Annotated in this window: 56 protein-coding genes, 2 tRNA genes and 4 riboswitches (1 of these 62 running past the window's edge); of the genes, 55 read left to right on the top strand and 3 right to left on the bottom strand. The window is 38.5% G+C overall.

What is annotated here, in order from left to right; all coding sequences use genetic code 11:
- The 41 genes from map to BMY14_RS16695 all read left to right on the top strand — a co-directional run.
- Positions 1 to 503 carry the 3' portion of a type I methionyl aminopeptidase gene (gene map / locus BMY14_RS16890; protein WP_091834413.1) on the top strand. The gene continues 370 nt to the left of window position 1, outside the view, so only the last 503 of its 873 coding nucleotides appear in the window; the start codon falls outside the window, past its left edge; it ends in the stop codon at positions 501 to 503.
- A 176-nt stretch (positions 504 to 679) separates the two neighbouring features.
- A complete protein-coding gene (locus BMY14_RS16885) occupies positions 680 to 1,249 on the top strand; it encodes a DUF3793 family protein (RefSeq protein WP_019554064.1) in 570 nt (189 codons plus the stop codon).
- A 49-nt stretch (positions 1,250 to 1,298) separates the two neighbouring features.
- A complete protein-coding gene (locus tag BMY14_RS16880; RefSeq protein ID WP_019554065.1) occupies positions 1,299 to 1,733 on the top strand; it encodes a flavodoxin in 435 nt (144 codons plus the stop codon).
- Positions 1,734 to 1,800: 67 nt separating this feature from the next.
- Positions 1,801 to 1,877, top strand: a tRNA-Arg gene (locus BMY14_RS16875).
- A gap of 28 nt (positions 1,878 to 1,905) precedes the next feature.
- A tRNA-His gene (locus tag BMY14_RS16870) sits at positions 1,906 to 1,981 on the top strand.
- 113 nt (positions 1,982 to 2,094) lie between these two features.
- Positions 2,095 to 2,901: a sirohydrochlorin cobaltochelatase gene (locus BMY14_RS16865; RefSeq protein WP_091834410.1), complete on the top strand. Its 807-nt coding sequence runs from the start codon at positions 2,095 to 2,097 to the stop codon at positions 2,899 to 2,901.
- A 361-nt stretch (positions 2,902 to 3,262) separates the two neighbouring features.
- Entirely contained in the window at positions 3,263 to 5,227 is a 1,965-nt protein-coding gene (locus BMY14_RS16860) for a methyl-accepting chemotaxis protein (RefSeq protein ID WP_091834407.1), read from the top strand.
- Positions 5,228 to 5,342: 115 nt separating this feature from the next.
- A riboswitch (cobalamin riboswitch) is annotated at positions 5,343 to 5,525 on the top strand.
- Between the two features lie 168 nt (positions 5,526 to 5,693).
- On the top strand, positions 5,694 to 6,392 hold the full coding sequence (gene cobI / locus BMY14_RS16855; protein ID WP_091834404.1) for a precorrin-2 C(20)-methyltransferase: 699 nt from the start codon (positions 5,694 to 5,696) through the stop codon (positions 6,390 to 6,392).
- Between the two features lie 24 nt (positions 6,393 to 6,416).
- On the top strand, positions 6,417 to 7,373 hold the full coding sequence (locus tag BMY14_RS16850; RefSeq protein ID WP_091834401.1) for an ABC transporter substrate-binding protein: 957 nt from the start codon (positions 6,417 to 6,419) through the stop codon (positions 7,371 to 7,373).
- A gap of 46 nt (positions 7,374 to 7,419) precedes the next feature.
- Entirely contained in the window at positions 7,420 to 8,388 is a 969-nt protein-coding gene (locus BMY14_RS16845) for a FecCD family ABC transporter permease (RefSeq protein ID WP_245741464.1), read from the top strand.
- Complete coding sequence (locus BMY14_RS16840; RefSeq protein WP_091834398.1) at positions 8,388 to 9,170, top strand: ABC transporter ATP-binding protein; 783 nt, start codon at positions 8,388 to 8,390, stop codon at positions 9,168 to 9,170. Before BMY14_RS16845 ends, BMY14_RS16840 begins: the two co-directional genes overlap by 1 nt.
- A gap of 211 nt (positions 9,171 to 9,381) precedes the next feature.
- Positions 9,382 to 9,603, top strand: coding sequence for a FeoA family protein (locus BMY14_RS16835; RefSeq protein ID WP_091834395.1), 222 nt, complete (start codon positions 9,382 to 9,384; stop codon positions 9,601 to 9,603).
- A gap of 31 nt (positions 9,604 to 9,634) precedes the next feature.
- Entirely contained in the window at positions 9,635 to 11,533 is a 1,899-nt protein-coding gene (feoB, locus tag BMY14_RS16830; RefSeq protein ID WP_091834392.1) for a ferrous iron transport protein B, read from the top strand.
- Positions 11,534 to 11,580: 47 nt separating this feature from the next.
- Entirely contained in the window at positions 11,581 to 11,778 is a 198-nt protein-coding gene (locus BMY14_RS16825) for a hypothetical protein (RefSeq protein ID WP_019554074.1), read from the top strand.
- 147 nt (positions 11,779 to 11,925) lie between these two features.
- A complete protein-coding gene (locus BMY14_RS16820; protein ID WP_091834389.1) occupies positions 11,926 to 12,444 on the top strand; it encodes a flavodoxin family protein in 519 nt (172 codons plus the stop codon).
- A 228-nt stretch (positions 12,445 to 12,672) separates the two neighbouring features.
- Positions 12,673 to 13,431, top strand: a complete 759-nt coding sequence (locus tag BMY14_RS16815; protein ID WP_091834386.1) for a class I SAM-dependent methyltransferase — start codon at positions 12,673 to 12,675, stop codon at positions 13,429 to 13,431.
- A 49-nt stretch (positions 13,432 to 13,480) separates the two neighbouring features.
- Positions 13,481 to 15,064 carry a nickel ABC transporter substrate-binding protein gene (gene nikA, locus BMY14_RS16810; protein ID WP_091834383.1) on the top strand — a complete coding sequence of 528 codons (1,584 nt, stop codon included), beginning with the start codon at positions 13,481 to 13,483 and terminating at the stop codon, positions 15,062 to 15,064.
- A 48-nt stretch (positions 15,065 to 15,112) separates the two neighbouring features.
- Positions 15,113 to 16,042 carry a nickel/cobalt ABC transporter permease gene (opp1B, locus tag BMY14_RS16805; RefSeq protein WP_091834469.1) on the top strand — a complete coding sequence of 310 codons (930 nt, stop codon included), beginning with the start codon at positions 15,113 to 15,115 and terminating at the stop codon, positions 16,040 to 16,042.
- A 1-nt stretch (position 16,043) separates the two neighbouring features.
- The gene (opp1C, locus tag BMY14_RS16800) at positions 16,044 to 16,889 is read left to right on the top strand and encodes a nickel/cobalt ABC transporter permease (RefSeq protein WP_019554079.1); all 846 of its coding nucleotides are present in this window, start codon (positions 16,044 to 16,046) and stop codon (positions 16,887 to 16,889) included.
- Positions 16,886 to 17,704, top strand: a complete 819-nt coding sequence (locus BMY14_RS16795) for an ABC transporter ATP-binding protein (protein ID WP_091834381.1) — start codon at positions 16,886 to 16,888, stop codon at positions 17,702 to 17,704. The genes opp1C and BMY14_RS16795 overlap by 4 nt, the downstream gene beginning before the upstream one ends.
- On the top strand, positions 17,698 to 18,462 hold the full coding sequence (locus tag BMY14_RS16790) for an ABC transporter ATP-binding protein (protein ID WP_091834378.1): 765 nt from the start codon (positions 17,698 to 17,700) through the stop codon (positions 18,460 to 18,462). The genes BMY14_RS16795 and BMY14_RS16790 overlap by 7 nt, the downstream gene beginning before the upstream one ends.
- Before the next feature lie 100 nt (positions 18,463 to 18,562).
- Positions 18,563 to 18,736: a metal-sensitive transcriptional regulator gene (locus tag BMY14_RS20930; protein ID WP_245741462.1), complete on the top strand. Its 174-nt coding sequence runs from the start codon at positions 18,563 to 18,565 to the stop codon at positions 18,734 to 18,736.
- Positions 18,700 to 18,888 (top strand): metal-sensing transcriptional repressor, encoded by a 189-nt coding sequence (locus BMY14_RS20925; RefSeq protein WP_245741461.1) that lies wholly within the window; start codon positions 18,700 to 18,702, stop codon positions 18,886 to 18,888. The genes BMY14_RS20930 and BMY14_RS20925 overlap by 37 nt, the downstream gene beginning before the upstream one ends.
- A gap of 233 nt (positions 18,889 to 19,121) precedes the next feature.
- Positions 19,122 to 19,302: riboswitch (cobalamin riboswitch) on the top strand.
- 422 nt (positions 19,303 to 19,724) lie between these two features.
- On the top strand, positions 19,725 to 20,759 hold the full coding sequence (locus BMY14_RS16780) for a sirohydrochlorin cobaltochelatase (protein ID WP_091834376.1): 1,035 nt from the start codon (positions 19,725 to 19,727) through the stop codon (positions 20,757 to 20,759).
- Positions 20,760 to 20,774: 15 nt separating this feature from the next.
- A riboswitch (cobalamin riboswitch) is annotated at positions 20,775 to 20,956 on the top strand.
- A 180-nt stretch (positions 20,957 to 21,136) separates the two neighbouring features.
- Positions 21,137 to 22,162 carry an ABC transporter substrate-binding protein gene (locus BMY14_RS16775; protein WP_091834373.1) on the top strand — a complete coding sequence of 342 codons (1,026 nt, stop codon included), beginning with the start codon at positions 21,137 to 21,139 and terminating at the stop codon, positions 22,160 to 22,162.
- Between the two features lie 73 nt (positions 22,163 to 22,235).
- Positions 22,236 to 23,111 (top strand): ABC transporter ATP-binding protein, encoded by an 876-nt coding sequence (locus BMY14_RS16770; RefSeq protein WP_091834370.1) that lies wholly within the window; start codon positions 22,236 to 22,238, stop codon positions 23,109 to 23,111.
- Positions 23,108 to 24,133, top strand: coding sequence for a FecCD family ABC transporter permease (locus BMY14_RS16765; protein WP_091834367.1), 1,026 nt, complete (start codon positions 23,108 to 23,110; stop codon positions 24,131 to 24,133). Before BMY14_RS16770 ends, BMY14_RS16765 begins: the two co-directional genes overlap by 4 nt.
- 90 nt (positions 24,134 to 24,223) lie before the next feature.
- Entirely contained in the window at positions 24,224 to 24,856 is a 633-nt protein-coding gene (locus BMY14_RS16760; protein ID WP_091834364.1) for a MotA/TolQ/ExbB proton channel family protein, read from the top strand.
- Complete coding sequence (locus tag BMY14_RS16755) at positions 24,843 to 25,250, top strand: ExbD/TolR family protein (protein WP_091834361.1); 408 nt, start codon at positions 24,843 to 24,845, stop codon at positions 25,248 to 25,250. Before BMY14_RS16760 ends, BMY14_RS16755 begins: the two co-directional genes overlap by 14 nt.
- A gap of 5 nt (positions 25,251 to 25,255) precedes the next feature.
- Positions 25,256 to 26,029, top strand: a complete 774-nt coding sequence (locus tag BMY14_RS16750; protein ID WP_091834358.1) for an energy transducer TonB — start codon at positions 25,256 to 25,258, stop codon at positions 26,027 to 26,029.
- Between the two features lie 107 nt (positions 26,030 to 26,136).
- The gene (locus BMY14_RS16745; RefSeq protein ID WP_091834354.1) at positions 26,137 to 28,137 is read left to right on the top strand and encodes a TonB-dependent receptor plug domain-containing protein; all 2,001 of its coding nucleotides are present in this window, start codon (positions 26,137 to 26,139) and stop codon (positions 28,135 to 28,137) included.
- Between the two features lie 158 nt (positions 28,138 to 28,295).
- A riboswitch (cobalamin riboswitch) is annotated at positions 28,296 to 28,477 on the top strand.
- 197 nt (positions 28,478 to 28,674) lie between these two features.
- The gene (locus BMY14_RS16740) at positions 28,675 to 29,637 is read left to right on the top strand and encodes an L-lactate dehydrogenase (protein ID WP_091834351.1); all 963 of its coding nucleotides are present in this window, start codon (positions 28,675 to 28,677) and stop codon (positions 29,635 to 29,637) included.
- A gap of 35 nt (positions 29,638 to 29,672) precedes the next feature.
- Positions 29,673 to 31,826: a methylmalonyl-CoA mutase family protein gene (locus BMY14_RS16735; RefSeq protein ID WP_091834349.1), complete on the top strand. Its 2,154-nt coding sequence runs from the start codon at positions 29,673 to 29,675 to the stop codon at positions 31,824 to 31,826.
- Entirely contained in the window at positions 31,826 to 34,012 is a 2,187-nt protein-coding gene (gene scpA / locus BMY14_RS16730; protein ID WP_091834347.1) for a methylmalonyl-CoA mutase, read from the top strand. Before BMY14_RS16735 ends, scpA begins: the two co-directional genes overlap by 1 nt.
- Positions 34,005 to 35,135, top strand: coding sequence for a methylmalonyl Co-A mutase-associated GTPase MeaB (gene meaB, locus BMY14_RS16725; RefSeq protein ID WP_091834344.1), 1,131 nt, complete (start codon positions 34,005 to 34,007; stop codon positions 35,133 to 35,135). Before scpA ends, meaB begins: the two co-directional genes overlap by 8 nt.
- 101 nt (positions 35,136 to 35,236) lie before the next feature.
- Positions 35,237 to 37,210 (top strand): TonB-dependent receptor plug domain-containing protein, encoded by a 1,974-nt coding sequence (locus BMY14_RS16720; protein WP_091834342.1) that lies wholly within the window; start codon positions 35,237 to 35,239, stop codon positions 37,208 to 37,210.
- Positions 37,211 to 37,258: 48 nt separating this feature from the next.
- The gene (locus BMY14_RS16715; protein WP_091834340.1) at positions 37,259 to 38,254 is read left to right on the top strand and encodes an apurinic/apyrimidinic endonuclease family protein; all 996 of its coding nucleotides are present in this window, start codon (positions 37,259 to 37,261) and stop codon (positions 38,252 to 38,254) included.
- A gap of 2 nt (positions 38,255 to 38,256) precedes the next feature.
- A complete protein-coding gene (locus BMY14_RS16710) occupies positions 38,257 to 39,192 on the top strand; it encodes an ABC transporter substrate-binding protein (RefSeq protein ID WP_091834337.1) in 936 nt (311 codons plus the stop codon).
- A gap of 50 nt (positions 39,193 to 39,242) precedes the next feature.
- On the top strand, positions 39,243 to 39,521 hold the full coding sequence (locus BMY14_RS16705; RefSeq protein ID WP_091834334.1) for a hypothetical protein: 279 nt from the start codon (positions 39,243 to 39,245) through the stop codon (positions 39,519 to 39,521).
- Between the two features lie 31 nt (positions 39,522 to 39,552).
- Positions 39,553 to 40,419: an ABC transporter ATP-binding protein gene (locus BMY14_RS16700; protein ID WP_091834332.1), complete on the top strand. Its 867-nt coding sequence runs from the start codon at positions 39,553 to 39,555 to the stop codon at positions 40,417 to 40,419.
- The gene (locus BMY14_RS16695; RefSeq protein ID WP_019554100.1) at positions 40,419 to 41,159 is read left to right on the top strand and encodes an ABC transporter permease; all 741 of its coding nucleotides are present in this window, start codon (positions 40,419 to 40,421) and stop codon (positions 41,157 to 41,159) included. Before BMY14_RS16700 ends, BMY14_RS16695 begins: the two co-directional genes overlap by 1 nt.
- 43 nt (positions 41,160 to 41,202) lie before the next feature.
- Here the strand turns inward: BMY14_RS16695 and BMY14_RS16690 are convergent, their stop codons facing one another.
- Positions 41,203 to 41,622: a DUF805 domain-containing protein gene (locus BMY14_RS16690; protein WP_091834329.1), complete on the bottom strand. Its 420-nt coding sequence runs from the start codon at positions 41,620 to 41,622 to the stop codon at positions 41,203 to 41,205.
- Positions 41,623 to 41,833: 211 nt separating this feature from the next.
- On the opposite strand from BMY14_RS16690, the gene BMY14_RS16685 reads away from it, so the two are divergent.
- The 4 genes from BMY14_RS16685 (at position 41,834) to BMY14_RS16670 (ending at position 44,337) form a co-directional block, all read left to right on the top strand.
- The gene (locus tag BMY14_RS16685; protein WP_091834326.1) at positions 41,834 to 42,259 is read left to right on the top strand and encodes a Fur family transcriptional regulator; all 426 of its coding nucleotides are present in this window, start codon (positions 41,834 to 41,836) and stop codon (positions 42,257 to 42,259) included.
- A gap of 36 nt (positions 42,260 to 42,295) precedes the next feature.
- Complete coding sequence (locus BMY14_RS16680; RefSeq protein WP_407635978.1) at positions 42,296 to 43,078, top strand: metal ABC transporter ATP-binding protein; 783 nt, start codon at positions 42,296 to 42,298, stop codon at positions 43,076 to 43,078.
- A complete protein-coding gene (locus BMY14_RS16675) occupies positions 43,078 to 43,923 on the top strand; it encodes a metal ABC transporter permease (protein ID WP_091834324.1) in 846 nt (281 codons plus the stop codon). Before BMY14_RS16680 ends, BMY14_RS16675 begins: the two co-directional genes overlap by 1 nt.
- A 147-nt stretch (positions 43,924 to 44,070) precedes the next feature.
- Positions 44,071 to 44,337, top strand: coding sequence for a late competence development ComFB family protein (locus BMY14_RS16670; RefSeq protein WP_019554105.1), 267 nt, complete (start codon positions 44,071 to 44,073; stop codon positions 44,335 to 44,337).
- A gap of 44 nt (positions 44,338 to 44,381) precedes the next feature.
- Here the strand turns inward: BMY14_RS16670 and BMY14_RS16665 are convergent, their stop codons facing one another.
- Positions 44,382 to 45,734 (bottom strand): hemolysin family protein, encoded by a 1,353-nt coding sequence (locus tag BMY14_RS16665; RefSeq protein ID WP_091834321.1) that lies wholly within the window; start codon positions 45,732 to 45,734, stop codon positions 44,382 to 44,384.
- Positions 45,735 to 46,099: 365 nt separating this feature from the next.
- Between BMY14_RS16665 and tig the strand changes: the two genes are divergently transcribed.
- The 10 genes from tig to BMY14_RS16615 all read left to right on the top strand — a co-directional run bounded on the left by tig (position 46,100) and on the right by BMY14_RS16615 (position 57,344).
- On the top strand, positions 46,100 to 47,386 hold the full coding sequence (gene tig, locus BMY14_RS16660) for a trigger factor (RefSeq protein WP_019554107.1): 1,287 nt from the start codon (positions 46,100 to 46,102) through the stop codon (positions 47,384 to 47,386).
- 33 nt (positions 47,387 to 47,419) lie between these two features.
- A complete protein-coding gene (gene clpP / locus BMY14_RS16655; protein ID WP_019554108.1) occupies positions 47,420 to 48,025 on the top strand; it encodes an ATP-dependent Clp endopeptidase proteolytic subunit ClpP in 606 nt (201 codons plus the stop codon).
- Between the two features lie 12 nt (positions 48,026 to 48,037).
- Complete coding sequence (clpX, locus tag BMY14_RS16650) at positions 48,038 to 49,309, top strand: ATP-dependent Clp protease ATP-binding subunit ClpX (RefSeq protein ID WP_019554109.1); 1,272 nt, start codon at positions 48,038 to 48,040, stop codon at positions 49,307 to 49,309.
- Positions 49,310 to 49,517: 208 nt separating this feature from the next.
- Positions 49,518 to 51,836 carry an endopeptidase La gene (lon, locus tag BMY14_RS16645; protein ID WP_091834318.1) on the top strand — a complete coding sequence of 773 codons (2,319 nt, stop codon included), beginning with the start codon at positions 49,518 to 49,520 and terminating at the stop codon, positions 51,834 to 51,836.
- The gene (yihA, locus tag BMY14_RS16640; protein ID WP_019554111.1) at positions 51,829 to 52,458 is read left to right on the top strand and encodes a ribosome biogenesis GTP-binding protein YihA/YsxC; all 630 of its coding nucleotides are present in this window, start codon (positions 51,829 to 51,831) and stop codon (positions 52,456 to 52,458) included. The genes lon and yihA overlap by 8 nt, the downstream gene beginning before the upstream one ends.
- A gap of 73 nt (positions 52,459 to 52,531) precedes the next feature.
- Complete coding sequence (ahbA, locus tag BMY14_RS16635) at positions 52,532 to 53,005, top strand: siroheme decarboxylase subunit alpha (RefSeq protein ID WP_019554112.1); 474 nt, start codon at positions 52,532 to 52,534, stop codon at positions 53,003 to 53,005.
- 8 nt (positions 53,006 to 53,013) lie between these two features.
- Positions 53,014 to 53,490 (top strand): siroheme decarboxylase subunit beta, encoded by a 477-nt coding sequence (gene ahbB, locus BMY14_RS16630; RefSeq protein ID WP_019554113.1) that lies wholly within the window; start codon positions 53,014 to 53,016, stop codon positions 53,488 to 53,490.
- A 163-nt stretch (positions 53,491 to 53,653) separates the two neighbouring features.
- Positions 53,654 to 54,841, top strand: coding sequence for a pyridoxal phosphate-dependent aminotransferase (locus BMY14_RS16625; protein WP_026329367.1), 1,188 nt, complete (start codon positions 53,654 to 53,656; stop codon positions 54,839 to 54,841).
- 218 nt (positions 54,842 to 55,059) lie between these two features.
- The gene (gene yjeH / locus BMY14_RS16620; RefSeq protein ID WP_177177639.1) at positions 55,060 to 56,325 is read left to right on the top strand and encodes an L-methionine/branched-chain amino acid transporter; all 1,266 of its coding nucleotides are present in this window, start codon (positions 55,060 to 55,062) and stop codon (positions 56,323 to 56,325) included.
- A gap of 104 nt (positions 56,326 to 56,429) precedes the next feature.
- A complete protein-coding gene (locus BMY14_RS16615) occupies positions 56,430 to 57,344 on the top strand; it encodes a LysR family transcriptional regulator (RefSeq protein ID WP_091834312.1) in 915 nt (304 codons plus the stop codon).
- Positions 57,345 to 57,480: 136 nt separating this feature from the next.
- Here the strand turns inward: BMY14_RS16615 and BMY14_RS16610 are convergent.
- Positions 57,481 to 57,671: transposase (locus tag BMY14_RS16610; protein ID WP_177177638.1), on the bottom strand; the 191-nt coding region annotated here is incomplete at its 5' end.

Raw genomic sequence — 57,671 nt, 5'->3', positions numbered from 1 at the left:
AAACCATTCTCAAAGATGGTGATATTGTTAATGTTGATATCACAACGATACTAGATGGTTATTATGCCGATGCATCAAGGATGTTTATTGTTGGAAAGGCTTCTGTAGAGGCCGAAACCTTAGTGCGAGTAGCCAAAGAATGTATGGAACTTGGTATTGCAGCGATTAAACCTTGGGGATTTTTAGGCGATATTGGTGCAGCCGTTGAAGCGCATGCGCATGCGCATGGCTACTCTGTTGTAACGGAACTGGGCGGACACGGTGTTGGAAAACAATTCCATGAAGAACCGTTTGTTCCCCATACTGGTGAAAAAAACACAGGTATGTTGTTAGTACCTGGGATGGTATTAACGGTTGAACCGATGATTAATATTGGTAAATACAAAGTGATTGTTGATAGAAAAGACAATTGGACGGTTTATACAAAAGACCATTCCTTGTCAGCACAATGGGAAAAAACACTTTTGATTACCGAAGACGGCGTCGAAGCTTTATCAGAATAAGAATTTTTTCTTTAGCGGAAAACTGTTCATCATAATGATGAACAGTTTTTTTTTCGCTAAAATATAAATAATTCAAATTTGATATTGAAAATCATTATCAAATAAACTATAATAGAAAAAGACAAATCAATAAATAGACGAGTTATTGATAAATTTTATTATATGAGGAGCAACTTATGGTTGAAAACAGGAAATTTGAACAATTACTGGCCCTGCATTGTGCACCAACTCTTGCTGGCATTAAAGTTGGCAATTTGATTACCGTACAAAAACGAAAAATGAATGATTTTTTCAGTTTATTACAGGAATATGAAAAATGTTTAAACTGCAAAGGCATTTTTTTTGAGGTTCTTTCAGAAAGTCCACATTATTTTCTTGTTCTTGTTTATCGTAAAACTGCTTTAGCGCAAATTTTAACACAGCCCCCAAATAGAGATTTGCTTTTATCTTTAGGTTATCGACAATCCGATGGTGTCGAAGAATGTCTTATATATCTTAAAATTAGGATGCAGCTGAAAAAAACATTTCCCCATGAAATTGGTTTGTTTTTGGGCTATCCATATGCAGATGTTATTGGGTTTATTGAAAATAAAGGGCAAAAATTTAAACTTTGTGGCTACTGGAAAGTTTATTCGGATATCCATGCAGCTGAAAAACTTTTTGAACGTTATACAAAATGTAGTGATGTTTTTTGCCGACGGTTGAATAATGGAACATCCATTATCGAGTTAGCAAGAGCCGTGTAAAGCAAGTCATTACATAATATTAGAAAAATAAAAATGAGGAGCGATAACAATGAAAAAAATTGTATTGGTTTATTGGAGTGGATCAGGAAATACGGAAATTATGGCGCAGGCGATTCAACGTGGTATAGAAAGTGCGGGTCAATCCGTTGATGTATTTCGTGTGGATTCAGTCGATGCGGGGCAAATCAAAAAATATGATGCTATTTTGTTTGGTTGTCCAGCAATGGGAGCGGAAGTACTCGAGGAATCTGAATTTGAACCTTTTTTTACAGGCATTGAAGGCGATCTTAAAGAAAAACAGATCGGATTGTTTGGTTCTTATGGCTGGGGTGACGGTGAATGGATGCGCGATTGGGAAAAGCGGGTTGTCATGGCGGGAGCACATTTATTTGAAGAAGGTTTGATGGTTAATGAAAAACCAGAGGCGGCACAGGAGCAAATTTGCGAAACGTACGGGGGGCGTTTTGCTAAATCCAATCAATAAAAAACAAAAACAGCTTGACAAGTAAGGGATAAATCAATATAATATTAAAAGTAACGCGAGACAAAGTGACTCTGTAGCTCAGCTGGATAGAGTATTTGACTACGAATCAAAGGGTCGCAGGTTCGACTCCTGCCAGGGTCACCAATTTTCTTCGTTATGGATTTTAAATATGGTGGTTGTGGTGAAGTGGTTAACACGCCGGATTGTGGCTCCGGTATTCGAGGGTTCGATTCCCTCCAGTCACCCCATTTATTCTTGTATTTTGTCCGAAATTTTTTTTTAGCAAATAAAATGAAATTGTAGTAGAATTAGAGACGATTCGTTTCTAATTCTTTTTTTTATATAAGAAAGGTGGTCACAAATGAAAAAAGCAATTATACTGGTAAGCTTTGGCGTCGTGGATGAGCACATTCGCCTAAAATGCCTTGACTCTATTGTTTTAAAAATAAAACAGTTTTTTCCCGATTACACAGTTTGCACAGCATTTACATCCATGTTTATTTTAAAGAAACTTAGAAAGCAAAATATACACATTGATTCCCTGCCGGAAGTTTTAACTAAATTGCAGCAGGAACAATATGAGGAAGTCGTGATACAGCCAACTCATTTGACGCCTGGTGAGGAATATGAAAATAAAATAATCGCCGTGAGTGAAGTCTATAAAACAGTCTTTCCAAAGCTCAAGGTAGGCAGTCCCGTGTTTTCGGTTGAAGATGAAATACCTGACAAAGATGATTACAGGATCGGGCTAAAATGTATTTTACAGCAAATCGTATCGTTGGCGAAAACAGAAGAAGTTGTACTTATGGGACATGGTTCACCGCACCAGCATAATCCTATTTATGAAATTTTGCAGCGAAAAGCAGATGAACTGAACCTTCCGATTACGATTGGAGTTCTTGAACCTACTGATTATCCTGGACTTGAGGATGTAATTGCCAGGTTAAAAAATAAAAATAAAAAAAATATATATTTAATGCCACTGCTTTTAGCTGGAGGCATGCATATTATGCAGGATATGGCAGGTGAATCGCCGGATTCATGGCTGAATAAATTAAAACATGCTGGTTTTAGCGTTCGTATTTATACAAAAGGTTTGGGTGAAAATGAGGCATTTCAAGACATTTACATACAACATATTCAGGCTGCTTTAGAATTGAAGAATTAGTGGAATACCAGTCGATTCTTTCGATGCATAACGAAACAACTTGAAATGTGAAATTTTTTTGAATTAGTGGTATACTTATTAGGGTGTATTGATGAATTTATTGTCCTTGAAAATTCATTATTCCAGCAAAATAGAAATACATCTATATGTACGAAAGCCAAGAAACAAGCGGCTGATTTTTGTGACCTATACTATATTTATTACATGTATTAATCATATTTTGTATTAATGATAAGATATTATATTAAAATAGTCAGAAAACTTTTACTTAGTTTCTTGTCGGATTCTATAGACCTATTAGTATATTGAGCTTGTACATCATAGTATTATATTCTTAAGATTCAACTAGGAGGAGAAAACTTTGCAAGGTAGTTTAAAAACAAGATTGATTGTACTTTTAGCCTTATTTGCTTGTATTCCTGTATTGGCTGGAACGATTATCAACGGGTATGTGAGTATGACAAATTTGCGTGAAAGCACACTGACAGCAAATTTAAATTTAAACCGAGAAATTGCTGCGGGCATTAAGCGTTCAATGGATAATGCAGAAGGCGTAAACGCCGCGGTGGCAGCGATGCCAATGGCACAGAGTATGGATTCTGCGACATTAAAACAGGCATTGGTGGATATTCAAAAGAAAAATTCTCAGTTTGAATTGATTGCCGTTTTGGATGCATCTGGGCAGCAAATTGCCAGAACAAGCGGCAGCAATAGCAATCGTGCGGATCGTGATTATTTTCAGGCAGCGATGCAAGGCAAGTCTTTTGCGACACCTGCATACATCTCAGCTAGTACAAAAGGCCTTTGCGTAACGATGGCGGCGCCAATCCTTAATAATACGGGCAACGTTATTGGTGTTGTGGCATCGGACGTATCGCTTAAATCTTTATGGGATATTACGGATAATACCAAAATAGGTGCGGCTGGCTATATGGATATCGTTGATGATAAAGGTACAGTTATGGCACATCCGGATAAAGATAAAATAGAAAATAAAGAAAATTTTTCTAAATATGATTATGTCAGCAAAGTTATTGCCGGAACAGCGGGATCGGCTGAAGGACAGTCTACGACTGGGATCGACAGTTTGATTACATATGCACCAGTTGAATCCTATCATTGGGGTGTTATTACCTATGAACCAACGCGTGAAGTATACGAAGCAGCATTAAAAAATGCTTTAGTGATGTTGGTGATTTTAATTTTAGCTGTACTGATTAGTATATTTGTTGCTTTTCGGGTGGCGAAAGGAATTGTTGATCCGATTCATTCTTTAATGGAAGCGGCAAAACGAATTTCACAGGGCGATTTATCGCATGCCATCGAAATACAGGGTGCAACTGAAATCAATGAACTTACAGCGCAGTTTAATTTAATGGTTAAGCATCTTAAGACACTGATTCTAAAAACATCGGAAGCTTCTGAAACGGTATCCGCCTCATCAGAAGAATTGTCGGCCTCCATTGATTCGGTGGGACATCTGAGTGATGATGTATTAACGACTGTAAACCGTGTTGTGACAGACACAAAAGAAAAAGTGCTGATATCTGAACAATCGGTTGCTGTCATTCAAGAAATTGTCGGGCACATTGAAGCGTCAGTGCTTTCAGCTGAAGAAGTAGTAAGATCAGCGACCAGCAGCAAAGAGACCGCGAGCCATGGTGCCCGCCAGTCGGAAGATGCGATTGATAAGATTACTCATATTCAAACCGACGTGAATGCAACGGCACAAGTTATTGATTCACTTGGAGAAAAATCAAAAAAAATTGGACAGATTGTCGATACGATTGCCGGTATTGCCGGGCAGACTAATTTGTTGGCACTCAATGCGGCTATTGAAGCAGCCAGAGCTGGTGAACACGGTAGAGGGTTCTCAGTCGTTGCGGAAGAAGTAAGTAAGCTGGCGGCGCAATCAGAACTTGCTGCCAATGAAATTGCGACCATTATTAACGAAGTGAAACAGGAAACATTAACAGCGGTAGTTACCATGGAAAAAAGTCGCTCAGAAGTTGATAAAGGAGTTTTGTCGGTTCGTCAAGCTGGTGATGCATTTAAAGAAATTTATGCATCGGTGGAAAGCTTGAATGAACAAGTTAACCATATTTTACAACTGGCAATAAAACAAAAAACAGGCAGTGTGAAAATGGAAAAAGCTGTACAGGATATATCGACCTTCCTTCATACAAATGTTGATGGGATTGAACAAATTGCTTCAAAGAATGAATCCCAAGGAGCATCCGTACAGGAAATTAAAACGGCAGCTGGAGCATTAGCACAAATGGCTGTAGAACTTAGAGAAGAAATCAATAAATTTTCGATTCATTAATGCTTATGCATAAAATTTGATTATTCCTATATAACATACAAATCTCTTTTTTTATTGACACATTTCTCAAATCGGTGTACTATAAACGAGTAAATGATTCAATGTTTACAGACAATTATATTGTATTGGAACAGGTGCCCGTGAGGGCTTAATAGGGAAGTTTGGTTTAATGCCAACGCGGTCCCGCCACTGTAATGGGGAATAGCTTCATAAAATGTCACTGAAACAAATTGTTTTGGGAAGGCTTGAAGTCGTGATGATCCAAAGTCAGGAGAACTGCCTGTTTAGCGATCACCGTTGTACCCGCGAGAGATGGGGAGGGGATTTTGTTCATTGATTATATTAGGTGAGCCTTTTTCTTCGCGAAAAAGGCTCGTTTTTTTGCATGAATTTATAAATCATGCAGTTGATTTTGTATAATAAAACGAAGTATATTTACATATGCTTTATATTTTAGGAGGACGTTATGTCGGGCATTTTTTATGGTATAGGTGTTGGTCCGGGAGATCCGGAACTATTAACAGTCAAGGCAATCAATATTATGAAGGAAGTCGATATTATTATTGCCCCGAAAACGGAGAAGAAAGATGGCAGCGTTGCTTTATCGATTGCGCGTCCTTATCTAAAAAAAGATATTGAAATCGTTTATCAGGTTTTTCCGATGGTAGTGAAGTTTGAAGAGTCAACAGCAGCTTGGGAGACCAATAAAAACGAAATTCTCGCGCTTTTAAAAGCTGGCAAAAAAATTGCATTTTTAACATTGGGTGATCCGATGTTTTATAGTACGTATATTTATGTATATCGTTTGCTTGAACATGAAGGATTCCCTATTGAGACGATACCGGGTATTCCAGCTTTTTGTGCAATCGGCAGTAAACTTGGGTATCCATTAGTTGAGGGAAATGATATATTAAGTGTAATTCCCGCTACAGCTGATCCAGAAAAAATTAAACAAGTTATGGCTGTAACCGATAATGTAGTTTTGATGAAAGTATATAAGAATTTTTCTTCGATTGTCGACACTTTAGTTGAAAATGAAATGATTGATAATGCTGTTATGCTTAGTCGCTGCGGTTTGCCGGATGAAGTCAGAATCAGTGATCTTGTAGCCGAAAAAGATAAAAAAGTTAATTATCTTTCAACGATTTTGGCAAGACGCAAATAGAAAAATTTATGGTGAGGTAAAAGCATGTCAAAATATAAATGGTTAATGGTTTTATTGAGCTTGTGTGTTTGTTTACTGGCAGCGGCTTGTACGTCAACTAAGACATCGCCAGAAGCTTCAGCACAATATCTGACGATCCAAGATGATGTAAACCGGACTGTGGTTCTTACTAAGAAACCAGAACGTATTGTAGCATTATCAACTTCTTTTCTTGAACCATTGGGGGCTGTTAAGGCTAATATTGTTGGTCGGGTGAGCTCCAAAACCGGGGTTCCAGAATTTGCTGAACCGATTGAAGAAGTTGGTGCATTTTATCAAGTTAATATCGAAAAAGTGATTGCGTTACAGCCAGATCTGGTAATTGCCTTTAAAGGCGTTAATGATAAGTTTGTGCCGATTTTAGAGAGCAATCATATTCCTGTGATTGTATTGCAAATGAAAACATATGAAGATGTTAAAGCGAAAATTAAACTTTTTGCTTCGATTACAGGAGAAGTACAAAAAGGTGACGATTTAATAAAATCAATGGATGATTCGGTGGAAGCTATTAAGGCGAAAATGCCATCTGAACATAAAAAAGTGGCTATTTTACATAGTACAGCGCAAAATGTAACCGTGGAACTGGACGGTAGTATTGCGGGCAGTATTGCAAAATCATTAGGGTTTATGAATGTAGCAGCAACGGGGCAGCCGTTAGAAAAAGACCCGGATGCTACGCCTTATAGTTTGGAAACATTAGTTGAGCAAGATCCAGATATTATTTTTGTTACCAGTATGGGTAAAATGGATGAAATCAAAAAAAGCATGTCTGCTAATGTTGAAAACAATCCGGCATGGAGTTCATTACGAGCGGTAAAAAATAAACAACTTTACTTTTTACCACAAAATTTGTTCTTGTTAAACCCAGGTGTTGATTATCCAAACGCTGTTGAGACTATGGCAAAATTGGTTTACCCAGAGGTATTTAAAGATGCAAAATAAGAAAAGTGGCAAAGAAAAAAATAGAAAATTTGGCATGAGCATAAATATGTGGCGAATACTCGTTTTAGTGGTATTTGCCCTTTTTGCTGTCGGTGCCGTGGTACTTAGCCTCATGCTGGGCTCCGTTGCTATTTCCTGGCAGGAAATTCTACAAGCCTTATTTGGACAAAGTGTGGGGATACATGATCAGATTATCTGGAATATTCGCCTGCCGAGAACGATTGTAGCATCTTTGGTCGGGATGAATTTATCATTATCGGGGGCCATATTACAAGCTGTAATGAAAAATCCTTTAGCAGATCCGCATATTATTGGAATCTCATCTGGTGCAGGGCTTACGGGTGTTCTTATCATGATACTATATCCGCATATGGAATATCTCATTACACCAGCCGCTTTTGTTGGTGCGATGGGAGCGGCAGTCTGCATCTATATTTTAGCTTGGAAAGGCGGGATTCGTCCCATACGAGTCATTTTGGCTGGTGTGGCTGTGTCAGCCTTTTTAGGTTCGGGTATTTCTGCCTTGATGATTTTTTATAGTGATCGCGTAAGTGGTGCTTTAATGTGGCTTGTCGGCGGACTTTCCGCCCGCAGCTGGCCGCATGTCGAAATCATTTTGCCCTACGCGATTGCCGGTATGATTTTTGCCTTTTTAGGTTCACGGCAGCTTAATGTTTTACAATTAGGCGATGAACTTGCAAAAGGTTTAGGGCTGCATGTGGAACTGACCCGTATTGTGATGACGGCAGTTGCGGCACTTTTGGCAGCAAGCGCTGTAGCGGTGGTTGGTCTTTTAGGTTTTGTAGGACTCATTGTACCGCACGCCGCGCGCCTCATTATTGGCACAGATTATCGATTTTTATTGCCAGCGGCAGCTCTACTTGGAATGAGCGTTGTGACAATCAGTGATACGTTTGCCCGTATTGCTTTTGCCCCGATTGAGTTACCGGTTGGCATTATAATGGCTTTTATTGGTGCTCCATTTTTTCTGTTTTTACTGCGGAGGGAACTCTAATGGGGATTATGCAAACGCGAGATTTAACAATTAAAATCCAAAATAAAGATATTTTAACAAAGATCAATCTCTCTTTTTTGACAGGTAAGACAACTGCTATTATCGGGCCGAACGGCTCTGGTAAATCGACCCTTTTAAAGGCATTGTCCGGACTTAATAACAATATTACCGGACAGGTTTTATTTGAAAATAAGGATATTAAAGATTTTAGCAAAAAAAATTTGGCGCGCAATCTGGCGATTTTACCGCAGGATCCGTCAGTACCAGCTGATTTGACGGTAGGAGAGCTGGTTCAATATGGTCGCTTCCCTTATCAACGGTGGTTTTCTAGAAATGACAAGGAAGATCAGCAATGTGTCAAATGGGCTATGCAGCAGACTCAAATAGAGGAATTTAAAAATCGGTTCGTAACAACCTTATCGGGTGGAGAACGGCAGCGAACCTGGATTGCTATGGCTTTAGCACAAAAACCAAAAGTTTTGCTTTTAGATGAACCAACGACATATCTGGATATCGCCCATCAACTTGAAGTGATGCAGATTATCGATCGTTTGACGCAAAAATATAATATTACCATTATCATGGTTCTGCATGATATGAATCAGGCACTGCAGTATGCGAATGATCTTGTAGTTATCAAAAACCAAAGTGTTTTTGCGCAAGGTTCTCCGCAAAAAATAGTAAGCGCGAACCTGTTGGAAAAGGTTTTTGGTGTTACAGCTGATTTTTTTATCAATCGTGACGGAAACAAGGTTTTAGTGCCGATTTCTTTAGTGAAATAAAGTGAAAATTAATGGCTTCTTTTGAAAAAAATTCTAAAAAGCAAAGATTTAGTGGAGTACTTTAAAAGCAGTATTTTACTAAATCTTTGCTTTTTTTGCAAATGATTGAAAATCTTTATCAATTGACTTGACAAAAAAGCCGATTCGTTTTAATATTAATTACATGATAAAGGCTATCATAATCATTATCACTTAAATGGAGGCTAGAAAAATGACATTAAAAGATGCCACACCGGGTATGACGGTGAAAATAGAGAGTTTAGAACACTCATCCTTAAAACAGAGACTGATGAGTATGGGCTTAATAAAAGGAACTACGGTTAAAATATTACCGTCGGCTCCCTTGGGTGATCCGATGGCTATATCGATTCGGTCTTATAATTTATCGCTGCGGCTTGCCGATGCAGAAAAAATTCAAGTAAGTGCTTTGTAATAAAAAATCAAAACATGAGGAGTGGGTGCGAATGGCAACACTATCCGTTGCGTTAACAGGTAATCCTAACACGGGTAAATCAACAATTTTTAATGAATTAACAGGTGCAAGACAGAAAATAGGAAATTGGCCGGGGGTTACGGTTGATAAAAAAGTCGGGTATGTAAGACACAATGATCGGGCTATTTCGGTTATTGATTTACCGGGAACGTATAGTATTAATGCAAGATCACCGGAAGAAAAGATCGTCATAGATTATTTATTAGAAGAAAAACCGGATGTTGTAGTTGATGTTGTGGATGCATCGAACTTATCTCGTAATTTATTTTTAACCATTCAATTTCTTGAATATGGTATTCCCGTTATTATTGATTTAAATATGATGGATGAAGCGAAAAAGCGCGGCTTTAAAATTAATACCAAAATTCTTGAGCAGCAGTTTGGTATGCCGGTTGTGGAAACAGTAGGCAGAAGCAGCAAAAGCATTAAAAATTTATTAGGCGTATTTACGGATACGGTAATGAGTAACTATCATAATAGCTCGATAATTGAAGATCATATTGCTAAAGTGCAAGAACTTACGGCAAATAACAAAAACAAAGAACAAGTCGAAGAAGAAATTATTGCTCTTCGTTATGCGTTGATTGATCAAATTATGGCACAAGCTGTTACAACTACGGATGTGGGAGCCAGCACTTCAGAAAAAATCGATCGTGTTTTCGCCAATGGTTTTCTAGCGTTACCGCTCTTATTACTTTTGATTTATGCAGTATTTGAAATTACATTTACTTGGATTGGCCAACCTTTGGCTGACGGTCTTGATGGATTGATTGGTGATGATATTTCACCATGGATTGAAGATTCTTTAGTGTCGTTAGGTGTTGCAGATTGGCTTAAATCTTTGGTTGTTGATGGTGTTGTTGCCGGGGTGGGCAGTGTCCTCACATTTGTGCCACTTATCTTTACCCTATTTTTTTGTTTAAGCTTTTTAGATGGGACTGGTTATATGGCGCGGGTTGCTTTTATTATGGATCCAATCATGCGTCGTGCAGGTTTGACCGGTAAAGGTGTTATGCCGCTGATTATGGGGTTTGGCTGTGGTGTTCCGGCGATTATGGGTGCCAGAGCACTGGATTCAGAAAAAGATCGTATGATTTCTATACTGATTACACCATTTTTGACTTGCGGAGCAAAATTACCGATTATGGCTCTGTTTGCCGCCATGTTTTTTCCTGACAATGCAACAAATGTTGTTTTTTGTATGTATCTTGTGGGTGTAGTTATGGCGATTATTATGGCTAAAGTTTTAAATATTACAACTTTTAAAGATGAAGAAAGCACCTTTTTATTGGAACTTCCGCCATACAGAATGCCGGATATGAAGACTGTTTTACTCGAAACATGGGATAAAGGAAAAGGGTACTTGATTAAAGCGGGTACAATTATATTTGCCATGTCTGTTTTAATTTGGTTTTTGAGTAATTATAATTTTGATGGACCAACAGAGGAAATGAGTGAAAGCTTTTTAGCCTCGATTGGTGCGGCGATGTCGACAATCTTTGCTTTTCATGGTTTCGCTGCCTGGGAATCAGGAGCTGCCATTGTGACAGGAATTTTAGCAAAAGAAGCTGTTATTTCTACGATGGGGATACTCTATGGTGTAGCTGATATATCGTCGGATGCTCAAGATGCAGTGGATACAGCCTCACAGCTCATGGGGTCGATGGGGGGATCCTTTACGGCATTGTCCGCATTATCTTTCATGGTATTTTCCCAGTTATATACACCTTGTGTGACAGCTTTGGGAACAATCAAGAAAGAAACGGGTAAGTGGAAGTGGGTTGCCTTTGCTGCGATCTATACGTTTGCTGCTGCTTGGGTTGTTTCCTTGCTTGTATATCAAATTGGCAGTCTGTTAGGGTTTGCTTAATTGTCACTATCAAGAAGTTTGGTTTCGAATGGAAAGGGGTTGGTTTTATGTCAACAGGTACACTGGCTACATTTGTGATTGGCTTAATAGTCGCTGGATGTTTTGGGTTTGGTTTATGGAAAATGTATAGAAGCTTTTTCAAAGGAGAAAGTGAGTGCTGTGGCTCTAGTGGTGATGGATGTTCATCATGCTGTCAATGTTCTTCTAAAACTCAATCGACCGATGCAAAACTGATTGTAAAATAAAAATATGGGTTGAATGCAAAAAGCAGCAAATTATAATATTTGCTGCTTTTTGTGCTTTTTATCACAGCATTGTCTTGCCTTTTGGTTTATACTTGCAAGCGATGTGTATCGTCGTTTATATTTGAGTGAAGGTGAGGACGAATTTTTATGACAAAATGGTTATTGGTATATTCTTCGGTGACAGGGAATACGAAACAAGTTGGTGAGGCTATGTTTGAAATTTTACCAGATGGGTCAAAATTGCAGCCACTTAATGGAGAGGTAGTTGATTTTGCTGCATATGATGTAATTATAGTTGGCTATTGGCTTACGCGTGGTGGTCCTGATCCAAAAACTATGGAGTTTTTGCCGAAACTGAAGGGTAAAAAAGTTGTTTTATTTGCGACGCATGGTGCTTTGCCTGGCAGTGAACACGCTGTGACAAGTTTGGCCAGAGCGGCTTATTTATTGGGTGAAGGTTGTAGTATTTTAGGTACATTTACCTGCCAGGGAAGGATAAATCCAGCTCTTTTAGCTAGGCGCGTTGAAACGGCGGCAAATGATCCGCATGCACCGAGTGAAGAAAATAAAAAACGTTGGGCAGAAGCGGAAAAGCACCCCAATGAAGCAGATTTTGCGATGGCACGAGATTTTATAAAAAAAATGCAGCGTAAATTGGATCGATAGTAATAGAAAAACAGTGCGACTAACATCTACTTATTAAAATGGTGTTGGCTGGGCTGTTTTTTTGTTATTTGTCAAAGCTTTGTAGTATAAAAAGAAAACTTCTTTAAATAACCCCTAGGGTGGGTTGTGGAGTAGAAGAACTGTCTATACTATATATATATAGTAGTATTTTTAATACTTTTATAAGTCGTATGAAAAATTTAAGATTACGGGATTGAGAGGTACTTTATGCAAGAACTTTTAGAAGAAATAGAAAATTATTGGGATCAACGAGCTTCCGGGTATTGCGAAACAAATTTAGAAGAACTAGAAACTTTTAAAAAAGAAGCTTGGCTTGAATTGATACAGCAACAAGGTTCAGCTGTACAAGATCGAAAATTGAAAGTATTGGATATCGGTACTGGTCCTGGTTTTTTTGCAATTATTATGGCAGGCGCTGGACATGATGTCACTGCGGTGGATTATACGGAAGCAATGTTAAAAAAAGCGCAAGCCAATGCAAAGCGATATCATTGTAATATTCATTTTGAAAAAATGGAAGCACATAAATTATTGTTTGCTGATAATTGCTTTGATTTAATTGTTTCCAGAAATCTGACATGGAATCTTGAAGAGCCAGAGCAGGCTTATCAAGAATGGTACAGAGTGTTAGGTAAGAACGGGCGTTTATTAAATTTTGATGCAAATTGGTATTTGCACGTACATAATAGTGAAAAGAGAAAAGAATATGAGAATGATCGTGTTATGACTCGTAATAAAAATCTGCCAGATCATTATACGAACACCGATACCAGACGCATGGAGAATATTGCAAAAAAATTACCGCTCAGTAAGAAATTACGACCAGAGTGGGATGTACAAGAACTTAAAAAAATTGGCTTTAAAAAGATCATCATAGACAAGGGTATTGGTGAGAGAGTTTGGAATACGATCGAAAAAATAAATTATGCATCAACACCTATGTTTATGATTGCTGCCGAAAAATGATGCAAGGCCATTTTAGCAGGCAGCAGTAGTATTTTTTAGGAGGAATTTTATGAAAATAAGAAGTGTAGTTTTTTGCGTTATATTATTGTGCTTAACTTTTGCCGTTTGTGGGTGTGGCAGTGAAAATGATAGATTGTCAAAAAATGAATTAGTGTATGCTAGTACCAAAGACATTCGGGATATTAATCCACATTTATATGGCGGTGAAATGGCAGCACAAGCTATGGTGTTTGAGCCATTGGTATATGATACAAAAGATGGAATAAAACCGGGGTTAGCTGAAAGCTGGGGAGTATCAGCAGATGGTCTTAGTTATACATTTCATATTCGTCAGGGGGTAAAATTCACGGACGGAGAAGATGTGAACGCAGAGGCAATTAAACTGAACATTGATGCTGTTTGTAAAAACAAAGAGCGACATGCGTGGCTGGATATGGTTAATCAAATTGATCATGGAGAAGTTATGGATGCATATACATATAGACTCGTTTTGAAAAAACCATATTATCCTACGTTAAAAGAATTAGCTTTGTCCCGTCCATTTCGTATGATATCGCCAAAGTGTTTTAAAGATGGTGATACGAAAAATGGAGTTAATGGTTATGCTGGTACGGGTCCTTATATATTAACGGAACATAAAGACAAGCAATATGCTATTTTTACGAAAAACAAAGATTATTGGGGAGATCAAGCAAAATTTGAAACGATTAAATGGCAGGTTATGCCAGATCCTCAAACCATTTTATTGGCTTTAAAAAAGGGTGAAATCGATTTATTATTTGGCGCAGATGGAGATATGGTAGATTTAGATTCTTTTACAGCATTACAAAAAGAAGGAAAATATGCTGCTATGTTGAGTGAGCCAGTTGCATCGCGGGCAATTTTAATCAATGCACATCGTCCGATTACTTCTGATCGTCAAGTGCGAGAAGCTTTTCAATATGTTGTCAATAAAGAAGGGATCGCAAATGGTGTATTAAATGGAACAGAAACCGTTGCGGATACACTATTGTCACCAACTGTTCCATATTGCAATGTACCTCTAAAAGCTAGAAATTACGATCTGGATAAGGCAAAACAACTATTGAATGTAGCAGGTTGGAGTATGAATGAGGATGGGTATCGTTATAAAAATGGCAAAAAAATGGTTGTTACCTTATATTTTAATTCTAATAACGCGCAAGAACGAACCATTAGTGAGTATATTCAAAGTGATATGAAAGCAGCTGGTGTTGAACTTAAAATTATTGGCGAAGAAAAACAGGCATTTTTAGATAGACAAAAAAATGGTGATTTTGATTTACAATATTCTTTATCGTGGGGAACACCATATGATCCACAGTCATATCTATCTTCATGGCGGATTCCAGCCCATGGAGATTATCAAGCGCAATTGGGACTGGAAAAGAAAAAATGGCTTGATGATGAAATAGGGCTTACATTAGTGGAACCTGATAAGGATAAACGGCAGTTGAGATATAATGAAATACTAACCTATATACATCATGAATGTGTATATTTACCTTTGACGTATTCTCGTACCAAGGCAGTTTACATGCCTAAACTAAAAGGTGTTGGATTTAATCTATCACAATATGAAATACCTTTTGAAAAGATGTATTTTGAGAAATAAAGTATGGGTTTTGGCCGAAATTGTGATGATATGCAGCGAGGTGCATTTATGCGAAATTATATGATAAAGCGCATTCTATGGATTTTGCCAATGCTGGTAGGAATTTCATTTTTTGCCTTTGTACTTATTACGTTGAGTCCTGGTGATCCGGCAGAGGTTGCGCTTCGTGTGAATGAAATCGTACCCACACCTGAAGCGATTGCATTAATGCGGGAGCAGTTAGGACTCGATAAACCGTTTTTCACACGATATGTGGAGTGGCTGTTGGCTGTGGTTCAAGGTGATTTTGGTAACAGCTATGTCAATAATAAATCGGTTTTTCAGGAATTTATCATGGCACTGCCGGCAACGCTTTATTTGTCGGCAGTTGCACTCATTTTTATCATTTTTATCAGTGTCCCGATTGGCGTATTGTGTGCTGTTTATGAAGGTAGTATGGGAGATATATTTGTTCGAGTTTTTATTTTTTTAGCAACAGCAATGCCTGGGTTTTGGGTGGGCTTACTGTTGATTTGGTTGTTTTCGGTTCAATTAGGCTTATTCCCAACAAGTGGTATGCAAGCAGCAAATTCTGTTGTTTTGCCAGCGTTTACTCTAGCACTAACGTATATTGCAACCTATATACGGTTGATTCGTAATAATATGATTGAAAACAAGCAAGAAAATTATGTGACTTATGCAAAAGCACGAGGATTAAAAGAGAGCATAATCTACCGGCATATTTTTAAAAATTCTTTAAATGAGGTCTTAACAGCACTTGGAATGTCTATTCCTAAATTAATTGCCGGAAGTGTGATTGTAGAGAATATTTTTGCCTGGCCGGGGGTAGGCCGCTTATGTGTATCGGCGATTTTTAATCGCGACTTTCCCATTATTCAGGCTTATGTTTTAATGATGGCAGTACTTTTTGTTATATGCAATCTTATAGTGGATATTTTAAGTGCTTCGCTAGATCCGCGGATAAGTCAGGATGGATAATATGAATGTGTGGCAAAAGTTAAAGAAAGATAAAATGGCATTGCTATCATTAGGCATTATAGTTAGCATAGTATTCATTGGTATCTTTGCACCCTTTTTAGCACCCCATGATCCGCTGGCAGCAAATATAAAAATAAAGTTTGCAAAAGTCAGTTTATCATATCCGTTTGGGACTGATCAGTTAGGCCGTTGTATTTTATCTCGCTTAATATATGGTATTCAAACAACGGTATTTTTGTCAATTGTTACGATGCTTCTGACCATTACAATTGGTGTATTGCTTGGACTGATGGCCGGTTATTTGCGAGGAATTGTTGGTGAAGGAATTCTGCGCCTCTGTGATGTACTGCTTTCTTTTCCCAGTGAAATCATGATTTTAGCTATTGTTGGTATGCTTGGGCCTGGAATCGGAAATGTAGTAATGGCAAATGTAGCCTCTAAATGGGCCTGGTATACAAGGATGATTCGATCGCTTGTTCTCGAATATTCTGATGAAAATTATATTCGTTTTGCAAAAGTAGCAGGATATAGTAAGCGTTATATTCTTTGTAAACATTTATTTCCGACGATTTTGGGCAAAGTTTTGGTTCTTGCAACATTAGATACAGGCTGGGTTATTTTGAATATTTCAGCACTTTCTTTTCTTGGATTAGGAGTACAAGCTCCTACGCCTGAATGGGGTATGATGCTAAATGAGGCAAAAAATATTATGACAATTCGTCCTTCTTTGATGTTAGCACCAGGTCTTGCAATTTTAATTGTTGTTGCGGCCTGCAATTTTCTCGGTGATAGTCTGCGTGATGCACTTGACCCGAAGCATAACCAAATAAAAGGGATGAAGTTATGAATTTAATTGAAGCTTATAATCTTAGTATATCGAATAGCCTAACGGGTGAACTCATTGTGGAAAATCTTAGTTTCCATATAAAAAGGCACACTTGTCTTGGTATTGTTGGGGAAAGCGGTAGTGGTAAATCTATGAGTATGAAGGCGATTTTAGGCTTATTGCCATCTTCCCTTAAAACAACAGGCTGTGTTCGTTTTGGCGATATTGAAATGATTGCGGCAAAGCAAGAAACATTGCGTAAAATTCGCAGTAAACATATTTGTCTGATTTTACAAGATGCGATGACAGCGTTTGACCCACTTTCGACAATGGGGGAACAAATAATAGAAACCTTTTGCGAAAACATGAACTATACGTCATGTGAGGCGAAGAAAGTCACTCTGGAAGTTTTAAACAAAATGATGATTCATGATCCGCTTTTAATCATGCAAAGTTATCCGCATCAATTATCTGGAGGAATGTTACAACGCTGCATGATTGGGTTGGCAATGGCGTTAAAGCCAGAAATTATTATCGCGGATGAGCCCACAACAGGATTAGATTCGATTAATCAGCGAAATGTATTAGCTGAGTTTAAACGTTTGCGTGAAGAAGGCATGACTTTGATTTTTATTTCCCATGATCTTGGCGTAGTAAGGTATTTAGCAGATGATGTATTGGTTATGCGACATGGTCAGTGTATCGAATATGGTGAAGCAGCAAAGGTGTTTACTAACCCTGATCAGCCTTACAGCAAATATTTGGTTGATACTCGTAAAAGCTTGACGAAAGTCTTTGGAGAATTGATCAATAAAGGGGCAGCGACGTCATGTTAAAAGTAGAATCGGTGTATAAATCTTATAAAAAACAAAATTGTTCAATCTTTTCTAGTAAAAAACAGGAGATTTTACACGACATTTCATTTCAGCTTCAGTGTGGTGAATGTCTAGGTTTAATTGGCGAAAGTGGTAGTGGAAAAAGTACACTGAGTCGATTGATTTTGAATCTTGAAAGACCAGATTTTGGTAAAATTACAATGGAGGGACAGCCAATACAAAATTGGCTAGAAAGCCATCGTGGTGAAATGAGTGTTGTTTTTCAAGATTATACAACATCGATTAATCCTTTTTTCACAATTGAGGAGAGTGTTGCTGAACCAATACGCAGGTCTAAATGTAAATATGACAAACAAGTCGTTGCTGCAATGGTTTTGCATTTACTAGAGAAAGTACAATTGTCCAGTCGACTGCTGATGCGTCATCCACATGAATTAAGTGGTGGGCAATTACAACGGGTATGTATAGCTAGAGCGATTGCCACACAACCTCGTTTTGTTGTATTTGATGAAGCTCTTAGTTCATTGGATGTATCGGCTCAAACGCAAACTTTATTGTTGCTTAAACAGTTGAAACAAGAAATGAATATGTCCTATTTGTTTATTGCGCATGATTTACCAACAATTACAAGCCTTTGTAATAAATTGTTATTCTTATCTAAAGGTAAGATTGTTGAGAAAATTGAAGTGCAGAAGATTTCACAAGTCCAAACTCCCTATGCAAAAAAACTGCTTGCTTCTGTCCTGCCTTTTGATTAAGGCCAGGCTGGCAACATGTGATATAATAAAATGATTCTTATGATACATTATGGTTTGTAATTCTATGCATTATTATTTTTAAATAGTAGAAGGTGTCTAAATGGAAAAACAGGAACATCAACATATAGGGGAAGATGGAACCATTGTTATACATACACATGCGCATACGCATACTCAGACAAAAGCTGTTTTAAATAGAATGTCTCGTTTAATCGGACATATGGAATCTATAAAAAAATGGTTGAAAATGGTCGTGACTGCAGTGAAGTTTTGATACAATTATCGGCAGTTAGTTCTGCTTTACATGGTGTAAGTAAAGTAATTTTAAAGGATCATATTGAACACTGTATTGTTGATGCGGTCAAAACAGACGATAGAGAAGTATTGGAAAATTTAAACAAGGCCATTGATCGGTTTATGAAATAAAAAAATAAGGAAAACAAAAACCTTCTTTGGTAGCAAGTGTTTAAATACATGAAACTGCTTGCGATGAAAGGTGAAATCAGATCATTTTTTAATTTTTGTTGTTTATTTACGCAAAAAACGTTAATATTTTTGCATATTATGTATAAAACTAATTGAAATTTTATTATTATACAATTCTTGACAATATAGAATGATAATGATAGTATAAATAGAGAAATTGATTTACCGATAATTTCATATCGATTGAATTGGGTGTCCGAAAGGACTTAATAGGGAAGTTGGAGAAATGCCAACGCGGTCCCGCCACTGTATTAGGGAGTGAATCCACAAAATGTCACTGAAGTAGAAACTTTGGGAAGACGTGGAGGAACAATGATCTAGAGCCAGGAGAACTGCCCAATTAACAGTCACCGTTAGACCCGCGAGCGATGGGAAGGGGATTTATAGGAATACAACATATTAAGCCTATGAGTCTCGACAATTGTCGAGATTTTTTTATGTTTGTGTTTTTATTTATGAAAAATAAAGACCTCTTTTTGTTTGCGCAAAAAGAGGTCTTTTTGTCAGCTTAATACTTGTCGAAAAGTTTTTCCTGTTTAGTAGCTTTTACAGGAGAATATTACTCATATATTTTATGCCTTGAAGTACTTACATGTTCCAATTTTTTTGGAACATGCCTTTTTCAAGAAGAGTTGCAGATGCAGCTTTCAGATATTTCGCAAATGTAATGGTTTAGACTATATGGAGGTGAACTGTATAACCAAGATAGCTTTATTTGATGTTACTAGAGCAATAACTTTAATAGCATGTATTTATTTATTTTAGGAGGAAAAATAATGAAACAAAATTGGAAAAAAGTGCTTATCACATCTCTGGCTTGTGCAGCTTTTGTGGGTGTGGGAATGACAACGAGTTATGCAAGTTATGAACTGAATCCAGAGGTTAAAGATGCAACACCAGCGTTAAAACAGGCAGCAGAAATTGGGGTTCGTGTTTTTGAAAATCCCGAAATGAAAAATTTAGCAAACAAAGATGCCATCGTTGTCATGAGCTTTGGTACAACCTTTAAAGAATCGCGTAAGGCAACCATTGAAAAAACAGTTGCAGATATTCAAGCAGCACATCCTGATACGAAAGTGGTCTTAGCTTTTACTTCTCACATTATTGTTGATCGCATTCAGGCTAAAGAAGGTATTAAAATTCAAACACCAGAAGAAGCTTTAACTGCTTTAAAACAAGATGGTTATACTCGTGTAGCTCTTACGTCACTGGATCTGATTCCGGGAATGGAATATGCATATGATAGTGCAATTTTTGACTTATACAAAACAGAATTTAAAAAAATGACATTGGGAACATCTTTGATGTATTGGACCGGACAGGAAAAACAAAGAGATGATGTTACAGAATTCTTAAATGCATTCAAAACAGAATTTCCTAAAACAGGGAAAAAAGATGCTGTATTAATAATGCAGCATGGTACACCGCATCCAGGTAATGCGTATTATTCAGTTATACAGGCTCGCATTGATGAAATGGGAATGAATAATGTGCTGCTGTATACGGTCGAAGGCTGGCCAAGTTTAGAAACGATTATTCCAAAATTAAAAGCCAAAGGAATTAATCATGTTACATTGATTCCTGGTATGATGGTTGCCGGTGATCATGCGAATAATGACATGGCGGGTGCAGAACCAGATTCACATAAATCTATTTTAGAAAAAGAAGGCTTTAAAGTAGATACATATATTCATGGTGCAGGCGAAAATGAAAATGTTCGGAAGCTTTTCGTTGATCGTGCGAATGAATCATGGAATGCACTAGAAAATGAAACAGTTAAACCTGTAGTTCATCATATGCAGAAAAAATAAGAATTAAATTTTAAATTTAATAACATGGAAACAGGTGTCTGCAAAGACTTAATAGGGAAGTTTGGTGTAAAGCCAACGCGGTCCCGCCACTGTATTAGGGAGTGAATCCACAAAATGTCACTAAAGCACAAACTTTGGGAAGGCGTGGAGGAATGATGATCTAGAGCCAGGAGAACTGCCTGTTTAACAATCACCATTTGACCTGCGAGCGATAGGGATGGGGATTTTGCACGAAATATTTCTATTTATTTACGTATGAAAATCCTGACATAGTGTCAGGATTTTTTTATTTTATTCCTAGTATGAAGAAAACAGTAGGGCATTTTCCTCTAGTCGTGTAAAGAGCGTGTTGTTTCTATAAAATGGAGGAATGTCAAATGATCAAAAAAGTTAAGCAGAAATATGGAAGAATTCTATTTGTATTGTTTTTGTGTATGATTGCGGGCGGATGTCAAAGTGATAACTCGTCTATGATTGTAAGCAAAGAAGCTTTGGATACATCTTATGAAGTTGTGGATGCGCAGGGAACTGTCGTAAAGTTAAAGGCAAAACCACAGCGAATTGTAACATTTTCAATTGGAACCGATGAAATTGTGTTGGGACTTGTACACCCCAAACGCATGGCGGCGATTAATGAAAATCTGGACGACCCTCAGTCTTCAAATGTTGTAAATCTTGCCAAACAAATACCACAAAAGATACCACGTAATCCGTCTGTTGAAGCAACGGCAGCTTTGCGACCTGATCTTGTGATTGTTCCAAACTGGATACCATTGGAAAATATAGCGGCCTTGCGCGATCTTGAAATTCCTGTACTTGTTTGTAAAACCCCAAAAGGAATCAAGGATGTACGCGCTTCCGTAAAACTTATTGCACAGGCAATCGGGGAACCGGAGCGTGGGGAAAATATTTTAGCACAAATGGATGCAAAGATTGTGGAGATTGAAGAAAAAGTAGCACGGGTTCCAAGCGAACAAAAAAACAAAAAAGCAGTACTCATATCCATTATGGCATCGTATGGTGGCAGTGGGTGTACGTTTGATGATATGTGTAAATATGCCGAAGCGGTTAATGGCAAGGCGCTTGCAGGCAATAAAAACGGGCAATCTATGAGTAAGGAACAGCTTGTAGCACTCAATCCCGATTTCTTGTTTTTGCCGTCATATCCGGGGGGATCTTCTCGTGAAGATGATTTTGGGCAGGAATATGTAAGAGATCCTTCCCTGCAAACGATGACGGCAGTGAGGGAAAAGCATCTTTGTCGGCCATGGGCCCGTTATATTTATAATGTATCTCAGAATATGGTATTTGGTATACAAGAGACGGCCTATGTTTTGTATGGCGATGATTTTAAGCAGCCGCATACATGCCATATTTCTGCGGTAGAAGAGGGCAGCCATTAAGTAAAGTGCCAAAATTTATAAGATAAAGGATTCATTTGCGAGAATAATAGCTGAGATTGGTGGTTGAAAAAACATGGCTACAGAGGTGGTTGTAAAGGTTAAAGATATAAGTGCCGGGTATATGAAACAGCCTGTATTAGATAAGGTTTCTTTTGCTATTAATAAAGGTGAAATGGTTGGCTTGATTGGGCCGAATGGCGCAGGCAAAAGCACCCTTTTAAAGACAATGAGGGGATTTTTGCCTGTGCTAACAGGTTTAGTGGAAATAAATGGACGAAAAGTACAGGAGCTTACTGCACATGATTTTGCCTGTCAGGTTGGCTATTTACAACAGTATGCAGAGATTGCTTTTGGTTATACGGCAAAAGAGATTGTTCTTGCAGGGCGCTATCCACATTTAAAATGGTGGCAGAAAGAAAGTGCAAAGGATTGGAAAATTGTTCGTGCTTGTATGGAATATACAGGTGTGTTGGATCTTGCCGATAAGACGATGCATGCGATCTCAGGCGGGCAGCGTCAACGTGTACTTTTGGCGAAGGTTCTCGCGCAGCAGACACCAATTCTTTTCCTTGATGAACCGACAACCGGACTGGATGTTTTTTATCAGGAAGAAATTTTTTGGTTTTGTCAAAATATGTGCCGGGCTGGTAAAACTGTGATAATGGTTGTACACGAATTGGCACTTGCTGCCCGATTTTGTTCTCGAATCATACTTGTGGGGAACGGCGGTGTGATCGCCAATGGTTCGGCTGATGAGGTTCTCACGGAGGAACATCTGAGTCAGGCCTATGGTGTGACCGTAAAAGTCGTCAAGAATCCGTTAACAGGCAATATTGAGGTGTTTACGGTTCATGCGGATAGAGATATTTCCATGGAAAGACTTTTATATAGAATTGATGCGGTGAATACAGTTACGAATGAATGCCAAAGCGAGGAGCAATTTAGATGAAAAAAATGACAGTTTTTTTTCCTCTCTTATTTGTGTGTTTCTTTATAATTTCTCTTATTTCATTATCCTGGGGGCAAATAGATATTCCGTTTGAAAATATTTTAGCAATGCTATGCCATGAATTGCATATTCCGCTTTTTGCAGATGTTCCCTTTACACCAGAACAGCAGGCAGTGCTGTATCATATTCGTATGCCGCGTACGCTTGTCGGCCTTCTGGTTGGGGCTGGACTGGGGGCATCCGGAGCGGTTATGCAGGGGATTTTTAGCAATCCACTGGCGGATCCAGGAATAATTGGCGTTTCGAGTGGGGCATCTGTTGGTGCCGTTATTGCAATTGCGTTAGGACTTACGGAGCTCAGCATGTTCTACATGCCGCTTTTTGCCTTTGCCGGCGCACTTTTAGCTGTGACACTTACGGTGTTTTTAGCAATGCGTCATGGACGTATACCAGTTATGACCTTACTTTTGTCTGGTGTTGTCGTTGGCATGCTGCTTGGGGCCATGACATCAGGGATATTGACAATGATGAATGAACAGAAAATGCAGCAGTATTTATTTTGGACAATTGGTGGCCTTGACTATAGACGATGGGAACATGTATTTTTGGCGGTGGGGCCTATCTGTGGTGGGATTGGTGTAATGCTTCTTATGGCACGTCACTTAAATATCCTTGTGCTTGGTGATGTGGAGGCCAAAGCTGTTGGCATGCCAGTGATGCCTTTTCGATTGTTTTTGCTGATTATAGCTTCACTAACAACAGCGACGGGGGTTTGTGTGAGTGGTAATATTGGCTTTGTCGGTCTTGTTGTGCCGCATATGATGCGTATGCTGGTTGGGCCGGATCATCGTCGTCTCCTGCCAGCGAGTATTATTGCCGGAGGTACATTTCTCGTGTTGTGTGATACGATCGGGCGGATTATAATGCCGCCCATTGAGATACGTGTAGGGGTCATGACAGCTGTTTTAGGAACACCGTATTTTCTCTACTTGTTGCGGCGAACAAGAAATATGAGCCGTTGAGCAGATAAAATGAAACCAAAGAAAAACATTGACGAATACAAGCATATAAGAGTTTAACAGGATCTATAGAGGAGAAGGAGTTTGGTAGAGATGGATTTTATAATGCAGGGCGTGGAATTTTTTCACAAGGGTGGATTTGTTATGTATATATTGCTGTTGTGTTCGATTTTTGTTGTAACAATCGCAGTAGAACGGAGTTTATATTTTCAAAAGGCTGACTCTGGACGAAAATTTTCACGAGAATTTTATTTGTTATTGGCGAATGGAAAGGTCGACGAAGCTAAAAATATGGCACATACAGCACCAGGTACTTTAGCAGGGATCTTGTACAGTACGATGATAAAAATGGAGAAAAATACACGGCATGTTTCTGCTTATATGGAAATACAGTCGGGTATTGCACTGTCAAAATTGCGTAGCCGACTTTACTATTTAAGTGTGATTGTAACGATGGCACCATTGCTCGGACTACTTGGAACGATTAGCGGGATGATTTCGGCTTTTAGCATATTTAATTTGGCGTCGGGACAGGCAATGGCGATTACGGGTGGTATTGGTGAAGCCCTTATTGCTACGGCAATGGGGTTGTGTGTAGCAATGATTTCATTAGCAGTACATGCGTATTTCATGCAGCGCATTGAACTTATTATAACGGATATGGAACAGTGCTTTTCTATGCTGGAAAATCAAAAAGAGCAGGTGAAAGACTATGAGACTGCGTGATCGTCGTATCTTTATAAAGCCAGAAGTCATGATTATTCCGATGATTGATATTATGTTTTTTCTATTGGTATTTTTTATGTTGAGTACACTCTATATGGTGAATCTGAAGACCATTCCTGTTGATATGCCAAAAGCCGATCACGCGGAGATGCAGACGAGTGTAACGTATCTCGTTACAATGAAAAAGGATGGTTCACTGTGGCTCGAAGATAAAGAAATAGATGAAAAGACTTTGCTTGTACAAGCAAAAAACGAAAATAAAAAAAATCCAAAGTTTGCACTGGTGCTGCGGGCAGACCAACAACTTGATTATGGTAAAATTGTCGTTTTTCTTGATCATTTAAAGGCACAAGGAATCCTGCACTTTGGTTTGGCAGCAGATTCCGGGAGGTAAGAATAATGCAAGATAATTGTAAAAACGAGCGGATTGCCATAAGTGTATCACTTTTACTTCATAGTATTGTGTTTATACTTATTGCTTCGACGGGTTTTTTTTTGTATGTAGGACAGCCGCAAAAACAGGTGATGGATGTAGCAATCTATGATGCCGAAGAAAAAAGTGGATCATCAGGGAGCGGATCACCGGAATCAGAGGCCTCTGGAACGGTCTCAAATTCGGAAATTGTAATGAACGCAGATACGAAGAAGCCATCTATTTCTGAATATTATACGGAAAAAGCACAAAAATCCGAACAGCAGGAAGAACAACAAAAAGGCAATTCTCAGGCAGTGTCCAGCCACAATGATGCAGGAAGTGGTTCTTCTGATAAGGCGAGTGGGCAAGGTATTGGAAAAGGTGAGGGTAACAAAACAGGGAATGGGAATAAGGGTACAGGAAATGAAAACGGATCAGGGAGCGGTACCGGAAACGGTGATGACAATGCAAATGCTTTGAGGCCCCAAATTCCACCACAGCTTATAACTGCTGCAGCGGTTTCCTATCCGAGAAATTTGCGTAGTGAAGGTATTGAAGGGCAGGTTGTGCTCAAAATGATTGTGGGTACAGATGGCAGCGTTGAGAGTGTGTCACTTATAGCTTCTTCGGGTTACGATGAGATGGATCATGCCGCTGAAGCGGCTGCGTATCAGTATCGTTTTTCACCGGCAGAAAATAGCGCTGGCGATCCGGTGCGTTGTGGGGTAAAACGTACATTTCAATTCAACTTGAATTGAAAATTATATATATGGAAGTAAAACATTTTATAAATTGTGAATGTATTAACGAATACGGCATTATATAAAAAAGAGTCTGCTGTATGAGGAAAGAGAGGGGTTTAAAGATGAAAAAGAAAAAATATTTGTGTATGGTCATTGCCTGTGCTTTGGCAGCGGGGGCAACGACTGGCTTTGCGGCAAAGGCACAACAAAAAATAACGGCAGAGCAAAAGACGAAGGATACGATTGATGAGTATGCACTCGATGAGGTTGTTGTTACGGCAACACGCAGTGAGAAAAAAGATACAGATGTTCCAGCGGCTACAATTGTAATTACCGCAAAACAGATTAAAGCGAGCGGAGCAAAAAATGCAGCGGAAGCACTTTCAAAGGTTAATGGTTTGGTGTATAAATCATTTGGACCAATGGCTGCATCAATGGGGTCTATGATCAATGAAATCAATATTCGCGGAAACGGGAATGGTACATTGGTACTTATTAATGGAAATCCGGTTTCATGGCGTGGCAAGTATAATATTGATGCAATTCCAGCGGAAAGCATTGAGCGTATCGAAATTGTCAAAGGTGGTGGTTCCGTACTTTATGGCAGTGATGCAATGGGGGGAACTGTGAATATCATTACAAAAAAAGGTGTGGCACTGAATCAGGTGAGCACCGGGTTTGGCAACTACGGTCAGCAAGCGTATAACATGAATGTTGGTGATGAGAACTTCAGTGTAAATTATAATCTTGATAAATGGCGCAAACTTGATGGAATTAGCGAAGCGGATGTGGATTCTGTAAAGTTTAATGGAAGTACACGCACCGATATAAAGGATATTGAAAAAGAAAATATCGGGTTTAACTGGAAAATTAATGATCATTGGGATGTACTGTATAACAATTACCAAACAAAAGCTACATATAATCGTTATGTTGATCGTGTAGATCATACAACTTCAGGTATTAGCAATGGTGATATGTTTAATGGCAGAACATATACAACAGATCAGCATGTGAGTCAGATTCATTTTCATGACGGTGATTGGAAAGCCAGTGGGTATTTTAATACAGGAACGGTCGAATCCTATGGTCCTACTTATATTAGCAGCACAGGAGCAAAGACGCCAAATGGATGGTATAATACGCGTGAAAAAAATATAACCTATGGAGTTGATGCGCAAAAGAGCTGGCATGTTAGTGATAAAGTCACCGCAATTTTTGGAATGGATTTGCAGCGTGAGAGTTATCAGTATCTTTATACACCTCAAAACACCATGTATAAAGACTATTTCCGCAACAACTGGGGTATATTTGGTCAGTGGGAGCAAGCCTTTGATAAGAACAATACGGGTATATTCAGTGCCAGAGAAACATGGACATCCGCAGCAGCGGGTGATAATAATTACAATAATTTTAGTATGGCTGGGCAGTTCATTCATAAGCTGGATAAAAGTAATAGTGTTTATATGAGTATCGGTCAGTCTTTTATTATGCCGACGTTTGCGCAAATGTACGGTGCCAGTGATACTGCAATTCCAAATCCAGGACTTAAACCGCAAACTGGCGTAAATTACGAAATTGGCTGGAAGAAAAATGCCGATCGACATAATTGGAAGGCAGCCCTTTTTCATACTGATATCAAGGATAATATTTCCGCAATCTGGAATAAAAATAAGGCTGCATATACCTATTCAAATGAAGATTTTAAGAATACGGGTGTAGAACTTTCTTGTGATATCACAGGGGAAAAAGGTTTTTCCTATAATTGGGGTGTGACCTGGCAGGATCCACAGAGTAAAAGCACAAAAAAAGACTATTGGGATCGAATGTTCGGACGATTACAGCTTACCGGTGGAGTTACCTATAAAAAAGAAAAATGGCTGTCATCTATTACAGGCTCTTATCTGAGCGGACGTGTACAGACGCCATCAAGTGAACATTCATTTGCGACAAAACCGTATTTTCTTACAACATTAAACACAACATACAGTCCAGATGCAGCAAATGAGATTACGTTTACAATTGATAACGTTTTGAATCGTGAAGACAATCTCTCACATTCGAGTTCTACTTATTATAGTGCTCCCATTAACTATATGTTGAAATATACGTATAAATTTTAAAAAAATTTAAGAGGTCTTATAATATACATTGCAGACTAAGACACTATCATATAACGATCACACATGATAAAATTTTGCTTGTCAGAGTTGTTGACAAGCATTTAGTGAAGTGATAGGATAGATTTGAGTTATGAAACAATAAGTTCATAATTTAACAATTGAATAATGTTGAAACAGGTGTCCGAAAGGACTTAATAGGGAAGTTGGATAAAATGCCAACGCGGTCCCGCCACTGTATTAGGGAGTGAATCCACAAAATGTCACTGAAGCATAAGCTTTGGGAAGGCGTGGAGGAGCAATGATCTAGAGCCAGGAGAACTGCCTGTTTAGCAATCACCGTTAGACCCGCGAGCGATGGGAAGGGGATTTATAGAAATACTTTTAAGTACCTATGAATCTCGGCAATTGTCGAGATTTTTTTAGTTAAGTGTTTTTGTTTATTGAAAAAAGACCTCTTTTTTGCGCATGTGAAAAAGAGGTCTTTTGTTTGCGGAAATAGCGATGAAATTAGTTTAAAATGGGAGGAAACGAATATTTATGGTAAATAAAGGGAAAATAGTGATTATTGGAACGAGTAATGTAGGGTCAGCAGTATTAAACAAATTAATGGATTTTCAATTGGCTTCAGAGATTGTCTTAATTGATTTAAATGAAGAAAAAGCAAAAGGCGAAGCGTTGGATGCCAGTCATTCGACATCTTGTATATATAGTACAAATATCAATATTCGTGCTGGTTCATATGCCGAGTGTAAGGATGCGGGTATCATTATCATTACGGCTGGTCCAAGTATTCGTCCGGGAGAAGAACCGGATCGACTTCGCCTTGCTTATGTGAATACAAAAATAATGAGCAGTGTCATGACGGAAATCGTAAAATATACCAAAGATGCAATGCTGCTCATTATTACGAATCCATTGGATGTTGCCACCTATCATATATCAACAACCTTTGACTATCCTCGTGAAAAAATAATTGGAACAGGTACCTTATTGGAAACGTTCCGATTTAGAAGGATTTTAGCGAATAAATATCATGTGGATACGAAAAATATTCATGGGTATGTTCTGGGAGAACATGGAAATTCTGCTTTTCCGGCTTGGAGTACAGTAGATGTTGCAGGTCTTGGTCTGGAACATTTGGATGAATATTTTCATCTTACCGAAAAGTTGGATCGCACAGCAGTGGAAAAGGAAATCGTTCAAGTCGCTTATGATGTAATTAATTGGAAAGGGTTTACGAATACAGGGATTGCGATGGCAGCTTGTCGTTTTGTGAAGGCAATTATTTATGATGAACACACGATTTTACCGATGTCAGCTGTTTTGGAAGGTGAATATGGTATAAAAAATGTGGCCCTCAGTATACCACGCATGCTTTGTTCAACAGGAATTGTTCGTTCTTTTGAAATTCGTTTGGCCAATACGGAACTACAGCTTTTACATGCTTCAGCGAAGAGTGTTCGTTTAGCTCTTGATAGTTGCACACGTTTAGATTCGTAAAAGAGAAGAAGCTAAGTCAGAAAGGATTGTGGAAAATGACAGCAGAAAAAAACAAAATAGAAAACCCCGAGGTCCTGTTTGATGAATTTGATCCACCAACGTATGAAAGTTGGAAAGAAGAAGCCACAGCACTGCTCAAAGGCGGAAGTTTTGAAAAAAAACTTTTTACAAAAACTTATGAAGGAATTACTTTAGCACCAATTTATACAATGGAAATGGCACCAAATTCAGGTGATATATCCAATTTTCCAGGAACTGAAAATTACTTGCGTGGTACCAAAGTCGGTGGTTATATAACGCAAGCATGGGGAATTTCACAGCAAAGTGATGAGATTTTGCCAAATAAATTAAACGAACTATTGAAACATGAATTAGATAAAGGCTCAACGGTCCTTAACATTGCTCTGGATGATAGTACGCGCCAGGGGAAAAATGCAGAAGCTATTACAAAGGAGTCCATAAAAAAAGGCGGAGTATCTTTAACAACATTGCAAGATGTTTATGAAGCTTTATCTGGAATTGATCTTGCTGCTCATGGTGTTTATATTCATACCGGAGAATCCAGTGCTTCAATCGTTGCTATGATTTGTGCCATGATGCAGGCAAATGGCGAAACAAAAGATAAGCTTCATGGAATCATTGGTGCAGATCCGATTGGTGTATTGGCCGAAAAAGGCTGTTTATCAATTTCAGGGGATGTACTTTATTCTGAAATGGCGGAGCTTATAAAATGGACCGACAAAAATAAAATGAACCTTCGCACGATACTTATTCAAGGGCAGGTTTATAATAATGGCGGCGCATCTGCAGTGCAAGAACTTGGCTTTATGCTGGCGACCGCAATTGTTTATATTCGTAAACTGCAAGAACAGGGACTCGATATTAATCGTATTGCTAAAAATATTGCGTTTAGTTTTGCTTTGGGATCGAATTTCTTTATGGAAATTGCTAAATTACGGGCAGCGAAAGTTCTATGGGCTCAAATTGTGCAGAGCTTTGGCGGTGATGCAGAATCTCAAAAAATGGTAATTCATGCTAAAACAGGGCTGTTTAATAAGACGACATATGACCCTTATGTGAATATGCTACGTACGACAACGGAAGCTTTTTCGGCAGCAATTGGTGGCATTGATAGTTTGGAAACAACACCTTTTGATGCTTGTATGCAGCTGCCCGATGAATTTTCTCGTCGTATTGCCCGTAATGCGCAATTGATTTTACAAAATGAATGTAATTTGCGGCAGCCAATTGATCCGGCTGGCGGTTCGTGGTATGTCGAAACCTTGACGCAGCAAGTTGCAGATAAAGCATGGCAGGTCTTACAAGATATTGAAAATAAAGGCGGTATGGTGCTAGCCTTGCAAAATGGTTTTGTGCAAAAAGACATTCAGGACGTATTGTCACAGCGTTTTAAAAAGCTGGCGCAGCGTGCAGACCGGGTCGTTGGTGTCAATATGTATGCGAATGCAATGGAACCAGTGATTGAGAAACGGAAAATCAATGTGGAAGAAATTTATCAAACAAGGGCTCAATCGGTAAAGTCATTTTTAGCAGATATCGATGAAACATACAAAAATATCAGTTTAAGTGAATTAACCAATGCAAGGGAAAATGCAAATTTCATGCCGATGCTGGAGCAGGCTTTTGCCGCAGGAGCGACTTTAGCTGAAGTTACAGCCGTACTTAACCGAAAAAATACAGGGATAAAGATCGAGCAAGTTGTTGAAAAACATCGTTTTAGTGAACAGTTTGAAGCATTGCGTAATAAAGCGAGGATTTATGAAAGTGAACACGGCGAAAAATTAAAAGTTTTCTTATGTAATATGGGAAATATTCCGCAGCATAAACCGAGGGCTGAATTTAGTACAGGATTTTTTGAAGTCGGTGGTTTTGAAGTTTTGAAAAATGATGGTTTTATGACAACCCAGGAAGCTGCCAAGGCAGCCGTGGATTCGGGAGCTTTTGCTGCAATCATCTGTTCAACCGATGATACATATCCTGAGCTTGTGCCACCAACGACAAAACAAATTAAAGCTGCAAAACCAGATATGGTTGTTATGGTTGCGGGAATGCCTGCACCAGAATTTGTGCAGTCATACAAAGATTCTGGTGTAGAGGAATTTATTCATGTACGAGCAAATTGTTTGCAGGTTCTGACCTGGATGCAAATGAAAGGGGGCATTAAATAATGCAGAAAAATCCTGATTTTACAAAAATTTCTTTGAATCAGAAAGTTGAAAAGGAAAGTTTTGCTGAATGGAAAGATCGTTTGGAGGCACAAACCGGCAAGAGTTTTAAAGAATTGTATCAACGAACTATGGAACAGATTGATTTGAAACCGCTTTATACAGGCTTTGATTTGGCAGGTATGCATCATTTGCATTATATGGCAGGCATTCCACCATTTCTGCGTGGACCATACCCTAGTATGTATGTAACTCGTCCTTGGACAGTACGTCAATACGCTGGTTTTTCTACGGCAGAAGAATCAAATGCTTTTTATCGCCGCAATCTTGCCGCCGGGCAAAAAGGACTTTCGATAGCCTTTGACCTGGCGACACATCGCGGTTATGATTCCGATCATCCAAGGGTTGTTGGTGATGTTGGTAAAGCTGGCGTGGCAGTTGATTCAATTTTGGATATGGAAATTCTTTTTTCAGGAATTCCACTGGATAAAATGTCTGTATCAATGACGATGAATGGTGCGGTTTTGCCAGTTTTAGCTTTTTATATCGTTGCAGCTGAAGAGCAGGGTGTTAAAAAAGAAGTGTTAGCCGGAACGATTCAAAATGATATTCTTAAGGAATTTATGGTACGTAATACATATATTTATCCGCCAATTCCATCCATGCGTATTATTGGCGACATTTTTGCTTACACATCACAGAATATGCCGAAATTTAATAGTATTAGTATTTCCGGATACCATATGCAAGAAGCAGGTGCTACGGCTGATATTGAACTCGGCTATACGCTCGCCGATGGTCTGGAATATATTCGAACTGGCGTGAATTCTGGTCTTAATGTTGATGCGTTTGCCCCACGTCTGTCCTTTTTTTGGGCTATGGGTAAAAATTATTTTATGGAAGTTGCCAAAATGAGGGCGGGTCGGTTGTTATGGGCCAAAATTATCAAACAATTTAATCCGCAAAAAGCCAAGTCAATGGCACTTCGTACACATTGTCAGACTTCAGGCTGGAGCCTTACGGAGCAAGATCCTTATAACAATATTGTAAGAACTTGTGTAGAAGCTATGGCTGCTGCTTTAGGCCATACACAGTCTTTGCATACCAATGCATTAGATGAAGCGATTGCACTGCCAACGGATTTTTCTGCTCGTATTGCGCGTAATACACAGCTTTATCTGCAAGATGAAACGAAAATATGTAAGGTTGTTGATCCATGGGGCGGATCCTATTATGTGGAAGCTTTAACCCAAGAACTTGTTAGAAGTGCCTGGGCACATATTCAGGAAGTTGAAAAATTGGGTGGAATGGCAAAGGCTATTGAAACTGGTTTGCCCAAAATGCGTATTGAAGAGGCTGCAGCTCGTCGGCAGGCACATATTGATTCGCGTGATGAAATGATTGTTGGTATTAATAAATATCGTTTAGAACATGAAGATCCACTTGATATTTTGGCGGTTGACAATGTAGCTGTACGATTGTCACAAATTAAACGTCTCGAAAAGCTCAGAGCAAATCGGGACAATGATACAGTACAGTCTTGTTTAGAAGCTATCACAAATTCAATGGAAACTGGTCGGGGAAATCTTTTGGAATTGGCTGTGGAGGCTGCTAGAGCCAGAGCCAGTTTGGGCGAAATTTCGGATGCAATTGAAAAAGTCAGTGGAAGGCATAAAGCGGTCATTCGATCTATATCAGGTGTATACAGCAGCGAGTTTGCTGATAGTAATGAATTTCAAAGAGTTCGCAAAATGACGGATGAATTTGAAGAGCATGAGGGGCGTCGGCCACGTATTATGATTGCTAAAATGGGACAAGACGGACATGATCGAGGAGCAAAAGTAATCTCCACGGCATTTGCTGACTTAGGATTTGATGTTGATATTGGTCCTTTATTTCAGACACCAGAGGAAACAGCACAGGATGCTGTTGATAATGATGTCCATGTAGTGGGGATGAGTTCCTTAGCTGCTGGACATAAGACACTGCTGCCACAACTCATTGAAGAATTAAAAAAACGCGGTCGCGAAGATATTATGGTTTGTATAGGTGGCGTTATTCCAGCGCAGGACTACGAATTTTTATACAAAAGTGGAGCCGCCGCAATTTTTGGACCAGGTACAGTGCTTCCGATCGCAGCCGGAAATATTCTTGAAAAATTGAAGGAACAACTGCATTGGAATGAATGATGTATATAAGCCGGATTGGACCCCAGCCAATGCAGGCAAAGAATTTGCTTGTGATGTTATGAAAGGGGTTCAAAGTAGTCACGATGGAATGACAAATTTTGCTGCGACAACGGTAAGAAAATCTGTTTCTGTAACCAAGCGTGACAAACTTACGGTAGACGATTATGTACAAGGCATTTTAGCGGGAGATCGGATGCTGCTAGCTAGAGCAATCACTTTGATTGAAAGTAATTCACCGAAACACATGGAGCTGGCACAAGCTGTATTACAGAGAATTTTACCTTATTCGGGAAATTCCATTCGAGTCGGAATTACGGGCGTTCCCGGTGCCGGGAAAAGTACCTTTATTGAGGCTGTAGGTTGCATCCTCTGTCAAAAGGGGCATAAATTAGCTGTTTTAGCGGTTGATCCGAGCAGTAGTATTACTCGGGGCAGTATCTTAGGTGATAAAACGCGTATGGAGAATTTATCGCGTGAAAAAAATGCTTTTATCCGACCATCGCCCTCGGGTGGTACCTTGGGAGGTGTAACTCGAAAAAGTCGTGAAACTCTGCTTTTATGTGAGGCAGCCGGGTATGATATCATTTTGGTGGAAACGGTTGGTGTAGGACAAAGTGAAATTACGGTACGCTCCATGGTGGATTTCTTTTTATTGGTTGTTTTAACAGGTGCCGGTGATGAACTGCAAGGCATGAAAAAAGGCGTTATGGAAATTGCCGATGCAATTTTGGTAAATAAAGCCGATGGTGATAATAAACAAAAGGCCGAGATGGTGAAAGTCGATTATGAACGAATGCTTCATTATCTGAGGCCAGCAACGGAAGGGTGGCAGACCAAAGCCTATACCTGCTCAGCTGTAACAGGAGCAGGTATAGCCGAGATTTGGCAGGTGATTCATACATTTCGGGATAAAATGATGGAAAATCATGCTTTTCTTAACCGCCGGAAAGTTCAAACGCTGGAGTGGGTTTATGCTATGGTTGAAGATCATTTACGCAGTGTTTTTTATCAAAATGCGAATGTTAAAGCGAATCGTCTCTTTATCGAAAACCAGGTGGCGGCAGATCAGTTATCGGCAACCATGGCCGCACAAAAACTTATTGATGCGTTTGAAAAATCTTGAAAATAAAATTTAAAAACAAGTGCCGGTGATGCAGGGAGAGAACTGCATCACTGGTTTGTTTTAGTCATGTTATTTAAAAAATAAAGGGAGATTTTGCAGTTATGCGATTGAAAACAAAAAGAAATAGAAAACAATATCATATGCTAATAATGGGAATAACACTGCTTTTAGGGACATCTTTTACTACGGTACATGCAGAGGATATGACGGAACCCATTCAAGATACAGTTCTTGATCCAGTTGTAGTGACCGCCAACCGGATTCCAACCAAACGTTCTGATACCGCGGCCAATGTTACGGTGATTAGCTCTGACCAGATAGCAGCGAATCATTATGCATCTCTTGCAGAAGTTTTACGGCAGGTAAATGGTATTGTAGTGACAGAAGCTTCGATGACAAGGCAGGATTTAGTGAGAATTGACGGGGATGACCGCGTTTTGGTAATGATCGATGGTCGTCGTATGAATATGGATAAAGGTGCATCAAGTAATCGTGCCAGTATTGATTTAAAGACAATTGCCAGTATGCAAAACATCGAGCGAATTGAAATCATAAAAGGGGCTGGATCAACCTTATATGGTTCTGATGCAGTCGGCGGTGTGATTAACATCATAACGAAAAAAGGAAAAAATGTTAAATCAGAATCGACGTTGGATATGAGTATCGGATCTTGGAAAACGCAAAATTATGATTTGACCAATCAGGGCAGCCAGGCTGATTGGAGCTGGTTTGTTACAGCTGGACTGCAAAATCAAGACTATATGAAATATAACAATTGGAAAAATGATACTACTACCAGAATGGGAAACAGCGATTATGCGAAAAAAAATGGAACGGTGCGTCTCGATAAAAAAATAAATGATGCTTCTTCTTTGACATTTAATTATGAGCATATGACAGATGATTCTGGTCAATGGAATGAAGCCTTCGGGTATAGTAAGTATGGCATGTCAGCGAATTACTTACACGATCGCATGGATAAATTAGTCAATAATGCTGCTTTTACATATCATTATAAAGAAAATACAGATGCTTCAAGTTATTTTCGCTATTATCAAAATTATACAACACAAGGATTTAATGATATAGATGGTGGTGCTGGCTATTCCCGTTATAGTAATAAAATGACAGGATTTGACTGGCAGGACAATTGGTTAATTGGTCAGAATCATTTTGTTGCTGGCACAGAATGGCATCAGACAAAAATTAATAATGGTGCATTATCCGGCGGGGATTATCTCGATAAAAAAATAACCAATAAAGCTGTTTATTTAGAAGATACCATCCAATTGACAGATCGTTTAACGTTTGTACCAGGAGTTCGCTATGATGATCATAGTATGTTTGGCGGTCAGACTACACCAAAAGCGGCACTGAATTATAAAATTGATCCTAAAACGAATATGTATGCATCTTGGGGTAGAATCTTTAATGCACCGAATGCGGATGATTTGTTTTGGCATGATCCTTATGGATATATGCTTGGCAATCCTGATTTGCAGCCGGAAACCGGTTATAAAACCACGTTTGGTATAAACAGGCAGTTTGATGAAAAAACAGCAGTTTCGTTAAGTGCTTTTGAAAGCAAAATTCATAATGCGATTGGATGGGTAGAGATCGATCCGACCAATTACATTTACGAAGCCCTTAATGCCGATGAACAAAAAAAACGCGGCATTGAATTTACTGTCAATCATAAATGGAGTGATAAATGGAGTGTAGATGCAGCTTACTCTTATATAAAAACAGAAACAAAATCTTCCGATAACTACAACTGGGATCAAAATAACAGCAGTCCGAATGGCTATAATTTTGGGGTACATTATCATGATGCAAAATGGGATAATGCAGTAAATGTGAGTGGCGGCAGCGGTCGGAGCTTACAATATTTCACTGCCAGCAATTACTGGATTTGGAATGCCAATGCCAATTACAAGATTACGAATGCCATGACGGCGTATATTAAAATTGATAATATTACAAATAAAGCATATGAAATTACTGGCAATAAAGCCGTTGGTGCTTATCCGATGGCCGGTCGCTTTATGGAAGTTGGCGTTAAATATACTTTTTAAGTAATGTATTATAGAATCGGTGAGACAATAAAAGGGTGCTTTTCAGTTATGGAACTTGAAACGTATAAGGGAGGGTGTCTTATTTTAGAATTAGTAAATTTATCCAATTATCCCACTGATACGAAAGATTTGATTATGAATCAAGCTTGTTGTCTGGAGCATTTTTTAAATACATATCATTTGGACGGCATTGAGCTGATGCTTTGTAAGCCATGGCAGGAAAATTTGCACAGGCCAGAGTGGATTAAGGGCATCCATCTGCGTTTTTGGTTTAATTGGTTTGATTTTTGGCGGCAGGATTATACGATTTTACACAAAGAAATAGGAAATGCCGATTCGATTTCGGCCTGTTATGGTGGCTTAACGCGTCAAGCTTGGCTAGATGTATACCGGGAAAATATTGTGCAAGCAGCAGCGACACCCGCCGAATACATGGTCTTTCATATCGCACAAGTTCGTTCAAGCGAAGTTTTTAAGTATTGCTTTTCGGCCACGAGTCGTGAAGTTGTGACGGCTGCTGTTGAGGTGATTAATGAAATTACGCGCGAATTGCCTAATGATCGATTGTTGTTATTTGAAAATTTATGGTGGCCTGGTTTGACGCTTTTAGATAAAGATTTAGTCGAATATCTTTTTCAGAATATCGAGCACAAAAATAGCGGTATAATGCTCGATACGGGGCATTTGATGAATACCAATTTAGATTTAAACACGCAGGCGGAGGCCGTTGATTACGTTTTAAAAACGGTAGAGGATTTAGGGGAATACAAAACGAAAATTCATGGTATTCATTTGCATTATTCTTTATCAGGAAGATATGTGAAACAGAAAAAACAATTTTGTACGGATGATCCTACGGATCCAGTTCAGTTGATGAATCATATTTTGCAGATTGATCAGCATCTGCCGTTTACAGATTCATCGGCCAAAAAAATTGTTCAAATGGTGTGTCCTGATTATTTAATTCATGAATTTGTTCAACGTTCCAGCGTGGATTGGCAGCAGAAAATAACCATACAAAAATCTACGATGGCAGGTGTATAATAATGAAGTGCAAGATTATAATGGTACTGTTATTTAGCATTGTAGGGCTGTTTTTTAGTGGTTGTGGCAATAATGCAGTTAAACTTGAACAAAATACTGGCTATAAGGCAGTCGACTCACATGAGCAGGTTGTGGAAATGTTGCATAAGCCGCAGCATATTGTTTCTTTGACTTTATGCAGTGATGAAATTTTACTTTCCTTAGTTGATAAAGACTGTTTAGCGTCGGTATCATCACTCGCGGCAAACCCGTCTATTTCAAATGTCGCTGTGCAGGCAGAAGGCTTGCCTATGCTTGAAAATAAAAGTATTGAGGCGATTTTGGCTAAAAATCCAGATTTGATTATTGTGGGTGACTGGCTGCCAGACGATTTTATTGTGAGTCTGCGTGAATTAAATGTGCCAGTGTATGTATATAAAACGCCGCAAACCATTGCTGAGGTCAGAACTTTGGTTTTGGATATGGGGATTATTGTTGGTGAAACTGAAAAAAGTAAAAAAATTGTTGCAGATATGGATGCTGTATTAACTCAAATAACGAATAAAGTTCAGTTGATTCCTGAAAATCAAAAAAAGATGGTCATGGCCCTGTCTTTTATGGGGTGTTATGGCGGAAAAGGCAGTATGCTGGATGATATTTATAAAAACGCGGGTGTCATCAATGGAGCGGCTTTGGCCGGACTTGAGAAAAATGATGTGTTAGCGAAAGAACAGATCGTGGCAATGAAACCTGATATTTTGATGATTCCAACATGGGATTATGCAGGGGAGGACATTGCGCAGTTTAGAAATTCTATATTGACGGACCCGGCCTTACAGCATATTCCAGCGGTTATGAATCATCATTTAATTCAAGTTAATGATAAATATACCTATTCGACATCACAATATGTAGTTTTTGCAGTAAAAAATATTTTTGAAGCAGTCTATGAAAAATGATAAATAATATGCTTCAACATGGTAAAATAAAAAGTACTGGAGGGGATTTTATGTCAAATTTTACAAGCATACCGTTTACACCGCTTCGCGAACGAATTGCAATAGATCAGCCAGAGCTGTTGGTGGGGTTGGATCAAGTGAGGGAACGAATTGGTGAAGCCGATTTTGATAAATATATTAATTCATTGATCAGCCTCAAAAAGAGCGGTGATCTTCTATTGCTTATCACCGGAAAAACGATGTATTATTCAATTATTGAACAAAAATTCATTCCTGTATTGAAAGCTTGTTTTAATGTGAGCAAAGTGCGCGTCGTTAGTCAGGGATAATGAAGTTTAGAGAAAAATCGAGGTGAAGTGGTTGATCAAAATAGAAGGATTGGTAAAAAAATACCAGCATAAAAATGCTCAAAATAAGAATGAATGGAAAACAGTTGTAAATGATTTGAATTTACATATTGAGCCGGGGGAAATCTTTGGTCTGTTAGGTCCAAATGGTGCAGGAAAAACAACGACGATTCGTATGCTTACGATGCTCACCCAGGCAACATCCGGCGAGATTATGTACAATGGTCTCAATGTAAAACACGATCAGGAGGCAATGAAAGCCCTGATCGGAGTTGTGCCGCAGCAGATTAATTTTGATCAGGATCTGACAGTTGGTGAAAATATGGAACTACATGCTCGGCTGCATCATATGGGAAAAGAAAATAGAAGGCAAAGGATTGCTGAACTTTTAGAATATGTTGAACTTTCCGATCGTGTGAATGATAATGTACGTTTGTTATCGGGAGGAATGAAACGCCGGCTTTTGATTGCCAGGGCCCTCATACATAATCCAAAAATTTTATTTTTGGATGAACCAACGGTGGCGCTTGATCCTCAGGTGCGGCGCCGCATTTGGGACTTGATTCGCCGGATGCATCGTGAAGATGTTACGGTTTTATTAACAACACATTACATCGAAGAGGCGGAACATCTTTGCAATCGTGTGGCGATTTTGAATAAAGGAAAATTAATTGCATTGGATTCACCGAAGGCTTTGTGTGAACGGGTAGGCCGTTATGTTGTGGAATGGGATGCACTGGATGAACGGGATTTTCGATTTTTTATGACAAGAGAAGCTGCTGCTGAATTTGCTGCAACAGTGGATGCAGCTACAACAATTCGACGTTCGAATTTAGAGGATGTGTTTGTTGAGCTTACCGGCAGGAAGGTGAATGTTTGATGCTGTATGATGTTTGGACGGTGTTTTGGCGGGACTGGGTTGTCTTGAAACATCGCATGATTAAATTTATCTTAAGTCGTATGGTAGCGCCTATGCTTTACCTTGTTGCGTTTGGGTGGGGACTTGGCCGCAGTATGCCGCCGATTGGTGGTGGGTCGTATATTGATTTTCTGGTACCGGGTATCTTGGCCCTGAATTCGATGAATATCAGTTTCAATAGTATTACGCCTGTACATTCAGAACGCATTTATCATAAAAGTTTAGAGGAATATTTGGTAGCACCAATTCGTCCGCTGGCGTTTATTATCGGCAAAATTTTGGCGGCGGTTCTGCGTGGACTTATTTCTTCCGTTATTATTGTTGTGCTGGCCTATCTGTTTGGGGCAAATTTTATGATTACACCGCTTTTTGTTTTAGTATTAATATTTAATTGTATTATTTTTGCTGAAATTGGCTTTGGTGCGGCGATGACGATTCATTCTTATGAAGATATGGGACGCTTTAATACATATATTCTGCTCCCAATGTCTTTTTTATGTGGAACATTCTTTGCGACCGATAAACTGCCGCTTGCAGCTAAATATTTTGTGGAGCTGCTGCCGCTTACACATACCAGTTATTTATTACGCAATATTGGTGCAGGACATGATTTTTCTTTGCTATCTGCTTTTGTGTTAGCTCTATATATGTGCGTAGGTTTATTGGTTTGCATTTGGGCTATGCGTAAAATTAAGGAATAAAAAAACGACTGGGTAAAGATTTTCATCTTTACTCAGTCGTTTTTTATGAATTGGTTGTCATAATTCGTTGTTGTTTGGCTAATGGGTCTTTGCCAAAGCGATTTTCCCCTTTTGTTCCTTTGATTGATAATAAGCATAGGGAAAAAATAACAGGGATTGGAAAATAAAGGATAAGTCCGATGATCATCCACCAGCCTTTAAAATTGAAATCATGTAAACGTCTAATATAAAGAGATGCAATAAAAGGTAAACTGAGTATGGCCAAAAATGTGATGCACGCTTCATTTACAGTAGTTAGGCTGTCATTAGCGCCAGTAGCGGATAGATAAGTACTGACAACAAAAGATAAAATTGCCGCTGCAAGACCAAATACTACGCCGACTGTGAAGATTTGCATGAAGTATTTCTTTCGGTTTAAACGACCGCTAAATGTTAAATAATTTTCTTTGAAGCTTTCTGACATGAATGAAGCAACTCCTTTTGTTGATCAAGATAAAATTTTTCTTACCGTTTCACGTATATTCATTTAAAGTATAGAGAAAATTACAAGAATATGCAATGATTAATATTTATTGATCGATTTTATGGCAGAGTCCATAAAGAATTATCTTAACAGAGATCGCTATATATGTTACAATACTATATACAAAAATTACGATTTAGGAAGTGTGGAAATGGAAAAAAAGCTTTCTATCCTGCGCGAAAAAGGCTATAAAATTACTCCACAGCGTCGAGCTGTTATTACGGCGTTAGAAGAGTTCGGAAAGTTTCCCACAGCCCAGAACATTCTGGAATCTGTCAAAAAAACACAACCGGATGTGTCACTGGACACGATTTATCGAAATTTAACGCTGCTGGCAGAAGTAGGGATCGTGCATGAAATCCATCGTCATACTGGCAATATTTACGAAATAGTAACCCCAGGACATCATCACCATCATTTAGTTTGTACCGAGTGCGGCAGAACGGAATGTCTCGATATTTGTCCAGTAAATGACGCTTATGTACGTGAGGCAGAAAAAAAAGGTTTTCAGATTACCGGGCATACTTTTGAATTTTATGGAATTTGCCACGACTGTAATACTGGAAATAAAAAGTAACCAATAGTAGAAAGGTTGTTGTTTGTGTTCAATAAAATGATACATCATAATGCGCCGTCTGGTGAAGATTGTACGAAATTATGTTGTACTAAAATAAAAAATTTTGGTGTAAAAATCGGTAAAACCGATATTTTTAGTCAGGTAAATATTCATATTCATTGTGGCCAGCTGACGGCATTGATAGGACCAAATGGTGCGGGCAAAAGTACATTGCTCAAGGCGATTTTGGGTGAGGTCGGGCATACAGGGGATCTTCATTATGTGGATGCCAAAGGGCAGCATACAGGCCATCCAGTTATTGGCTATGTGCCACAGTATTTGAATTTTGATGTGAGTTCACCGACGAGTGTTATGGATATTTTTATGGCTTGTTTAACGAGTCGACCTGTGTGGTTATGCAGTTCTAAAAAGTTGCGACCACGTGTCCTTGCTGGTCTTAAACGGGTGAAAGCAGAGCATCTAATCGATCGGCGCTTAGGGGCTTTATCAGGGGGAGAACTACAGCGTGTCCTTTTGGCGTTATCACTGGACCCGATTCCTGATTTATTACTTTTAGATGAACCTGTTTCTGGCGTTGATCAAAACGGATTAGAACTTTTTTATGAAATTGTTGCGGATTTACGCGAAAAGGAAGATATGGCAATTATTTTGATTTCACATGATTTAAATCTGGTAGCAAAACATGCTGATCAAGTGGTTTTGCTCAATAAAAAAGTGGTTTGCCAAGGCACACCACATGAGGTTTTTAAAGATGAACGAGCCAAAAAAATTTTTGGAATGCTGATTGCTCCAGCTGAAGAAAAAGGAGTGGAGGCATAATGTTAGATACAATTTATATGTTGCTAAATTCTTTATTTCCTTTTCAATGGATGGATCATACCTTTATGAAAAATGCTTTTTTAGCAGTGGTTATGATTACGCCGCTGTTTGGTCTTTTAAGTACGATGGTGGTCAGTAATCGCATGGCTTTTTTTTCGGATTCACTGGGGCATGGTGCATTTACAGGGATTGCTATTGGCGTGCTGCTGGGAGGCGTGGAACCATTGGTGTCATTGGTTATTTTCTCCATTTTATTTTCCCTGCTCATTACGTATATCAAAAGTAAAAGTAGTGCCTCAACCGATACGATTATTGGTGTTTTTTCTTCGACAGCGATTGCTATGGGGTTAATGATGATGTCGTATGGTGGTGGATTTAATAAATTTTCATCGTATTTGATTGGTGATTTATTAAGCATAAAAACAGAAGAACTTTTAGCACTGCTGTTTGTCTTTGTGTTGGTGGTGTTTGTTTGGGTCCTCATCTTTAATCGATTTTTGATGATCAGCATCAATACATCATTTGCGGCAAGCCGCGGTATCAAAACGATGTGGATTGAAATGGGATTTGCTGCTGTTTTGGCAGTTGTTGTGGCGATAAGCATTCAATGGGTTGGTCTTTTGATTATCAATTCGATGTTGGTTTTACCAGCGGCAGCAGCTCGAAATATTACAAATAACGTAAAACAATATCATCTAGTGTCGGTGCTTTTTGCTTTGACTGCCGGTTTGGCAGGGCTCATTTCCTCCTATTATACCAATACGGCAACCGGTGCTACGATTGTAGTTATTTCAGCAGGACTCTTTTTTATTACGTTAGCGTTAAAACCGTATTTTATTCGTTGAGACATGAGGCAAAAAGCAGATTATTTTTTAATTGATTTTCTTTGCCAGATAGTATACGCTTAAATTGAATTATATCTTACTCGATAAAAATAAATTCTTGTTGGCAGTAAAATAAGTTTGTATAAAATAGTAGAGGAGATATGGGCTGTGAAAATCAAAAACAGTATGGAAGATTTTGTTTTTTCCAAAATAAACGCAATATTGGCGGAGTATGGTGATGTTTGTAAATGTGAGAAATGCAGGACTGATATTGCTTTGCTTGCTTTAAATCATTTGCCACCGCATTATGTTTGCAGTGACAAGGGAGATACACTAACTCGCTTGAATCTATATCAACCGGAAAATGAAGTGGACATGATTCGTGAAATTGCTAAAGCTGTTGAGATTGTTAGTGTGAATCCACATCATTCATAAATAAAAAAGCATCGTTCAAAATTTTATTTTGAACGATGCTTTTTTTAAACGGGAAGCTCTGATTCTGTTTTTTCACCAGATGGTTCTTTATCAGTGTCTTCTTTTATAACCATGATTTTATCTATACGGGCTCTATCCATATCAAGAATTTCAAACGTAAAATTATTCCACGTGAATTTCTCTGCTTCTTTTGGAATATAACCTAAATAGGAAGTAATGAAGCCTCCCATGGTTTGATAATGATCAGGGTCCTCATCGGGTAATTCATCTAGTTCAAACTGTTCCTTGAAATCGTCAATCGAATATAGACCATCTACCAGCCAGGATTGATCATCACGACGAATGATCTGAATTGGTTCTGGTTCATTGTTTAATGAGATATCACCAACAATTCCGGAAATGATATCTTTTATCGTGATAAAACCGACGACACCGCCGTATTCATCAAGTACAATCGCTTCATGTGTACCCGTTTCTTTAAATTTTTCTAAAACACGAAAAGACTCCATAGACCGAGGAATAAACATCGGTTTGCGAAGATATTTTGCCAAATTTAAATCCTGTTTATTAATGGCAGCATTTAATAAATCTTTTGCATAGAGTACACCAGCAAAGTCATCGAGATTGTCTTTGCCGACAGGGAAGATCGTATCAGGATTTTCTTTAATCAGTTCTAAATTATGCTCGAGTGAATCGGCAAGATCCAGCCAAAACATCTGCGTGCGTGGTCTCATTAAAGCATAAGCCGTCTGGTCGCTCATATGGAAAATTCGATCCACCATATCCTGTTCTGTTTTTTCAAAGGTGCCATCTTCAGTGCCTTGTTCAATTAGGTTTTTCACTTCATCTTCGGTTACAGCATCCTCAACGCGTGGATTAATGCCACAAATAGCAAGTACCATATTCGTGGAGGCGGAAAGAAAATGGACAAACGGTCTAGTAGATAATTCCATTTTATTCAATAATTTAGCAAAATGAAGCAGAATGGTTTCAGGGCTGTTGCCAGCAATTTTTTTCGGTACGAGTTCGCCGATGATCAGATTTAAATAGGTGATAAATACAACGCTGCAGATAAAAGCAATTAAATCAGCATAGAAATTATCAATCGAGAGAGTTGATAACAATCCTGATAAAATTGGCGCAAGTTCAGCGCCGGCTAAAGTACCAATTAAAATACTCATTAAGGTTATGCCAATTTGCATGGCCGAAAGAAATCGTTCTGGATCATCCATGATTTTGCTAGCCAGCTGTAGTTTACGATCATCATTGTTCGATAGTTTTTCAAGCTTGCTTTTATGGGTTTCTAGTATCGCGGTTTCGGTCAGAACAAAAAAGCCATTTGCAATAATACAACATAAAGTTAATGCGAGTTTAATACTCGTCTCGGGACTGTCCAAGAAAAAGCCACATCCTTTTTTTATTTAAAAATTATATACTTACATTAGAAAAAATTTTTAATTTTTGATATTAAGTATTATTATACCATATTTTTTAAGATATAGTTTAGATATTATTTGAAATGAAACTATAAGTTAAGCTGCATTAAATATTCTATATGTCAATCGTCAGGAATGGGTATAGGACCGAGTGGCGTCTGTCATTTACTATATGCATGCAATTTACTTGTTTTTGGCTAATAATTATGATATGATGCACTATATGGCGTATTGTGCTTTAGACTATAAATTGGTAGTTCGGCAAAGTTTACGTAAGCCAGAGAAAAATAATGAGTTGTAGGAAAAACAGGAGGTCATTGTATATAATGAAAGTTACTGCAGAAAAAATAGACAATCATCAAGTTGTTTTAGAGATGGAAGTACCACAAGCGGAATTGAGCAAAGCAATTGAAAAAGCTTATACTAAGCTTGCAAATAGAGTGAATGTCCCAGGGTTCCGTAAAGGTAAAGCACCACGTAAAATTTTGGAACAACGCATCGGCAAAGAAGCAATTTTGGATGAAGCTTTTGAATTGCTTGCTCCTAAAGCATTTAATGATGCCCTTACGCAGGAAAATATTGAACCGGTAAGCCGTCCTAAAATTGACGTTGTGACTTTGGAAGAAGGTAAAGATGTTGTGTTTAAAGCAACTATTACTGCAAAACCAGAAGTTACACTTGGTGAATATAAAGGTTTAACTGTAGCAAAAACAACTGTAGAAGTTAAGGACGAACAAGTAGAAGAACAAATCAAACAAATGCTGGATCATCATTCGAAAATGGTTACAGTTGAAGATACGATTGTTGCAAAAGATGATTTTACAACGATTGATTTCAAGGGCTTTGTTGATGACGCTGCTTTTGATGGTGGGGAAGGTAAAGATTATCCACTCCAAATTGGTTCGGGAAGCTTCATTCCTGGTTTTGAAGAACAGTTGATTGGTGCTACAGTAGGTCAGGAACTTGATGTACATGTAACATTCCCTGCAGAATATCACGCAGCAAATTTAGCTGGTAAACCAGCTGTGTTCAAATGCACAGTAAATAATATTAAACGTAAAGAATTGCCGGAACTTGATGATGCATTTGCTAAAAAAGCAAGTTCATTTGAAACGGTGGCTGAGCTTAAAGCCGATATGAAAGATAAACTGGAAAAAAATGCAGTCGTAAAAGCTGAAAATGATAGAAAAGCAGAAGCTCTTAAAATTGCAACTGAAAATATGACAGTGGATATTCCAGATGAAATGATTGATAACCGTATTAGCCATATGCTGGAAGAACTTTCAATCAGCCTTGAAAATCGCGGAATGAAATTAGACCAGTATTTACAATATGCAAACACGGATATTGCAAAATTACGTGAAACATATCGTGAAACGGCAGTCGTCAATGTGAAAACAGATTTGATGCTTGAAGCAGTAGCAAAAGCAGAAGAAATTAAAATTGAAGCAGCTGATATGCAGGTAGAAGTGGAAGCGATGGCGAAAGCTTATGGTGCAACAGCTGCACAAGTACAAAAAATTATTAGCGAACAAGGGCGTATTGGTGATTTAATGGCAACGATTATGCGCAAGAAAGCTGCACAGTTTATTGTTGATCAAATCGCAGAATAAGTTTTGCCGCTAAGAGATAACTGGGGTGATCTTATGAATTATGTACCGATGGTAGTAGAACAATCAAGCCGAGGCGAACGAGCATATGATATTTATTCTCGTTTACTTAAAGATCGTATCGTTTTTATTGGTGGACCAATAGATGATAATGTAGCAAATGTTGTTATTGCACAATTGCTGTTTTTAGAGTCAGAAGATCCGGATAAAGATATCCATTTATATATTAATAGTCCAGGTGGTGTTGTAACGGCGGGTCTTGCAATTTATGACACGATGCAGTATATCAAACCTGATGTTTCTACGATTTGTTTAGGTCAGGCCGCAAGTATGGGCTCATTACTTTTAACAGCAGGTGCCAAAGGCAAACGATATGCGCTTCCATACGCGCGTATTATGATTCACCAACCGTCAGGCGGAGCGCAGGGTCAGTCTACGGATATTCAGATTCAAGCAAGAGAAATTCTTCGCTTAAGAGAAGTTGGTAATGATATTTTAGTTCGTCATACAGGTCAGACTCGTGATAAAGTCGTATTAGATACGGAGCGTGACAGCTTTATGTCAGCTGCGGAAGCACAAACTTATGGTCTGATTGATGAAGTCATTACTCGTCCGGTAAAAAAAACCGAAAGCCCTGAATAGAGAGGTGATAACATGTTAAAGTTTGGGGATGAAAAAGGTCAACTGAAATGCTCGTTTTGTGGTAAATCACAGGAACAGGTAAGAAAGTTGGTTGCAGGTCCTGGTGTATACATTTGTGATGAATGTATTGAACTTTGCAATGAGATAATCGAGGAAGAATTCAGTGATGATGTTGAAGTCGAACTGAAGGATGTTCCAAAACCGAAAGAAATCAGGGGCATTTTAGATCAGTATGTAATTGGTCAAGATGAAGCAAAGAAATCTTTAGCGGTAGCTGTATACAATCATTATAAGAGAATCAACATGGGACCTAAAATTGATGATGTTGATTTGCAAAAATCAAATATTCTGATGCTTGGTCCGACCGGCAGCGGTAAGACTTTACTGGCACAGACCTTAGCGAAAATTTTGAATGTACCGTTTGCCATAGCAGATGCTACTTCTTTAACAGAAGCTGGGTATGTTGGTGAAGATGTTGAAAATATCTTATTGAAACTGATTCAAGCAGCTGATTACGATGTTGAAAAAGCAGAAAAAGGGATTATTTATATTGATGAAATCGATAAAATTGCCCGGAAATCAGAAAATCCTTCGATTACACGCGATGTTTCAGGCGAAGGAGTGCAACAAGCTTTATTAAAGATTCTTGAAGGTACGGTTGCAAGTGTTCCACCGCAAGGCGGACGCAAACATCCACATCAGGAACTTATACAGATTGATACGACGAATATCTTATTTATCTGCGGCGGTGCATTTGATGGTATTGAAAAAATCATTGATTCTCGTACAGGTAAAAAGAACTTAGGTTTTGGTGCCGAAATTAAGAGTAAAGAAGAACGTAAAGTCGGTGAGATTTTGAAATTTGTTCTTCCAGAAGATTTACTTAAGATAGGCTTGATTCCTGAATTTGTTGGGCGTTTACCAGTGGTTGTTACATTGGAAGCACTTGATGAAGATGTCCTTGTCAGCATATTGACAAAACCGAAAAACGCCTTGGTGAAACAGTATCAAAAGTTCCTTGATATGGATAATGTTAAATTGGAATTTGAAGAAGATGCGCTTAGAGTCATTGCAAAAGAAGCTTTAAAACGCAATACTGGTGCTCGTGGATTACGTTCCATCATTGAGTCGGTTATGCGCAATGTGATGTATGAAGTTCCATCACGTGATGATGTAGCGAAATGCACTGTGACGAAGGAAGTTGTTACAGATAAGAAAGATCCTATATTGACATTAGACGAGAAAAAGGCAAAAAAGCCTTTAACCAATGAAGAATCGGCTTAGTCAAAAGGTTTTTAAAAGGGACGTTGTATTTTTACAGCGTCTCTTTTTGGTTTATTTTCTATGAATCAATATTATAGAGGATTTTTCTGTTTTGGTTTAGAATACCAATTATTTAGGTATCAATAAAGATTCTAGTTTATGCACGATAAAAAGATGATTTACAATAAAGTGCGCATTACATAAAAAAATATAATGAGGAGGTTTTTATATGGATACGAATCGCAAAATGCCTTTATTACCGTTACGAGGAATCATGGTTTTTCCGTATATGATCATCCATTTAGATGTTGGCAGAGAAAAGTCGATTGCAGCCTTGGAAGAGGCTATGCTGCATGATCGAATTATCATGTTGAGTGCCCAAAAAGATGCAGCCATTGAAAAACCAGGACAAGATGATATATTTGAAATTGGCACGATTGCTGAAGTAAAGCAGCTCTTAAAGTTACCAGGTGGCACAATTCGTGTTTTGGTTGAGGGATTACATAGAGCTAAGATTGTGAAACATAATGAATTGGAAAAATATTATGAAGTTGAAATAGAAGAGTTTAATGAAACAGTGGAGCCGTCACTGGAATTAGAAGCTTTGACTCGAGCTGTTGTGCACGAATTTGAACAGTGGGTGAAGTTAAGCAAGAAAATTCCGCCGGAAACTTTAGTCTCTGTCGTGATTGTGGAAGATGCTGGCAGGCTTTGTGATTTAATTGCCAGTCATTTGAATCTTAAATTGGATGATAAACAAGCCTTGCTTACGGCAACGGATGTTAAAGTTCGGCTGGAAAAATTATATGAGATATTGGCGCGAGAAATGGAAGTTCTTGAAATTGAACGAAAGATAAGTGGTCGTGTTAGAAAGCAAATGGAAAAGATCCAAAAAGATTATTATCTACGAGAACAAATGAAAGCTATTCAAAAAGAGCTGGGTGACAAAGATGATAAATCAGCTGAAATTGAGGAGTATCAGAAAAAACTCGCAGAAACAAAGTATCCGGACGATGTTGTTGAACGTATCAATAAAGAACTTAGTCGTTTAGAAAAAATGTCGTCGCTATCTTCTGAAACTGGTGTGATTCGTACGTATTTAGATTGGCTGCTGTCTTTGCCATGGGACAATGCAACGAAGGAACAGCTGGATATAAAAGAAGCTGAAAAAATATTAAATAAAGATCATTATGGGTTAGAAAAGGTAAAAGAACGGATTTTAGAATATTTGGCAATTCGCAAATTATCCGATTCACTTAAGGGACCGATTCTGTGTTTAGTTGGCCCTCCCGGGGTTGGTAAAACATCTTTGGCACGTTCGATTGCCCGCTCACTAGGTCGTACTTTTGTCAGAGCATCTTTGGGTGGCGTACGGGATGAAGCGGAAATTCGCGGGCATCGTCGTACGTATGTTGGAGCACTTCCCGGGCGAATCATTCAAGGCCTAAAAACAGCAGGATCATACAATCCAGTATTTTTGTTGGATGAGATTGATAAAATGAATTCAGATTTTAAGGGTGATCCATCGGCCGCTCTGCTAGAGGTTCTTGATCCCGAACAGAACAATACGTTTAGTGATCACTACATTGAACTGCCATTTGATCTTTCAAAGGTGCTCTGGGTGGTTACAGCAAATGCAATACATACGATTCCGCGACCGCTTCGTGACCGCATGGAAATCATTCATTTGCCAAGTTATACGGAAGAAGAAAAATTGCAGATTGCTCAGCGTTATTTAGTGAAAAAACAAATAAAAGAAAATGGCTTAAAATCGGCACAAATTCAATTTTCAGAAGGAACACTGCAGAAAATGATTGCAGGCTTTACACGAGAATCGGGTGTGCGCGAACTAGAACGTATTGTTGCAAAAGTCTGCCGTAAGGTTGCTTTGCAAATTGTCCAAAAGGACAAAAAAACGGTAAAAGTAACAGCTCAAAATTTGCATGCTTTTTTAGGGAGAACTAAATTTATACACAGCAAAGCGGAAAAAGAGGCCGAAGTTGGTGTATGTACCGGTATGGCCTGGACTGAGGTCGGTGGTGATATTTTACCTACTGAAGTTACTGTCATCAAAGGCAAGGGGAAATTGATTCTGACAGGTCAATTAGGTGATGTGATGCAAGAATCAGCGCAGGCTGGACTTAGTTATATTCGCAGCCGTACCCAAGAATTGAATATTGATGCTGAATTTTATGAAAAGCAGGATATTCATATCCATCTGCCGGAAGGGGCGATTCCTAAAGATGGTCCATCGGCTGGTATTACAATGGCTACGGCTATGGTATCTGCTTTAACGGATCAAAAAGTTCGTTCGGATGTGGCAATGACTGGGGAAATTACCTTACGTGGCAGAGTTTTGCCGATCGGTGGACTAAAAGAAAAAGTAATAGCGGCATATCGTGAAGGTATCAAAACGATTATTTTACCAAAAGAAAATGAACGAGATATTGAGGATATTCCAAAAAATATAAGGCGCGAATTAGAATTTGTTCCAGTTGAACATATGGATCAAGTTTTAGCGTGTGCAATGGTGAAAGAACATGAGTGAAAAAGATAAAGTAATTATAACGCAAGGCAAATATATTGCTTCAGCGGTACAAGTGGAGCAGTATCCAGAAGACAAGATGAAAGAAATTGTTTTTATGGGCCGCTCCAATGTAGGTAAGTCGTCGTTGATCAATTCGCTTACGAGAGTTAAAGGGTTGGCCAGAGTGAGCGGGAATCCGGGTAAGACACAGACGATTAACTTTTATGAATTAGGTGCTAAGTTAGAAGACAGAGAAGATCGAATTGATTTTTATCTGGTCGATTTGCCGGGGTATGGATATGCAAAAACCGGACAGGAAAATCGTAAACGCTGGGCAAAATTTATTGATGAGTATTTGCTGAAATCTCAACAATTGCAATTTGTTTGCCAGTTAATTGACAGCCGTCATGCACCAATGCCATCGGATGTGGACATGTTTAATTGGTTGGTTAAACATAATCTTCCAGTCTTGGTTATTGCTACGAAAGCAGATAAATTGGGAAAAAATGCTCTACAAAAAAATTTGGCCGTTATCAGAAAATCATTAGGTGTACCAGATTTGGCGGTGCTGCCTTATTCTGCAGTTAAAAGTGAAGGGCGTTCAGAATTACTTGACGTCATAGGTGATGTTTTGGTACAATAAAAGAAAACATATATAAGAGGGATTTATGGTAAAAAGTTTATGCGTAAATTTTTGTTATATAAGGGGAGCGAAAATGATAAAAAAGGAACCGGTTCGTTTGACAGTGTTTGATAAAGAGTTATTGAATGTCTTACAGACCCAGTTGCCAATCAGTAAACGGCCATTTGCTGATTTAGCAGCTATGCTAAATACAGAGGAATCGATTGTGATCAATCGTATTAAAGATTTAAAAGAAGCCGGATATGTACGGCGTATAGGACCTTTTTTTGATTCGGATAAACTAGGTTACCAGGGAACGTTAATTGCCGTAAAAGTCGATCCAGCATATATGGAATCTGTTGCAACGGCGATTAACTGTTATCCGGGAGCTACCCATAATTATGAACGGGATGGTTTATACAACCTGTGGTTTACGCTGTTGACTCCCGATACCAAGCTGCGTGAGCAGATATTGGAAGAGGTGCGAAACTTGCCAGGTGTAGAAAAACTCATTAGCTTAATTGCGAGAAAAAAATATAAAATTAACGTTCAGTTTAATTTGAAGTAGGTGAAAACATGGATGCATTAGATAAAAAAATTATTCAAGCCATGCAAGATGAGTTTCCCGTTGTTGAAAAACCTTACGAAGAAATTGCTGGGCGGATTGGTATTACTGAAGCTGAACTCTTAGCTCGTTTACAGGTGTTTAAACGAGATGGACAAATTCGCAAAATGGGAGCTGTGCTTCGCCATCGTGAAGTCGGTTTTTCATCGAATGTACTGTGTGCGTGGGCGGTTCCAGAACAGCAGATTGAAATTGTAGCGCAGCAGATGTCGGAAAGTACGGCTGTTTCTCATTGTTATGATCGCAATACGATGCCCGATTGGCCCTATAGTGTTTATACAATGATCCATGGACACAGCCGTGAGGAATGCAATGCGATTGCTCAGGAGCTGGCTGAAAAAACGCATATAGTGGATCGTGTGATGCTGTTTAGTGTGAAAGAATGGAAAAAAACAAGTATGCGTTATTTTTCTGAAGCTGAAATATAAAATTATTTATACAGCCGTTTACGGTATAAAAAAAGAGATCATGCGTGATCTCTTTTTTTATACGCTGGAGGATATGGTTGATGCTTGCCTGTAAGTGTTTATAAATGTTACTATGTAAAGGTATACGATACATAACATTAAAAAAGAGTGAAGGATGATGGAAATGATAGCAGAAAAAATGTATGAATTAGGCAGTAAAAAATCGACGATTCGTACGATTTTTGAATATGGTCAAGAAAGAGCCGCCGCTGTAGGGGCCGAAAATATTTTTGACTTTAGTTTGGGTAATCCGAATGTACCAGCTCCTGATTTTATTAAAGAGGCAATCTTGGACATTTTAAATGAAGAAGAACCTTGTGCAATTCATGGTTATACGATAGCACCAGGGAATCCACAAGTTCGAGAAATTTTAGCGCAGAGTATCAATGCAAGATTTTCTACGACCTTTACGGGAAAAAATCTTTTTATGACAGCTGGCGCGGCAGCCGCCATTACGGTTGTATTTAAAGCTCTTAGCGAAAAGGCAGATGAATTTATTGCATTTGCGCCATTCTTTCCTGAATATGAATGCTTTGTGGAATCTACCGGAGCTAAATTAGTTGTGGTTCCTGCACAGATTGAAGATTTTCAAATTAATTTTGCTGAATTTGAAAAAAGAATCAACAGTCATACGAAAGCGGTTATTGTCAATTCTCCGAATAATCCAAGTGGTGCTGTATATTCCGAAGCTACAATACAAAAACTGGTGGCAATTTTAGAAGAAAAATCGGCACAGTATGGACAGCCAATTTTCTTGATTTCGGATGAACCATACCGTGAAATTGCGTATGATAACATAGAAGTTCCTTATCTAACGAAATATTATAAAAATACATTGGTTTGTTATTCCTACAGCAAATCTTTTTCCTTGCCGGGCGAAAGAATTGGTTATGTAGTCGTTCCAGACGAACTTGTTGATTTCAACAGAATGTATGCGGCTATCGCTGGGGCTGGCCGTGTTTTGACTCATGTCAATGCACCGTCATTGTTTCAAAAAGTGGTAGCACGCTGTGCGGGCAAACCTTCTGATATCAGCACGTATGTGACAAATGGTACATTGCTTTATAACGGGTTACTTGAAGCGGGTTTTCATTGTGTAAAACCGCAGGGAGCTTTTTATCTTTTTCCACAATCACTTGAAGCAGATGATGTTGCTTTTTGTGAACGAGCAAAAAAATATGATCTGTTATTGGTACCAGGCCGTGATTTTGGTTGTCCGGGGCATTTTAGGGCTTCTTATTGTATAAATACAGATACAATTCGTCGTTCTTTGCCTTTATTTAAAAAATTAGCGGCAGAATACAATAAATAAAATCAATGACTTTAATAAACAAAGAATATGATATATAAATAGGAATAAATAAAAGATTATGGTTAAAATACCTAATCTTTTATTTATTGTAGGCAGTTTCACCTTATAAAACGTTGAACTTTATAAAACGATGTAGTATACTATTCATGCTAATGATTTAAATAGTAATTTACTGAATTACAGTATAAATTTAGGCATTATGAATGGTGGAGGTTATTATGTCAAGTTTAACGAAAAGTTTAAATGTATATCAGGGTGTGGGGATTTTAGTTTCGACACTGCTGGGGTCTAGTATTTTTATCGTGCCAGCGATGGCGGCTTCCTTAGCAGGTGAGAAATCAATTATAGCATGGCTTTTAACGTTGCTTTGTATTTTGCCAGTAGCTTTTACTTTTAGTAATTTAGCAGCACTTTATCCAAGTGAAGGTGGAACAGCGTTTTTTATTCGTCAGGCATTTAATGGTCAGTTTGAGCGTTTTACGTCGTGGCTTTTTTTGGCAGCGATGCCGATCGCACCTCCCATCATTTTAATTACCGGTATTTCTTATTTAGGGGCATTATGGAATTTAAATGAATTCCAGCTTTTTTTAGCAGAGAGTTTTTCTTTGTTGGCATTGTTTATAATCAATCGGTATGGAATTAATTTTATGAGTAAATTAAACACCTTTATCACGCTGGTGACACTAGCTGTTTTAGCTTGCTTAATTGGCAAGGCGGGGCTTGCTGGTGCTTTTGCACGTCCCATAGATCTTTCAATGTCCTGGTCTGATTTAGGAATAGTCATCCCGGCAGTCAGTTTGATTTTTTGGTGTTTTGTCGGTATCGAAGCAGTCGTTCATTTGGCGGGGAGTTTCAAAAATGTTAAGCGGGATTTTCCTTTGACGATTTTGATCAGTATTGGCATTGTAGGGGGGCTGTGTATTTTGTTGGGACTCATTGTCCTGAAATATCATGCCTACGGAAATCCTGTATTAAATGCTAACTATATGGTCTTTTTATTTAATATATTATTTGGCTCAGCCGGTAAAATATTTGTTGCTGTGATGGCTTTTTGCACTTGTTTAGCTGCGGTTAATTTATATTTGGTGAGTTTTTCAAAAATGCTTTATGCTATGAGTATGACTGGCGCGTTACCAGAATGTTTCCAGAAATTGAATAAAATGAGTGTTCCCATACCGGCAATGCTGCTATGTTATAGTATTGTTTTTCTTACCTTGTTGGTGAGGCAATTAATTGGTTTTCAGCTTGAAGAACTTATTTTATATGCCAATGTTATTTTTATGGCTGTCTATTTGCTGGCTTCTTTAGCCGGGGTAGTTTTATTATCGGGGCTTAAACGTGGGATGGCTTGTTTGTCGACTCTTTTATGTTCTTGTTTATTTATATCACTCGGGATTAAGTGCATCTATGTACTCCTTTTATGTATAGGCGTGATGATCATAGATTATATTTGGTATCACCACCAACGAATGATTCAAGCTTAAAACACGGCTTTCTTTTCTTTTGCAGGAGTTTGTTAGAATTTACGGAATATTATATAATAATAAGTAAAGGTCGTAATATTATGATTGCAAAAGGAAGAAACTGAATGATCGATGAACGGGAAATGAAATATATTTTACAAGTTGCGGAAGAATTAAGTTTTTCACAAGCAGCAAAAAAACTTTATGTCAGTCAGCCATCGTTGAGCCAATGTATTAAAAAAGTTGAAATGGAAATTGGGGTGGAATTGTTTGATCGGCGAACCAGCCCATTGACCCTTACGTTTGCGGGTAGTCTATATATAAAAAAAGCAAAGCAGATTCAAACAATTCAGCAAGACTTGCTAAGTCAGATTGAAGACCTTTCAGATTTAAAACGGGGGCATCTTAAGATAGGAACTTCGTATTCAAGGACGGCTTATTTGTTGACGAGGATCTTACCGGAATTTCGTATCCGTTTTCCGGGGATTGACATCAGTTTGGTTGAAGGTACAACAACAGAATTGCAGGAGTATGCAGCGAGTGGCATGACCGATCTTTCTTTTGTTTATCTGCCACTCAAAAACGAAGAACTTATTTATGAACATATCGTCGATGAAGAGATTTTGCTGGCACTCCCCGCGAATCATCCGATTAGTCAAAAATTTTCGCCGCAGGAACAAACGAGCCCTTTTCCGAAAGTTTCCTTTGCTGCCTTTGCAAATGAACCTTTTATTGTTATGAAAAATAAACGTAAAATGCGGGAAGCTTTTTTAACTTTATGTGAAAAAACAAAAACGCATCCGAATGTGATATTACAGTCGAATAGTTTAGTTTCAGCACAGTCCTTAGTGGCTGTTGGTGTTGGAGCTACGCTGGTCACAGATACATTGGCTCTTTATAATAAACTGGCTACGAATCCATGTTATTTTTCGTTGATTGAGCAAATAGAACCGCGCCACATGGTGGCAGCGTATCCTAAAAAAGTACGCTTGTCAAAAGCGGCGGATGCTTTTTTGCAACTAATAAAAGAATATATGTAAATAAAAGGGGATGTGACAAAATGAGAAATCATTTTGTCCACATCCTCTTTTTCTATGCATATTGAGTAAACAAGCGGGCAATTACCTTAAAAAGGGTACACAACCCCTTTCCCCATAAAAACTGTTTTTCTACAGTTTATGCGGCTTTCTTCAAACGTAGTCTTTTATTGTGGTATTTATAAAGATTATGCCCGATAGAAACCAGGAAAATCTCTAAACGTACTTGTTCCATGCCTTTTCGAACGATTCTTTTGTACCAGCGGTTATTTTTCATGATGCCAAAAGTACCTTCGGATTGAATGGAGCGATTCATACGAAGAAGCGCTC

It is taken from the genome of Propionispira arboris, from assembly GCF_900109225.1.
Lineage (GTDB): Bacteria > Bacillota > Negativicutes > Selenomonadales > Selenomonadaceae > Propionispira > Propionispira arboris.
Note: the sequence above shows the minus strand (reverse complement) of the source record. Positions and strands in the feature narration are given on the sequence as shown.

What these genes read in the sequence shown, in the direction of transcription:
- meaB (WP_091834344.1), top strand. Translation starts at nt 34,005, where the DNA reads ATGAATGATGTATATAAGCCGGATTGGACCCCAGCCAATGCAGGCAAA.
- yjeH (WP_177177639.1), top strand. Translation starts at nt 55,060, where the DNA reads ATGTCAAGTTTAACGAAAAGTTTAAATGTATATCAGGGTGTGGGGATT.
- BMY14_RS16710 (WP_091834337.1), top strand. Translation starts at nt 38,257, where the DNA reads ATGAAGTGCAAGATTATAATGGTACTGTTATTTAGCATTGTAGGGCTG.
- BMY14_RS16775 (WP_091834373.1), top strand. Translation starts at nt 21,137, where the DNA reads ATGATCAAAAAAGTTAAGCAGAAATATGGAAGAATTCTATTTGTATTG.
- BMY14_RS16850 (WP_091834401.1), top strand. Translation starts at nt 6,417, where the DNA reads ATGTCAAAATATAAATGGTTAATGGTTTTATTGAGCTTGTGTGTTTGT.
- BMY14_RS16760 (WP_091834364.1), top strand. Translation starts at nt 24,224, where the DNA reads ATGGATTTTATAATGCAGGGCGTGGAATTTTTTCACAAGGGTGGATTT.
- BMY14_RS20925 (WP_245741461.1), top strand. Translation starts at nt 18,700, where the DNA reads ATGGTTGAAAATGGTCGTGACTGCAGTGAAGTTTTGATACAATTATCG.
- feoB (WP_091834392.1), top strand. Translation starts at nt 9,635, where the DNA reads ATGGCAACACTATCCGTTGCGTTAACAGGTAATCCTAACACGGGTAAA.
- scpA (WP_091834347.1), top strand. Translation starts at nt 31,826, where the DNA reads ATGCAGAAAAATCCTGATTTTACAAAAATTTCTTTGAATCAGAAAGTT.
- BMY14_RS16780 (WP_091834376.1), top strand. Translation starts at nt 19,725, where the DNA reads ATGAAACAAAATTGGAAAAAAGTGCTTATCACATCTCTGGCTTGTGCA.
- clpX (WP_019554109.1), top strand. Translation starts at nt 48,038, where the DNA reads ATGTTAAAGTTTGGGGATGAAAAAGGTCAACTGAAATGCTCGTTTTGT.
- BMY14_RS16825 (WP_019554074.1), top strand. Translation starts at nt 11,581, where the DNA reads ATGTCAACAGGTACACTGGCTACATTTGTGATTGGCTTAATAGTCGCT.
- lon (WP_091834318.1), top strand. Translation starts at nt 49,518, where the DNA reads ATGGATACGAATCGCAAAATGCCTTTATTACCGTTACGAGGAATCATG.
- BMY14_RS16695 (WP_019554100.1), top strand. Translation starts at nt 40,419, where the DNA reads ATGCTGTATGATGTTTGGACGGTGTTTTGGCGGGACTGGGTTGTCTTG.
- BMY14_RS16745 (WP_091834354.1), top strand. Translation starts at nt 26,137, where the DNA reads ATGAAAAAGAAAAAATATTTGTGTATGGTCATTGCCTGTGCTTTGGCA.
- opp1B (WP_091834469.1), top strand. Translation starts at nt 15,113, where the DNA reads ATGCGAAATTATATGATAAAGCGCATTCTATGGATTTTGCCAATGCTG.
- BMY14_RS16770 (WP_091834370.1), top strand. Translation starts at nt 22,236, where the DNA reads ATGGCTACAGAGGTGGTTGTAAAGGTTAAAGATATAAGTGCCGGGTAT.
- BMY14_RS16720 (WP_091834342.1), top strand. Translation starts at nt 35,237, where the DNA reads ATGCGATTGAAAACAAAAAGAAATAGAAAACAATATCATATGCTAATA.
- BMY14_RS16680 (WP_407635978.1), top strand. Translation starts at nt 42,296, where the DNA reads ATGATACATCATAATGCGCCGTCTGGTGAAGATTGTACGAAATTATGT.
- BMY14_RS16705 (WP_091834334.1), top strand. Translation starts at nt 39,243, where the DNA reads ATGTCAAATTTTACAAGCATACCGTTTACACCGCTTCGCGAACGAATT.
- opp1C (WP_019554079.1), top strand. Translation starts at nt 16,044, where the DNA reads ATGAATGTGTGGCAAAAGTTAAAGAAAGATAAAATGGCATTGCTATCA.
- tig (WP_019554107.1), top strand. Translation starts at nt 46,100, where the DNA reads ATGAAAGTTACTGCAGAAAAAATAGACAATCATCAAGTTGTTTTAGAG.
- BMY14_RS16845 (WP_245741464.1), top strand. Translation starts at nt 7,420, where the DNA reads ATGTGGCGAATACTCGTTTTAGTGGTATTTGCCCTTTTTGCTGTCGGT.
- BMY14_RS16615 (WP_091834312.1), top strand. Translation starts at nt 56,430, where the DNA reads ATGATCGATGAACGGGAAATGAAATATATTTTACAAGTTGCGGAAGAA.
- BMY14_RS16675 (WP_091834324.1), top strand. Translation starts at nt 43,078, where the DNA reads ATGTTAGATACAATTTATATGTTGCTAAATTCTTTATTTCCTTTTCAA.
- BMY14_RS16790 (WP_091834378.1), top strand. Translation starts at nt 17,698, where the DNA reads ATGTTAAAAGTAGAATCGGTGTATAAATCTTATAAAAAACAAAATTGT.
- ahbB (WP_019554113.1), top strand. Translation starts at nt 53,014, where the DNA reads ATGGATGCATTAGATAAAAAAATTATTCAAGCCATGCAAGATGAGTTT.
- BMY14_RS16795 (WP_091834381.1), top strand. Translation starts at nt 16,886, where the DNA reads ATGAATTTAATTGAAGCTTATAATCTTAGTATATCGAATAGCCTAACG.
- BMY14_RS16690 (WP_091834329.1), bottom strand. Translation starts at nt 41,622, where the DNA reads ATGTCAGAAAGCTTCAAAGAAAATTATTTAACATTTAGCGGTCGTTTA.
- BMY14_RS16765 (WP_091834367.1), top strand. Translation starts at nt 23,108, where the DNA reads ATGAAAAAAATGACAGTTTTTTTTCCTCTCTTATTTGTGTGTTTCTTT.
- BMY14_RS16755 (WP_091834361.1), top strand. Translation starts at nt 24,843, where the DNA reads ATGAGACTGCGTGATCGTCGTATCTTTATAAAGCCAGAAGTCATGATT.
- BMY14_RS16625 (WP_026329367.1), top strand. Translation starts at nt 53,654, where the DNA reads ATGATAGCAGAAAAAATGTATGAATTAGGCAGTAAAAAATCGACGATT.
- BMY14_RS16735 (WP_091834349.1), top strand. Translation starts at nt 29,673, where the DNA reads ATGACAGCAGAAAAAAACAAAATAGAAAACCCCGAGGTCCTGTTTGAT.
- BMY14_RS16865 (WP_091834410.1), top strand. Translation starts at nt 2,095, where the DNA reads ATGAAAAAAGCAATTATACTGGTAAGCTTTGGCGTCGTGGATGAGCAC.
- yihA (WP_019554111.1), top strand. Translation starts at nt 51,829, where the DNA reads ATGAGTGAAAAAGATAAAGTAATTATAACGCAAGGCAAATATATTGCT.
- BMY14_RS16815 (WP_091834386.1), top strand. Translation starts at nt 12,673, where the DNA reads ATGCAAGAACTTTTAGAAGAAATAGAAAATTATTGGGATCAACGAGCT.
- BMY14_RS16685 (WP_091834326.1), top strand. Translation starts at nt 41,834, where the DNA reads ATGGAAAAAAAGCTTTCTATCCTGCGCGAAAAAGGCTATAAAATTACT.
- clpP (WP_019554108.1), top strand. Translation starts at nt 47,420, where the DNA reads ATGAATTATGTACCGATGGTAGTAGAACAATCAAGCCGAGGCGAACGA.
- BMY14_RS16750 (WP_091834358.1), top strand. Translation starts at nt 25,256, where the DNA reads ATGCAAGATAATTGTAAAAACGAGCGGATTGCCATAAGTGTATCACTT.
- BMY14_RS16885 (WP_019554064.1), top strand. Translation starts at nt 680, where the DNA reads ATGGTTGAAAACAGGAAATTTGAACAATTACTGGCCCTGCATTGTGCA.
- cobI (WP_091834404.1), top strand. Translation starts at nt 5,694, where the DNA reads ATGTCGGGCATTTTTTATGGTATAGGTGTTGGTCCGGGAGATCCGGAA.
- ahbA (WP_019554112.1), top strand. Translation starts at nt 52,532, where the DNA reads ATGATAAAAAAGGAACCGGTTCGTTTGACAGTGTTTGATAAAGAGTTA.
- BMY14_RS16840 (WP_091834398.1), top strand. Translation starts at nt 8,388, where the DNA reads ATGGGGATTATGCAAACGCGAGATTTAACAATTAAAATCCAAAATAAA.
- nikA (WP_091834383.1), top strand. Translation starts at nt 13,481, where the DNA reads ATGAAAATAAGAAGTGTAGTTTTTTGCGTTATATTATTGTGCTTAACT.
- BMY14_RS16715 (WP_091834340.1), top strand. Translation starts at nt 37,259, where the DNA reads ATGGAACTTGAAACGTATAAGGGAGGGTGTCTTATTTTAGAATTAGTA.
- BMY14_RS16740 (WP_091834351.1), top strand. Translation starts at nt 28,675, where the DNA reads ATGGTAAATAAAGGGAAAATAGTGATTATTGGAACGAGTAATGTAGGG.
- BMY14_RS16835 (WP_091834395.1), top strand. Translation starts at nt 9,382, where the DNA reads ATGACATTAAAAGATGCCACACCGGGTATGACGGTGAAAATAGAGAGT.
- BMY14_RS16880 (WP_019554065.1), top strand. Translation starts at nt 1,299, where the DNA reads ATGAAAAAAATTGTATTGGTTTATTGGAGTGGATCAGGAAATACGGAA.
- BMY14_RS16820 (WP_091834389.1), top strand. Translation starts at nt 11,926, where the DNA reads ATGACAAAATGGTTATTGGTATATTCTTCGGTGACAGGGAATACGAAA.
- BMY14_RS20930 (WP_245741462.1), top strand. Translation starts at nt 18,563, where the DNA reads ATGGAAAAACAGGAACATCAACATATAGGGGAAGATGGAACCATTGTT.